This window comes from Burkholderia sp. BC1 (assembly GCF_052683555.1).
In genome coordinates, this window is sequence record NZ_JBQYLP010000029.1 from 1 (window position 1) to 53141 (window position 53141).

The following is a 53141-nucleotide window of genomic DNA, read 5'->3' on the forward strand; positions in this document are numbered from 1 at the left end:
CGGTGATCACCTTCATCCGAAATCGCTGATCACGTTCACCGAAATACGCAGCGGCGGAGAAACCACCGCGTTGGCCTTGGCGGGCGCGCTGGTTTTCTGCGACGAGAAGGGAGGGTTGGCCCCGACGGTAGATGAAACGCAGGCGCTGGCCACGCAGCTTTTCCCAAAGACCGGGGGTCATGCGTTTGCCGCGTGGACCTTTGCCGGCAGCGGGCAAGGGAATGGCCAGCCAGAATCCATCCTTGGAACGGATGGTGGCCCCCTGGTCATGCGCACCGACGATGACGGGCGCCCGGCTGTACACCAGACCGGCGGCCTTGATGCTCAGTTTGCCTTTTGGGTAAACCTCGCCGCGCCAGGTGTTGGCCAAGCGCTGGCCCAGGCCAGCACCGGTGATTTGGCTGCGCAACTCGGTCTTGAGGCCATCGGTGGCTTCACGGATGGAATGCGTGACCGCCTGCTCGGCTATGCGCACTTCGTCGGCGAGCATTTGGTCCAAGTCGCCAGACAGGGCAGCTTGCAATCTCATACCGGCGCTCCTGTGAGCGTCCAGATCAAGCGGTCCCGATCAGCCAGGGGGTCACCCACCACCTGATAGGTCTGGCCGGCAACGGTGAAACGATCGCCCTCGCGGGGAGATGCCACGTCACGAGCCATCACATCGAAGCGGTGGGCGGCCACCACCAGCCGGGTGTCGCCGAAGGACTCGACCACATCGGCCTGTTTGGCGATGAATCGCGTGGCGATCTCGCGACCATCGGCCAGCCGGTAGGTGCCGGGCACCCCCAGCCGGGCGAACAGGCGCAAGACCGCCCGCTCAAATGCAACTTGCATCGGATCAGGCGGTCAGCTTGATCAGCACGCCCGGGCGGTGACACATGGGCAGCGGGTTGCTCTGGGTGTGCAGGTCGGTGCCACGGTCGAACTGGCGAGGAGCCTGCTTGGCGTACAGCGACTGGCCCAGCGTGTTGACCGTCTCGTTGAAGTCGGCCGGGGCAAAGTAGGTGCCAAAGGTGTCGACCGTGCCAAGCGGGAAGGCATGGGCCTCGCCTGCGGCAATGAAGCGACGGGTACCGAGATCCCCATTGGCTTGCAGGTAGGCGGCCTGGCCCCGATATTCCTCAAAGGTGACCCCGGCATAGGTGAAGCCCGAGCGCACGTCGTTGATCAGAACCGTACCTTGCTGCCAGTTGGTGTAGGCGGTCTTGACCTCCTTGTGGGTGGTCAGTGCCCGGAAGAATTCCGGCGAGCACAGCACATGCACGCCGGTCATGAATTCACCCTGCAGGGCGTCTTCGATCTTGGTCAGCAAGTCGTAGCAGTGGCCCTTCACCTCGCTGTTGGCATTGGCCAGATCGAAGTTGACCGATTGCGGGGTGATCTGGAATTCGGTGAAGAGGTTGCTGATCACGCTGCCATCGGCATCCAGGATTTCACCCTTCAATGCACCCATACGCAGATGCTCGAGCGTGATGGCGTGCTTGTTGCGCATGGTCTCCAGGTGACGAGCGAGCACGCCGGAGATGGCCTCCATCTCGGTCTCGGAGCCGAAGGCACGGATGCCCTGGACCTCTTCGGGCAGGACCACATCGTCGTGCGGGATGTGCGGAATGACGAAGGAGCGCAGTTTGCGTTTGCCACGTTCACCGACCGTGCCGGGCGAGCCAGGCGGCTTGGTGGGCAGCAGGTTGAGCTTACCGGCGTACTCCTCGACGATGATCTGGCGGGTGCGCACCGGCTTGGCCGGGAACAGGTTCAAAGCCTCCAGGCGGCCATAGCGGTTGGGGATGAGGTTGATGGCGGCGGTGAGGCTGGCCATCGAGAATCCAGGGTTCAGAAACGGGTTGTTCATTCGAGGCTCCAGAAATGACGAAACCCGCGCAAGCCAGACGGCCAGGCGGGTTCGGGGATGAAAGACGGGCAGGTTTAGGACGTAGGTCAGGCGGATTCACGCACCAGCACACCGCGCTCGGCCAGCTGCTGCTCGTAGGCCATGCGCTGGGCGCCAGTGAGGGAAATCGGCCAGACCAGCGCGGTCTTGGCCACGATGGCGTGGCGGGCGATCAGGATGGCGTCGCTGCGGTCGGCATTGGTGGCATCGATCGCGTTGGCCAGCACCCCGATGGCGTCCTCAGTGCCGTCGGTGGCGGCGGGGTCGATGGCGTAGTGCTTGCCATCGCTGGCATTGCGGCCGAGTACCGTGCCCAAGGGCAGGTTCTGGCCAGCGGCGATGGTGGCGACGTCCCGCGAATAGCGGTTGGGGGCTTCGTACTTCAACAGGTCGCCGAGGTTGTTTTGTTCGGTGATGGGGGTCATGGTTCAGTCCTTTCTGGGTCGGTGCGTCAGGCCTGGGCCGTGAGTTTTTTGACGGCGGCCACTATGGGTGAGGCTTCTGGGCGGTCGATGTTTTGCGTGCCAGCATCCACGGTGATGGTCGAGCGGATGTCATCGGCCTCAGACCGTGCCGCACGGGCGTCAATCAGGACGCGCCGGACGTCAGCTTCGGTCTTGCCGGCGGCGATGAACTCGGCCGCGCGGTCGGGGCAGCCGGCCAGCAGACAAACCTCGGCGATGGCCTGGGCAGCCTGAGTCACCTCTCGGCGGGCTTCAGCCACCAGCACGGCAGCTTCGTCGGTGCTGATGGTGTCGTTAGGCTCGATCACTTTCTCTTCTTCATTCATGGTCATTTCCTTCTTCAAGGGTGCCGCCTCAGCACGGATGACGCCCCGCACCTGAGACGGCGGATGGTTACGGGCGTTGAGATACGAGTGGAATTCGCTGAGGGTGGCCTCCAACGTCTGGAGTCCATCCGCCAGTCCTTGGGCCACAGCATTGCTGCCGAAGAAGAGTCCAGCCTCGGTTGCGCGCACGGCATCAACGTCCAGGCCTCGCATCGCAGCCACGTGCTCGGTGAAGATGGAATACAGCCGATCCACTTCGCCTTGCAGCTCGGTCTTGGCGGTATCCGATAAGGGCTCGTGAGGTGAGTAGTCGTTCTTGTGGGCGCCCGCCGTGATGGCCGTAAACCGATAGCCGTCCTTGGCATCCTTGACCGATTGGTCGACATGCAAGGCGATGACGCCGATCGAGCCGACCCCACCGGTTTCGGTTACGAACAGGCGCTGGGCACTGGCGGCAATCGCATAGGCCGCTGAATACGCGGCATCGTTGGCCACCGCCCAGACGGGTTTCATGGCTGCCACCTCGCGCACACGGCGGGCCAACTCGAAACTGCCCGAGGCTTCGCCGCCCGGGGAGTCGACGTCGAGCAAGATGCCGCTGACATGGGGATCAGCCAAGGCGGCATCCAACATCGCGGCGATCTCGCCGTAGGACGTCAGGCCTGAGGCGGCTTCCATGCCCAGCGAGCGCTTGACCAGCGAGCCGTGGATCGGTATCACTGCGATGCCGTCGGGGGTTGCGGCTGCAGGCGGCCGTTGGTAAAAGGCCATGTCCATGGAAGGCAGCGTGGGGACATCGGCCATGCCGATGCGCTGCCCGACCACGGAGAGAATCACGTCCAGCTTGGGTCGGTGAATCAGGAGGGGCGTCCCGAACAGGCGGGAGGCAAGGTAAGTCATGGTTGGGGGTCCTGGTTGTTGGGTGACGCACCGCCAGACTCAGCAGTCTGTGGATCGCTTGGCTCTGTCGACACTGCAGCCAGCGCTTGGTCATGCCGGGCATCGGAGTCAAAGACCAAGCCCAGTGCATCGGCCCGGGCGTTATCGGCTGCGATCTCACGGTCCACGTCTTCGGCGTCGTAGCCGTTGCCGGAGATGGCCTCGGATCGGCTCATGAGGCCGGCACGAATAGCGAGCTTCATGGCGTTGTATTCCTTTTGCGGATCGACCCAGCTCCAACCCTGTGGAATCCACTTGGCGGCCTGGTACTGCCGCTTCTCTTTTCGGTAACCAGGCAAGTCCAGTGCCCCTTCCAGCACTGCCTGGTCCATCCAGGCCCGCCAGATCGGGCGACACAGTTGGTGCACGATCACACCGTGCTGCAGGGCTTCACAGCGGCGGCGAAACTCCAGCAGGCCAGCACGAATGGAGGAGTAATTCACTTGCGTGAGGTCACCCGTGAGCATCTCGTAGGTGATACCCATGGCAGCGGCCACCGCGCGGAACTGCTGGCGCATGAACTCGGCATACGACGATCCCACATCGGCAGGGGCCGAGAACTTGATGTCCTCGCCTGGCTCCAGGATCTGCAGCGTGCCTGGCTCCATGCCCGCGAGCGCCACCCCGTTGCCATCGGCCGCCGACTCACCCATCAGGTTGTCTTCGGGCGCCATGCGGGTGATGAAGCCAGCGAACATGGCGGCGGTTTTCTTGCGGACCAGCTCGGCGTCGTCGTACTGGTCCAGCTCGTTGAGCTTCACGAGCGCCCTGGTCAACCACGGCTCGCCCCGGATCTGGCCGGGACGCAAGGGGCGAAACAGGTGGATGACTTCACTCGCATCCACCCGCACCGTGTCCATGCCACCGCCGCCGGCACTGCTGGACATCGGTGCCAGCAGTCCATCGTTGGGGTGCGAGCGATACAGGTGATAAGCCACCCGGCGACCCAGCCGGTCGAACTCAATGCCGGAGCGGATGACGTTGCCACCGGGTAGATCGCGGTTCATGGTTGTTGGCAGGTGCTCTGCTTCCAGCACCTGGATCTGGAGCGCCACCGGCAGACCATCTTCTGTGCGGCGGTAACGCAGCCGGACCAGGGCTTCACCGCCTTCGAGCATGGCGCGAGTGGCCAGTGCCTGTAGGCCGTAGAGGTCGGTCAGCCCTGCTGCATCGGCCTGCTCGCACCAGTCCCACCAGAGGCTGTGGATGGCTTCTCGCGTAGCCTGGTCTTGCACCATGCTCTGCGGCTTGATGCCAGTACCGATCGCGTTGGCCACAAAGGCTTCGATGCCGGCGGCAGCCCAAGCGTTGCGCCGCACCAGGTCACGGCTCTTGGCGCGCAGTTCGTCTTGGGCCAGCGACAGGGCTGCTACGGCGCCTGGGTTGCTGGGCATCCAGGCCAGGGCGCGCCGCCCGCCGCCGGTGCCGTCATAGACCGGCGTGCCACCGAACATGCGGCGACGCAGACTTTTGAGCCAGGCCATCAGAGTGCCTTGCTCGTGGTGACACGGATCTGGCGCGATTTTGGTGCGCCGGATTCACGAGCCATGGTGGCTTCGACCTCTGCAATCGCAGCCTTCAGATCGGCCACGCTGCGGTACTCGATGCTTTTGCCTTCGTAGGTCACGCGGTGCTCGCCGCTGGCCAGGGCTTCACGCAGGGCCTGCAGGTGTTCTGGTGTGTAGGTCGTGTTCACGTCATCCTCAATTCATCCATTTGCTGCGTACCACCCGGCGCGGGTTGGGTTTGGCACTGCCAGAAGTAACGAGGCCACCGTCGAACTGCTGTTCTCGGGTGGCCTCGGGGGTTGTGATTTGTTTGGCAACGACTGGTGGGTCGGAGCCGAGTTGTTTTTCGAGTTCTTGCCAGTGCCGGTCTTCGAACCGGTCCAGTCCTGCCGCCGCAGCCGCCGCCCGGGCGTAGACATAGCAGTCGAGTGCCTCATTGCGCTCGCGCATCTTTTGCCACTCGCGGTGGGCAAAGCCGTTGCGGTCGCGCCGGGTGATCAGCTGCTCGGCACAGAGCTGTTGCAAGTATTCGGCATCGACCTTGGGCAGGTGTACGAATCCGGCCGGGTAGATCGGCGTGATGCCGTCTTCGGCCACCTCGGCGCTCTTCCTCAGGTTGTTGTAGAACTCCAGCTTGGCAATGCCGCCAGCCACCGGGAACACCTTGATGCCCCGGCGCAGCTTCTTGCCATTGGCTGTGGCGTCCACCGCCGTAGGGGTACCAATCAGTGCGGCACCCCCGGCAATCCCTTTGATCGGCATGAGCCGGGCATCGCGCACACCGCGCACGAAGGCATAGGCCTCCTGGGTGGCGTAGCCGGTGTCCAGCGCCAGTCGCGCCAGGCTCAACTGGCATCCGCTGCTGTGGGTCCAGGTCTCACCCATAAGCTTGTTCAGAGCCGACCAGACCTCGGTGCGAGCGGTGTCACCCATCAAGATCCGGTGCTCCACCAGCCACGCGGCTTTGCCACGCCCGAAGGCCCAGACAGAGACTTCGATGCGGTCCTTCTGCACGTCGGCACCGGCAGTGAGCATCAGGCCACCCGCGGGTACGGTGCCGATACGGTAGTCCTCGCGACGCTCCAGCAATCGTTGCCAGTCGGGTGCCTCGCCCTCTTCGACCCAGGTCTCACCCAGTTCGGTGTTCTTGAAGGTCTTGATGGCTGAGGCTGATCGGCTGTCAGACATGGCAGCCGACTCCCAGGCCCGCGCGATCTCGATCCAGCTGCGCCAGCCCACCGGGCTGTAGAGACTGGAGAGGTGGAACCCAGCGGTGCGCCCAGCTTGTTCTGGCGCGCAGGCCTGCCACTGACCGTTCTCCAGCATCCATGTTTTGTGGTGCTCGGCAATCGGCTGGCTGCAGGATTCGCAGATGTAGGCCGCCGTTTCCGGGTGGCCTCGCTCCCAGCGCAGCTGCTCAAACCGCAGCCACTGGCGGTGGTCGCAATGCGGGCACGGCACGAAGTAGCGGCGCTGGTCCGACGATTCGAACTCGCGCTCCACCGCACTGGCCCCGGCAATCGTCGGCGTCGAGACGATCAGGATCTTGCGCCGTGCAAAGGTGCGGGTACGCGCTTCGGCCAGCGAGATCGCATCGCCTTCGCCTTCCACATCCAGCGGGTAGCCATCGACCTCATCGAGGAACAGATAGCGCACCGGCATGCTTCGCAATCCCACCGCGCTGTTGGCACCAGTCATCACCAGCACTCCACCGTGGAACTCCTTGGCGAGAATCGTGTTGCCCGAATCACGGCTGCGCGCCGGAGCGATGCGCTCCTGGATGGCGGGACTCTCCTCGATCAACGCGTCGATGCGCTGCTTGGAGGCCCGCTTGGCCATCTCCACCGTGGGCCACACCGCCATCATCGGGCCCGGGGCGTGGTGGATCACGTAGCCCACCCAGTTCAGACCCAATTCGGTGCCGCCCACTTGGGCGCCTTTCATGAACACCACCCGCTCGATCGGAGACATCGGGGACAGGCAATCCATGATCTCGCGCAGGTAGGGCGTGCGGCTGGTGCGCCAGCGTCCTGGTTCGGAGGCGGCCTTACTGGAGAGCACCCGGTGCTTGTCGGCCCATTCGGACACGGTCAGTTGTGGATCGGGTGTGATGCCTTCGCGCCAGGCACGCTCGATGGCGTCCCAGCCTTCGTAGTAAAGCTCTTCCATCATCAATCCACTGATCAGTCCACTTTCGGCTGCAGGTCGCCCAGGTCCTGCAGTTGCTGACGCACGGCGGTGTCCAGCGCCACATGCAAGGCATGCGGATCGACACCGAGTCCGGCGGCCATCTGTGACGAAATGCGTGCCGGCCAGTTGAGCCAGGCATCGCGCTCAGCACGGGCCAGCTTGAACACATGGGCCACGGCCTGTGACCGATCGACCAGTTCGCCCTTCAATCGGGCCAGGCGCACTTTGTTCGTTTGCGCCTTGACCACCTCGTTGACGGTGCGGGCCTGCAGCAGCGAAGTGCCTCCACTCGACAGCACCGGGGTGGGCGGCTCTGGGGTATCCCGCACCACCTTGGTGGAAGTCTGGGGAATCTCACGGGTGGCTGCGGAAACCTGCGGAGCCGGCTTGTCACTGGCGACATCTGCCACCGACCGCCGCGTCGGCGTGGTGTTGGCTGCCCACTGGGCATCGGCCACCACCGGATCGATGGTGCCGTCCGGCAACTGGCTGATGCGCCCGGTGTCGATGGCCTTCTTGACGGCCACGTGCGACACGCCGCGGTGGCGCGCGTAGGCGCGAATGGACAGTCCCATGGTGTTGATCTACTCAGTGCAAGTGGGTGGCCTCCTCGAGGTATGGGTCAGGCAAAGGCGAGTGAATCACCCGGGATAAGAAAGAGCTTGGCTTCTGTGGCGCACAGCGCGTGAATGCGGATGTCGATTGACAAGCAACCCACCAAGGAGCCCCACATGGCCAAGCCCAAGCAACCCACCGCCCTCTCCCCCGACGAGATCGAGCTTTTGCTCGAATCGATTGCCCTGGACCACCTGTTCATCGAAACCCTGCAAACCCGCCACCGCGACACCCTGGACTTCCACGACGTCAGCGTCTGGGGTGTCAAAAGCGCCTTGCAAGCCGCGTTTGACGCCGGGCTGCACGCACCCGGTGGAAGCCCGAAGCAGGCCGTGCAGCGCACGCACAAGGCCACCGCAGCCAATCGAATCAGCGGCAACGGCAGCGCCGCTGCCCTGCAAGCGTGAGGGCGCCATGACCACCGCACTCAACCTCAACCAGCAGGCCATCCTGGAGCACGCCGTACAACACAGCGGCGGCAAGATCGCCTGGTTCCCCGAGCACATCAAGGGCGGCGCTCGCGCCAAAGTGCTCGAAAGCTTATTCAAACGCGCCCTGATCACGCCTGACGGCGATGACTGGGTGGTGGCTGCCGAGGGCTACGACGCCTTGGGCCTGCCCCGACCGGGCGCCTTGCCACCGACCATCACGCTGGACGATCCGGAACTGGAGGCCGATGTCGCCAGTGCAGAGGCCAGTTGGCAGCAGCCCGCCAAGGGCAAGCCGGTTCGCACCCGCGCCGACAGCAAACAGGCCCTGGTCATTGGCCTGCTGCAACGCCCCGAGGGCGCCACCATCGCGCAGATCATGGAGGCCACGGGGTGGCAGCAGCACACCGTGCGCGGCACCCTGGCCGGCACGCTCAAGAAACGCCTGGGGCTGACCATCACATCAGCTAAGGATGCCGACGGTCAGCGGGTGTACCGCATCGAGTCCGCGTCCGCAGGCACCGCTACCGCCACCACCACTGAATCGGAGGCCCCATGAACGCCCGTCCCAACTTGGCGCGGATTGATGAACTGGGGCAGCGCCTGGCCGACCAGGCGTTTCGCACCCTGATCAGCCTCTGCCCCGAAATCCGCAGCGCCAGCCCGGCGCGCCAGGAGGCGGTGTGCGCCGCGATGCGGGCCAAGGTGGCACCAAGCATCGACCGCCTGCTCGAAGACGCGCGGCTCGCGCCCTGTTTGACCGAAGCGGCGTTTCACAACGCCGTGCTGACCCTCGCACTGGCGGGCGTCGAAGCCTTGCAGGCCAAGGCCGTGAGCCCCAAGTACCAATCAACCAACCAAGTCTTCAATCAAACCAGAAAGGCCCGTCATGCCCAGCATGTCCATCACCATTGAACGCACCCCGCTGACTCTCCAGTGGGAGGGCCAGGACATTCAAGTCGAGCAACTCGGGATCCGACTGCCGTTTGCGCGCAAGCCCGAGAACCTCAAGGACATGAGCGCCAGCGGCGACTACCTCGTCTACGTCACCGAGACCCGGACCATGACGCCCGAGGAGTTCGATGGCTTTGCCGCCAACCTGCTGGTCTCGCGCGACTGGCTGGCCGGCAAGGGTGGTTATGTTGGCCAGGGACGTTTGTGCGTGGAAGTTCACGCACCCGGACGCCCGTACCTCTATGTCGACCCGTCTGGCGGCGACTACGCCCGCTACGCGGCCCGGCTGGGTTAGTGGCTCTGCCGCCACGCTGTTCATCTTCTTCCATCAAAGCCTTGGCTTTGCATCGCAACAGCGCGTCAATGGGGTCATCGCCCAACGATTGAAGGAGCCCCACCATGACCCTCGACCTCGACACCCTCATGCGCCAGATGACCGAGCAAAAGGCCAAAGACGCCTTGCTCACCGCCCGGTCCACCCTGGAGCGCAGTTTGCGCGAGTTGGACCACTACATCGAGCGGCTCGACACGGCCGAGACGCCGCACGACAAATCACAGGTGATGAACTGGGCGCTCAACGCCCTGGCCTGCAACATCACGCCCAACCTGCGCCTGGACCTGATCGCCAACGCCCAAGCCGAACTGGCCAGCGTCGCAAAATGATCACGCTCTCAAAAAAATGATCGAGAAAGCCTTGGCTTCCATGCCCTACAGCGCGTCAATGGAGTCATCGCCAACACAGACACGGAGCCGACGATGACCACCACCCAGCAAGCAAAAATTCCTGCAACTCAAAATGAGTCGTGGGGCTTATTTGGGACCCTCGGCGAGCACGCCGAAGCCGCCTGGCCAATAGCGATGACGGCGATCTCGGACGCGACCTACCAACCATTGGACTCGGTGCGCGCCTTCCTGGACAGCCGCCATGGCCGCCACTTTGCCGACGATGTGCTCAACGGTCTGCACGCCGGCGCCAATCTGCAGGAGGCGATCCACGCCGCCACCCAACGCTGGATGGGCTGGAGCATCGGTCGCCTGACCAGCAAGCAGCACGGGATTCCCAAGGGCTTGCCTTACCTGACGGGCTTTGTGATTCACTGCGAGATTGTCGAAGAGGCCCTGGCCGACTGACAGTACATGTTCCATTTTGGTCCCTTATGGGCTATCATAGACCCATTCAAAGGAGGTTCGTATGGCCATCAATGTCAAACTGCCCGAAGCCTTGGTTGAGACCGCCAAGCGCTATGGCACCATCGAGCACCGCTCGGTGCCCAAGCAAATCGAATACTGGTCTCAGATCGGCAAGATCGCCGCAGAAAACCCCGATCTTCCGTTCAGCGTCATCCGCGACATCCTGATCGCTGACCAGGAAGAACCCGTGGGTGAGTACCAGTTCGGCTGATGCGCGTCCTTGTCACACCGACCTTCGAGCGCGCCGTTAAAAAGCTGCACAAGCAGCAAAAAGCCGCGCTTGACGAGGCAGTTCGAACCATTGTCGGCCAGCCGGAAGCCGGTGAAACCAAAGTCGGCGATCTGGCTGGCGTGCAGGTTTACAAGTTCCGCATGGGCAACCTGCTGTGCCTGCTTGCCTACCGCATTCTGGATGAGAACACGCTCAAGTTGCTGATGGTTGGCCCGCACGAGAATTTCTACCGCGACCTCAAACGCACCGAGCATTGACATGGACTCAGGAGGCGAACAATGCCTCCTGTCGTTGTCTCATCAAAACGCTATCCAGGGCGAATTCGAATTTCGCATCCTCAAAGTAGCGGCACTTGACGCCACCATCACCATAGCGGACCCCGGGTACGCGCAGCGCAATGCAATGTATGCGGTCCATCAGCGACGCCCCTCAATTCAGGTGACGGAGCGTGTGACATGTGGTGGGAACGCGGATCAGCGTAGGTTGGCCGGCAGCTTCCAGGGAAGCAGCGCGTCGTAGTCGTCGACCGTCTTTGCCAGAGGCAACCGCTGGAACAGCCAGGTGAGATAGCGATACGGATCGATGCCGTTGGCTTTTGCTGACTCGACCAGCGAATAAAGATTCGCACTCGCATGTGCGCCAGCAACTGTATCGGCAAACAGGAAGCTTTTGCGCGCGACGACAAACGGGCGAATGGAATTTTCGCAGGGATTGTTCGATATGGGCCAGTTGCCGTTCTCGATGTATCGGATCAGCTTGGGCCACTGCCCATGCAGATAGGTCAGGGCCTTACCGAGCAAACTTTGAGGCACGACGCCGGGTAACTGTTCAAGCATCAGCGTTTCGATGGCATCGAGCACGCGTGCACTGTATCGTCGTCGCAATCGCTGTCGTCGTTCAGCCGCCCACGTTTCACTGTGCGCCTCCGCCGCGAACAGCTTGCCGATCAGTTTGATGAAGCGCGTCGCGAGCAGGTTGGACGAGCGTGCGGCCTTCGGCACGTTATCTTCGGCCTTGACCAGATACCGTCTCGCGTGAGCCCAGCATCCGAGATGCACGAGCTGATACTGTTCAGCGATGCCGTTGTAGGGCTCGTATCCGTCAGTCATCAGAACCGCACCCTTGCGAATGCCGGTGAACAGTTTGTCGGCCAGCTTCGCGCCGCGACCAGCCGTATAGGCGAAACAGCGGATGGGAGTTCCCGATCCGGTCATTTGCGCCCAGAGATAGCTTTTCGTTTGCGGCTTGCGCCCTTCTTCCTTCAGGACCTGGAACGTCGTCTCGTCGCAGTAGATCACGTCAGCATCGAGCAACGCGTCGCGCATCAGGTTGATAACGGGCTGCGTTGCGAGACCGACGCGTACCATGCTCGCGGCGAGCGTGTTCGATGAGATGTCGCCACCGAAGCGTCGCAGCAGGACCGCCTGGCGATAGATCGGCATGCCAAACTGATACTTGCCGGAGGCGACCCACGCGAGCGCCGATTCCGTGAGGAGTCCACGCGGGATGATGCGCAGCGGTGCCGGCGTGACCTTGATGCCAAGATCGCAGCACGGGCAGGCATACTTGACGCGCTGGTGCTGGATGACGCGAAGCTGTTCGGGGATCACGTCGAGCTGCTCGCTCGTTTCGACACCGATCTCGACGAGCGCATGGCCGTCGTGGTTGCAGAAGCGTTCGCCTTCGGGAAGTTCGTGCCGAACGACTTCGCGCGGCAAGTTGGGATCGAGCGGTTTGCGATGACCGCGCTTCTTGCGCGTGTGCGCGGCGATTCTGGTTTCGGGAGTATCTTCCTGCGCCGGTGTTGCGTTCGTGCCGAGCACTTCGGCTTCATTGAACAGACCCGGCTGATCCGATGCGCGAGCTTCGCTCTTCGCGCCGAACAGCTCGCGCCGGTAAGCGCGCAGTCGTTCCTCAGCCAGGTCGCGCTCCGCAGTCACGAGACGCAGTGCGCTGCGTAACCCGTCGCGCTCTGACTGAAGGGCGTCATGCTCCTCGCGCATCGCGAGGAGCATCCTGAGTTCGTCAGCGTCGATGGTCACGTTGATCGGCATACCGCTTAGACCAGTATGCCGACGACATGTTCAGCTCACACGCGCATAATGTCGCCTCGGATGACGCTGGAGCGCAGCGATGTCGACACCCCCGAGAAGCCAGTGCAGCAGTTCGACGGTCAGTGCCACGACCTCGCTATTGTCATCAGGCCAGACGAAGCGATCATTGGCCTCGAGTCTCTTGAGCATGAGCCAGAAACCGTTGTCCTGCCAGCCCAGGATCTTGACGCGATCGCATCTCCGGTTGGTAAAAACGTAGAGCGAGGAATCCATGGGATTCAGGCGCATCGCCTGTTCGACGAGAATCGACAGACTGTTCATTCCGTACCGGAAATCGACGGGATCGCGGTACAGGTACACCTTCAGATTTTCGTCGAACCGGAACACGGCATCCTCCCGAACATCTGGACCACGGTGCTCAGTTCGTCGATGCTCGCTGCACTGAGATCAAGCTCCACGCCATTCGACAGTCGCACATGCAGCGAAAGCGTGATCGGCGCAGTTGCAGTCAACACGAGTGGTAACGGCGGCACCGATGACGTTGAAACGACCGGCACAAATGCAGAAGTAGACGGTGCGCACAGCAAGTGCTTACGTGAGCCTGCAACGTCGGTCGAACCGTCATCCACGCAACGACGGAAGTCTTCGTTGGCAATTGCGTCGATGGCAGATGACGGTAGATCGCGCTCGTCGGCGCGCGTTTCCTGCGATGCAAATGGGATGCCTTTCTCGCGCTCCATCAGATACTTCGCGATCCATTTGCGCAGCAGGTTAGCGTTGATCCCATGCTCCTGTGCCAAACGGGCGACCGACGCACCTGGTCGCAACGCGGCCTCGATCAGTACGCGCTTGCCTCCCTCGTCATAGCGACGGCGCCCGTCGCGGCTTTGACGAACTACTTTCAACTCTGAGTCTTTGCCAGTCATAGGTGTCCACCTCCAAATAGGTGGACACCTATGCTCCTCGCTCAGAGCGTCAGTTGGTAGACGTCGATAATGGATCGCTTACAATGCAATCGTTGTGGGTATCGGCCAATGCATAGTAGGCAACCAGCCGGCGATCCAGGGCGACCAATGCCAGCACATCAAAATCATCGCTGCTGTACCGCCGTCGCCCACCTTTTCCAGCTCGACGGGTGTGAAACACATACAGCGGAGAGCCGCGGTTGAGCGAACCGGGTGTCTTGGGCGTCTTGGTGGATTTCACCTGAACCCGGATCACCCGCTGGCCGATGTCAACAGCAATGTCATACGGCACGCCTTGTGATGTCGGGTACGCTACCCAACCATTGAGCAGCAAATCTGCCATCACCAAATACTCACCCGCTCGGCCAATCTCCATTTCGGCGCTGACCCGCAGGTTGTGGTGCCGAACAACAGCACTTTCGTCGATCAAGCCGTGGTCCTTGGGCTCAGCCACATCCAAGAAGCTGAGCTGCCTGATCACGCCGGAGCCTCCTGGATTGTGACCTCGTCGAAGACGCGTTGGCTGTATTCAGAGATAGCCTTGCCGCCACTGAATTCCTGCCAACGGCGAACAATGACATCGCAGTACTTCGGCTCCAACTCCATCATGAAGCAGCGGCGCCCCGATTTCTCAGCGGCGATCAGCGTGCTGCCGGATCCGCCAAAGCAATCGAGGACCACATCGCCTGGTCGGCTCGAATTGCGGATTGAACGTTCCATCAACTCGACAGGTTTCATCGTGGGATGAAGATCGTTGCGGGCAGGTTTCTTGATATTCCAGACGTCACCTTGATCGCGATCGCCACACCAATGCCGACTGCTGCCTTCCGGCCAGCCATACAGGATCGGTTCGTATTGACGCTGGTAATCCGCTCTGCCCAGGGTGAAGGTGTGCTTGGCCCAAATGATGAACGTAGACCACTTTCCACCGGCCGCGCGAAACGCGGCTTGTAGCGTGTCAAGTTCGCTGGAGGACATCGCAATGTAGACCGCGCCATCGCAGTGGGGCAACATCAGCGAGAGCGCATCGAAGACGAAGTCATAAAAACCCTCGCCCAAGTTGTCATTCAGGATAGGTCGGTGCTTACCACGCAATTTGTCTTTCGCGCTATTGGCATAGTTGACGTTGTAGGGCAAGTCGCTCCAGATCATCTGAACGCGTTGCCCGGCGAGCAACTGCTCGTAGCTGAATGGCTGCGTAGCATCACCGCAAACCAGCCGGTGATTGCCAAGAATCCACACGTCACCGGGTCGGCTGATGGCTGTTTCGCTCAGTTCTGGAATGGCATCCTCATCTGTATTGCCATCGACCGTGGTCTCTTCGCCCGCCATGATCTCGGCCAGCGCGTCGGCATCGAAGCCGGTGATGTCGAGATTGAATCCATCTTCCTGCAGCGACTGCAACTCGATGCGCAGCATGGCGTCGTCCCAGCCGGCGTTTTCTGCAATGCGGTTGTCCGCAATGATCAGCGCGCGGCGCTGGGTGGGTGTCAGATGATCGAGGACGACCACCGGCACGGTATCCAGACCGAGCTTTTGCGCGGCGGCGAGACGTCCATGGCCCGCCACGATCACGCCATCGGACCCCGCCAGGATCGGATTGGTGAACCCGAACTCGACGATGGATGCCGCAATCTGCGCCACCTGCTCCTCTGAGTGGGTACGGGCATTGCGGGCGTAGGGCACCAGTTTCTCGGTGGGCCAGCGCTCGATATGGGTGGATAGCCAGGGTTCAGACATGGACCAACCCCGTTTCATAGACGGTCTTGCCCTGGTTCAGCTTGGCCGTGAGCAACTGGGTGCGCTCATTCGAGATCGCCACTGCCAGATGGGTCCACCGTCCGAACTCGTGAATGATCTGCACGCAGGGCAGCTTCAACTGGTGGGCGGCTTGGCACACGAGCAACGGCGTCATACCTGGCACGATGAGGTCAGCCGCACGCCCTTGCATGTGGTGACTGGTCGGACTGCCCCCAATGGCGCGGTTCAGCGCTGGCGAGCGGTAGCCGGAGGTGATCACCACCGGGCGCTTGAGGTGAACGCGCAGCGGCTGCAGTACCGATTGACACAGCCGACGCAGGTTCTCGATGACCTCGGGTGTGGGCTCGTTGGCAATGCCACGGCGAGCCGCCGTTTCTGAGACCAGAAACTCGGCCAGTTCGAAATGTTCAGACAGTTGCATGTTCGCTCTCTTGTCGATGCTCGGCTTTGCGTTGTTGAGCAACAACCTCAAAGGGTTCTGCGGTGGCGGCCAAGGTGACCGGCACGCCAGGGAAGTTCTGTTGGAAACGGAGCAGCGCCACGTCGACGTATTCGGGCGCGATCTCCACCGCGCGGCCAATACGCCCTGTCCGCTGGGCGGCCATCAGCGTGGTGCCGCTGCCGCCAAAGGGCTCAAACACGACCTCACCTTCATCGGTGTAGGCCTCGATGACCTCCACCGGCAGCGTCACCGGAAAGACGGCCGGGTGATCGATGTCCTTGCCGATCTTTCCCTTGTGGCGCATGACCCGGATGACCGAGTCGGGAATTCGGCAGTCCTGCGTCGGCTGGCCGGCAGCGGTCCAGCCGTTGACCTGGCCATCCTTGCCACGCATCGCGGTCGAGGATCCGTCGGCGCGCAGGTGCGTTTCCTGACCGGCAAACTTGCAGGGCACGGTCTTGTTGGGTTTGCGCGTTTGCCGGTTGAAGTGGAAGATGAATTCGAAACTCGGTGCCAGGCGACCTTGCCAGTCACCGGGCATGCCTGGCCCCTGGTCCCAGACGTACCAGGCAAAACGTCGCCAGCCTTGGCTGCGCATCCAGTCGAGCCACTGATCCCAATACGGGATGAACTCGTTGTCACGGTGGATCAGGCCGAGGTTGACCAGCACCTGGCCATCGGCGGCCATGGGCACTTGCGCGAACACGCCGCGTATCAGGCCATCCCAGTCGGCAATGCCGCCGGACGTGTAGTCGCGCTGGTTGCCATAAGGCGGCGAGGTGAAACACAGGCTGGCCTGCTCGCCCTGCATCAGGGTGGCGATCACCGATGGATCGCTGGCATCGCCGCAGATCAGGCGGTGCGGACCCAGTTGCCAGACATCGCCCGGGCGAGAGATGGGCTGCTTGGGTGGTTCGGGAACGTCGTTTTCCTCATCGGCATCCGACTCATCTCCAGACTCGCTGCCTTCACCATCACCCAAGTCGGCCAGCATCTTGGCGAGCTCGTCATCGTCGAATCCGGCGAGCAGCAGGTCGTATCCGGCCTCGGATAACTCGGCCAGTTCAAGCGCCAGCAACTCGTCGTCCCACCCGGCGTCCAGCGCCAGGCGGTTGTCGGCGATCACGTAGGCACGCTTTTGCGCCGGGGTGAGGTGGCCCAGTTCAATGACCGGGACCTTGGGCAACTCCAGCTTGCGGGCCGCTGCCAGGCGACCGTGGCCGGCGATGATGCCGTTGTCGCCATCGACCAGGATGGGTTGCGTCCAGCCAAACTCCACGATGCTGGCCGCAATCTTGGCGATCTGGGCTGGCGCATGCGTGCGCGGATTGCGCGCGTACGGCAGCAGCGCATCGATCGGCCGGTATTCGATCTGCAGGTTGGGCGTCATGGAATTGAAAAACCCGCCGAGCGTTGCCGCCGGGCGGGTGGGAAATATTCAGGGGGTGGTAACTGTCTGGGGTGGTGGTAACCACAGGCCGGTAACCTGGCCGGGTGGTAACCTGTTTTTAAGGGCAGACGCTATCGAAATCTCGCGCTGTTGCCCCCCGCATACCGTTTTGGCCAGGAAGGACCCGTTGATTGTCCGCAGGACTCCGCGATCATCTGATTGGCATCAGCCATCAGGTGTTTGCATCGCTTCGCATCTGTCGGGGTGCAAGGTTCGAGTCGGAAGATCACGCCCGCTGCTCACACCGCTGTCCTGACCATAGCTGAAACTGTAGGCCCAAACCGGGTAAAACGCGACATGGGGTGTTTTGGCATCTGTCATCACCATCCCGCACCACCCCGCCCGCGCCATCGATTTGCCTCGACTTCAGTCAGTGTCCCTTGTTCAGGTGCAGAGCGACCAGATGGATGGCAGCGTCGTACCGCCGCTGTGCAGTTCTTGCCGCGCAGGCAAACCGCCGACCGATCTGCTCCCAGCGATACCGGTTCGAACGCATCCACACCAGATGCCGCTGCTCCACCTCCAGCCACTGCACCCAGCGCATGGTCTCCAGCATCCGCTCCACAGCTTGGGGACTGGGGGGCATGGGTCGGTACAGCCGCTCGGGATCGGGGTAGCGCTCGGGCACCTGCATGGCCAAGGTCATCCACGGGTTGAAGTAGCCGCCCGGTCTGACCCGGGGCAGCTTGTGTGCAATCTCGGCAGCCTCAGCAAACCGGGCGGCCACATCGTCCACAGTCCATTCGGTTCTGGCCTCAGTCATGGCGCTTGCCTCCATCACCGTAGAGGCGTTCACCCAGACGACGGACGAACTGTTTCTCCACCCAGTCGAGCCGTTCGTCGTGCTCGCTGACCACCAGGATGTGATCGGTGCGCCAGCCATCGCGTTTGACCGCGTCCAGATCCGGCGTGGTGGGCTGCAGATTGCCCAAGGGGCAGCGGTAGCGGTATTGGGGCACTTTCATGTCACACCCCCTCCGTGGCCATCTCACGGGCCAGGTACAGCAAGGCAATGGCATCGGCTTCGTTGTCGTCAGCCGGGGCATGGCCACGGGCACGGACGGATGCCACCATCTCGTCCTTGCTCGCGTTACCTTTACCCGTGGCGTGCTTCTTGATCGTGCCGACCGGAATGCCCTGGTACGGGATCTGGTGGTGCTCGCACCAGGCGGTGAGCTGTCCCATGAAGCCGCCGTAGGCGTGGGCTGCGTCAACACCGACGTGGCGGCGGACCTCTTCGAAGACCACCTGGTCAATGCCGTCGTTGCACTGCTTGATGTCGGTGAGCCAGCGCTTGAACCGCAGAAAGCGCATGCCGCCGCCTTCGAAGCGTTGGGGTTTGAAGGATTGGCTGCCACTGGTGATACTGCCGTCGCGGCAAGCCAGTGCCCAGCCGGTTTGTGTGCCCAGATCAAGGGCGAAGATGGTCATTGTGTTCATTGGTCACTCCATGCGTTTTTTGGCATCTGGTGACCAAAGGTGACCCGTTTCTCGTTATCCGCTCGCGCCTGCGCACGTACACGTGTAGAGAGATAACGATATGCCGGTCACTTTCGGTCACCCACTGGGGTCTGTCGATTCGGTCAGTCGTCGCGATAGGGCATGTAGCCGCCCGGCTCGCGGGGTTTTAGCGACAGGCCTGACAAGGCCTTTGCCCCGCCATGCAGGCGTGTGCGCGCAAACCCACGGTTGATGAGTTGCTGGGTCAGCCAGCGGCTGGTGCCCACGTACTCGCCACGCCGCTCAGCGCGCTCACGCCAGCGCTGGTAGATCGCGGAAATCGCTTCCCGCGCCACGGGCGATTGCTGGCAGTCCTCGTCCAGGAACTCACCGATCGCGTCCTCTTCTTCGAAGTACTCATCGGTGGCATCGAGCACCTGCTGGGGTGGGTCGAGCCGGCCCTGACGCTGCCACTCCAGACAGCCTTGAACCGCCCAGGCTAGGATCCCATCCCGTTCAGCCAGCAGCTTTTGCTGCAGGTGCTTGTCACGCCTTTCCGGGGGGACGGTGATCGTGAAAGGGATCAGGTGGAGCCGCCGCTTCATCGCTTCGTCGATGTTGCGGATAGCCGGTTTGTGATTGCCCGCTACGATCAACTTGAACTGCGGCATGAACTCGAAAAAATCCTGGCGCATGAAGCGCGCAGAGATCTTGTCGCCACCGGTCAGGCTCTTGACCTTGGACTCGGCCCAGCGTCGCCCTTGCTCGGTTTCGATGGCGGCGACAAACCGGGCCCCACGCAGGCTGGCCATATCGGTCGGGTGCCTGTCTGTGCGGGTCTCCATGAACGTGTCCATGGGAGCATTGGTGGCGTAGTCGCCCAGGATGGTGGCCAGGGTATTGACGAACACCGATTTGCCGTTGGCACCCGTGCCATACAGAAAGAACAGCGCGTGCTCGCGTGTCGATCCAGTCAGGGCATACCCTGCCATCCGGGCAAGATAGGCCTGCAAAGACTGATCACCGCCCGTGACCTCATGGATGAACTGCCGCCAGGTGGGGCAATCACCCGCGGGGGTGGCCGTCGTGATCTTGGTCAGTCGGTCCAGACGGTCGTGGGAGCGCAGCACGCCATTCTTGAGATTCACCACACCGCCTGGCGTGTTGAGCAGCCAGGGGTCGGCATCCCACTCGTCGGCGGTGGCGGCATGACGCCGATCGGAGCGTGCGAGCCGCTCCAAGCCAGCTACCGCGCCACTGCTGGCGAGTTTGGCGGCCACCCGGTGAGAATCAGCCTTGAGTGCGGCCTCCCGACAGATCTGGCGCATCAGGTGGTGCGCCGCCAGAGTCTCCTCGGTTTGCCAGCGCTTGCCAGTCCAGAACACCCACTTTCCCCACAACGCGACATAGCGCCAGTCCTGGGCGTACCGACCCGAGAAGGTCAGCGCCAGTGCGTCTTCAGTAGCCCACACCGATTGCTCGGTCGGATCTGCTGCCTGCGTGATGTCTGGCGTTGAAGGCTGGAACTGGATGCGCTCACCATGGTCAAGGAAGGCCTCCACATCAAAGCCCTCCGCAATGGCATCAGCCGCGTCCCAGCCATCCGCAGACTCTTGGGGATCTTGCGCCATGGGATTGGGTGGAGGCATCAACACCGCGCAATGCTGGGCACCCGCTGCCATGACCGCCTCGGCGGCATTCATGGCGTACTCCCAGCCTGGTTTGTCGCGGTCTGGCCAAATCAGGACATGCTTACCCTGAAGGGGTAACCAGTCGGTCTTGTCGATCGGTGCGTTGGCACCGTGCATCGCGGTGGTCGCGCAGTGGCCCGCGTCGATCAAGGCCTGGGCGCATTTTTCGCCCTCGACCAGAATCACCCGGTCGGCATGAGCAATGCCAGGTTGGTTGAACAACGGCCTCGGATCGGGCGGCGCCATTTTGCGACGCTTGGCATCCCAAGGGCGGAATTCCTTACGTCCAGGACTGGGCTCATAGCGATACACGCAGGCAATCAGACTGCCGTCAGCGGCAAGATAGTCCCACTTGGCGGTGGCTGGACCCAATTCATCCACCGGCGCGCTTGCCTTGCGTCTGGCGGGTGACACGGCGGGCGCTCGGCCGAGCAGTTCCCGGGCGAAGCTGAGGACGGCCGCGAAATCACGATGCGTGTCCCAATGGCGGTGCGCAGCGATGAGCGCAAAGACATCGCCACCATTACCCGTGGCGCGGTCGATCCACAGGCCCGCCCGTTCACCATCCAGCTCGATCTCCAGACTGCGACCTGGACTGCCCAGCACATCGCCAACGACGAATTTGCCGTGTGTCACCTTGCCCGCCGGAAATAAAGCAAACAGCACGCCCTCGAGCCTTGCCATCAAGGCCGATCGCAGTTCATCCCGCTCGGAATTTCCGCTGGGTGATGGAGCTGCGGGTTCTTGGTCGTTGAAATCAAGCATGGACACCTCCTTCATCGGTGTCTGATGGATTCAAGTAGCCAGCCTTGGTCGCGATCTCTCGCATGAAGTTGGGGGACAGACCGACCTGGTCGCACCACAGCTCCAGGCGCCCGTCTCGAAAGAAACGTCTAGCCTCAGTGCGCAGATGTTTAGAGGGCGAACACAGGTCAATGAACGCCTGTTTGATGACAGCCACGACCAGTCGCGACTCCGGACACACGACAGCGACATGGCGAAGTAGCAGACGCTCCAGCAGGGATGCACCGATCAGGGGTTTCTGGCGACGAGTGGTCACCGTCAATGCCTCGATGACGGGTTGAGGAAGACGCGCATTCATGACTTCACCCCCGATGCGCTCACACCCTGCTCGCGCCAACACCGACGCGCCCAGGCGCAGTACTTGCACTCGTAGAAACTCGGCTCAGAGGCCACGCGCGGCAGCAATTCACCAGCCTCGGTCGCCTGGATGACTTTGACAGCGCGATCAGACATGCGCTGCGCAAGCGCTGCATCAAACGGCACCAGCTCCAACCAAAGCTCCTGGGTGTCCTTATTGATGGCGGTGAACAACGCAGGCTGAGATGCGATGCCAGGAATGCTCGGCTCCATGTACGCCTGATAGATCGCCATTTGCGCGGCGTAGATCGGCTTGGTCACGGTCACGCCCTTTTTGGCGGTGTCGCGCCAGTGTTTGTCGTTCATGGTCTTGCACTCCCAGAGCATGGGAAACGACAAATCCAGGTCGGCAGGAGCACCAGTGATCACGCCGTCGATATGCCCCTGGATACGGCCACCCGCGACGGAGAAGCCGAATTGCTCGCCATCCTGCTTGCGGGTGTAGAGGTCGAAGCCAGCCAGGCGCAGCCAGCGAATGGCCAGGTCCTCCATGACATGGCCGACTTCAAAGATCCGCAGCGTGCGACCCGGCAGCTCGGCACCGTCGTCCACCGGCGCGTCGACGTACTCGTATTGCAGGGCGCGCTCGCAGGGCACACCGAGGCGTGAGGCGCCCAGATAGCGCCGGCGGGCCTGCTGGCTGCGCTCGGCTTGCAAGGCTGCATCCAGCAGCATTGACACCTGCTCGTGAAATTTGGGTTGATGGTTCAGGTCGATCATCAAAATGGAATCCTGTGGTGATCGCCACCCGTGCTGGCAGTGGCCTTGCGGCTGGCGAGTTGTTCAAAGAAAGTGCGATCGCGCTCGACCATGCGTTCGTGCTCGGCCAACATGTGGGCCTGATAGGCGTCGACCACGACCTCCACCAGGCGCAGGACTTCGTCCTTGCCGTAGTCGGCTAAAGGGCGATCCATGCCGATGGAGGCGACGTACTCACCCAAGGGAGCCAGTGCCGATTGCATGGCGGCGATCTCCATGTCGCTGGGATCAATCACGGCATCCTCCTGAAACGGGGTCAGGCGCTCCATCAGTCGGGAGAAGACGTTCTGGCACCGCATGGAGCAGAACACCCACCGGTCGTTGTAGCGGCGGGGGTCGGAACGCCGTAAGCGTGGGTTGAAATACCCCAGGCCTTTGGCTTGACGGGCGCACACAGCACATCTCACGCAGCCTCCCGAAACTCGGCCATCACCGCATCGTTGGCTGCGGTAACCAGGCGCTGAATGGCCGCCTTGTTGAACTGGAAGGTCAACAGCGCTGAGACCTGATAGCGGGTCAGGCTGAAATCCGCGCGCAGCGGCGCAGGCAGGTAACGCAGTTGCCCAGGTGTGGGCGACTCCTGCAACCAGCGACGGGTCTTGTGAGCGGCATCGTCAACTTCCTGGTCGTTGAGCCAGTCATTGGCCTGGGCCAAACACACCGTGCGCTCCCCTGCACCCAGCAAGCGAGGAGACAACTTTTCGGCACCACCCACCGCGTACCAACGCCCACCCAGGAAGAAGACACCCGCCCAGGCTTTGAAACCGGTGGCCAGCAGCGCGCAGTCGTCGCCGAAAAGGTCGCACCAGGCGAAGTTGGAGCGCTTGAGCAGATCGATTTCGGTCATCACGAAATCGCTGATTTGGTGACGCGCTTCCTCGATCGCCTTGGCAAAGCTGTGGCCACAGAGCGGACACTCGCGACTGGCCATCGGCACTTCTGCATCGCACTGCGGGCAGCGCTTGGTCGGCGCCTCACCATCACCGGCAAAACCATCCAGATCGACTTCCTGCTCCAGACTGCCATGGCGCAGAGAGGCGGTGCCGAAGTCCAGCACCACGCAATCGGTCTTGATGACGCCAGGGTGCTCGGCAGGGTCGACCACGCGCAGGCCGCGTCCGACCATCTGGATCAACGTGGACTTGTAGGAGCTGGGGCGCAGCAGCACGATGCAGGAGGTGGGCGTGTAGTCGTACCCTTCTGTGAGCACGGCGACATTGACCAGCACCGTTACATCGCCGGATTCATAGGACCTCAGCGCGGACTGACGTTCTGCAGGGGTCATCTCGCCATGAACCACGGCGGCCTTCACCCCTGATGCAATGAATGCATGGCAAATCGCATAGGCGTGATCGACGGTGGCGGCAAAGGCAATGGTCTTGCGACGGGCGGCATGCGCCTGCCAATGCTGGACCACCGCCGCATTCACAGGCGTGGTGTTCATGATCGACGCCACGGCATTCATGTCGTAGTCGTCGGTCAGTTTGCGCACGCCGTCGAGTGCGTCACGCGTTCCGACATCGACCACGAAGGTACGTGGTGGCACCAAATGCCCAGAGCGGATCAGCTCACCCAACCTTATCTGGTCTGCGACATTGGAGAACACCTCACGCAGGCCCTTGCCATCCCCGCGATTGGGTGTGGCGGTCACGCCATAAATCAGCGCATGCGGGTTCTTGGCCAGGACCGTATCGATGACCAGCCGGTAAGTCGGCGCAGCGCAGTGGTGGGCTTCGTCGATCACCAGCATGTCCAGCGTGGGCATCTGCTCAAGGTTGCGTGCCAAGGTTTGCACCATGGCGAAGGTGGCTTGACCCGACCAGGACTTCTGGCGGGCATCGAACACGGAAGTGCTGACGTGCGGATTAACCCGGCCAAACTTGGCCAGGTTTTGCGCAGTCAGTTCATCCCGGTGGGCCAGGACGCACACCTTGGCATCCGGATGTTGCAGAAACTCCCCGGCCGTGCCGGACAGGCAGATGGTCTTACCTGCACCGGTCGGTGCCACGCCGAGAGTGTTGCCGTGGGCCTTGAGGGCCGTGACGCAGCGGGTGACGAACTCCCGCTGCCGAGGACGCAGCATCATGGGTAGTCCTCCTTATTGCGCCCAGGCAGGACGAGTGGGAACGGCTGGCGCCGATGTCATAGGGGGCGTACCGGCGGGAGCCGAAGGCGCTTGGCTTGGGGTGCGCATCGGCTGCCCCATCAGCACGGCATACTCTTTGTGATCCGGCTGAATGGCGGCCTTGATCACGTTCTTGTCGTCGCCGTTCTGATCCTTCTCGACATCAATGCGGGCGACAAACTCCACACCATCCAGATCGGCAAAGCCCTTGATGCGGCGCGCACTCTGCGCCTGTGGCGAGTTGTCTGCCGGATGGATGCCTCGTGCCGAGTTCAGAATGGCACGCAGGAAGCTGCGTCCGATATGGGTCCACTCCGGGCCCTTCGGACTGGACAGGCCAATCAGCCCGAACACCACGCGTTTGGCAAACGGTCCCTCCAGAATGGTGAACTTGGCGTTGAGATAGATCGCACCGGTCTTGTCGGAACGGGTTGCGTAACCGCCAGTCCAGCCTTGGCTTGGATCGTCATACCCACCCGGGCGAATGGCCATGATGACCTTGGCCAGGGTTTTGGGTGGGATCAGGGCGTACTCGCGCTGGTCTTCGGCATCGTTGAAGTCATTCCAGGCGGCGTTGTTGCTGTAGCTGTTCATGAATACTCTCCTGCTTATTGCGCGCGCGGCGCAGTGATCTTGGAAATGAGGCGGCCCAGATGCGGCTCCTCGACGACTTCCAGTCGTCCGGAACGGTCTTTGGCGGGGTAGCCCCAGGGGTTGATGTGCTGGCAGACGAAGGCGCGATAAGGGGTGCCGTCATCCGACTTGAGCACCACCATCGAGATGACCTGATCGACAATGCCGGGAAGTTCCAGCGCGGCTTTGGAGCCTTCGATCTGAGGGCTGAACACCTTGCGGTTGAAGTCATCGAGCTTTTCGTCGAGGATTCCGACCAGCCAGATGTCCTTGTCACGGACATGCTGCAACTGGGTGAGCCACCCGACCAGTTCGCTGGCATGCAGGCCATAAGCACCACGCGTGTCGGGCTTGCCGGTTTTTTCGGAGAAGGCCTGCGGCTGCCCCTTGGCCCACTGCAGACACAGGCGCCCCGCAACCGTGATCGAGTCCACGAAGATCAGCGAGTACTTGGCCAGCATGGCGGGATCGCCATACAAGGCACACACTTGGTCGTAATGCGCCTGGCTGTAGGACTGGTCGTCACGCAGCGCGGGGTTCGGGCCGCCGATGTAGCAGGCAAGATCGCGGCATTCCTGCCAGGTGCGTGGCCGCACGCTGTCGCCAGGCCAATCCAGCACGGCCAGATCGCCAGCCTCCAGGTCAATGAACAGGGTGCGGGTCGCATCGGAGGTTTTGAGCAGCGTGGTTTTGCCCACACCTGATGGCCCAAGAATGACGCCCTTGGAGCCACGCTTTTCTGCGAGGCGCTGCTCGGCGGTGATGAAGGGAAAGCTCATATCAAACCTCCCCACCAAAGATCTCTGTGACCTTGTCCGTGCCGAGCGCGCCCCGGGCGCGGGCCAGATCGTGCAGGCGGCGCAAGGAATGCAACTGGCAGGAGATCTCAGACGAGCGGGCTTCCAGGCCCTGGATAGCGAAGGCCAGGTCATCGACGGATGCCTGATCGAGGGGAAGGCGGTCGATGTCGGTCTGCCCGGCGTGGCCCGGGACGCGGATGGTTTCCGGCAGGTCCGACAGGGACAAGGTTTTTTTGCGCAGGGATTCGATGAGGTTTTTGAACATGGTGACTACTCCGAAAGCAGGGCGAGACGGAAGCTGGGCTTGCCCACCTTCACGGTTCGTGCGGGAATGAATTGCTCGCGCAGGGCACTGGCCCAGGCGGAGAACTTGGTCTCTGAGACGCGATAGCTGATGTCGATAAATTCGCGGGGGTTGTCGCCGTTGGCAGCAATGCGTGCCTCCAGGTTGGCCAGCAGCGCCTGATCCCATTCGACTTTCTTGGGCAGGTCGGCCGTGATGCGCACCTCGCCATCGTCGAAATGCACCACACCGCTGTCTTTGCCTGCGACCATGCGCAGATGCTTAGCGCGCTCGGCATACTTCAAGTTCAGGGCGTGTTCGATGTGATCGACTTCAGCCTTGGCAGTGGCCAGGCGGTCGGCGACCAGCGTCTTCAGCTGGAACAGGCTGCGGGCATCGAACGCGGCCAGTTCGGTCACCGGGATGGACAGCACATCTTCATGCTGAGAGGGCAGATGGCGCAGGTTCATGCCACACCTCCTGCCATCACACGCGACGACGTGCTGCTGTGCAGACTCCTCGCCTCGTACTCTTCGATGTCCTCGACGCGGTAGAGGACGCGGCCCTGCAATTTCAGGTACACAGGCCCGATACCGGCGGATCGCCAGCGCTCAAGCGTGGCCTCCGCGACATTCCAGCGCTCAGCCAGTTGGCGCTGATTCAGGTGTTTGACACTCACGTTGATCTCCTTTCAGGTGATTGCGAAAACGTGAGTGCAGTTTGGGATTCAGGGGGTGGGCAAACCGGTGGGCAAGGTGGACGCAAAAGGTGGGCAGATCAGGCAATTGCTGCCCGTGCCAGCATCCAGATGAAAAAAACGCCTGCAGTGGGCGCAGGCGGACAGATGAGGGGCCGAAGGTCAAGAGAACCTGTTTCTGCCGTGATCAGGCCATCGGCCGAAACCCCAGCAACCGTCGCTGCTCCTCCCAGTCCACTGGAACGTCCGCCTGCCGGCCCCGGATCGCGTGAAGATTGAGGTGGCGCGGCTGCCGCCCATCCAGGATGGCCTGCACGATGTCGGGTGCCAGGCGCGTTAGCCGCAATACTTCCGCGACCCAGCCGGGCTCCAGCTTCAATTGCCGCGCCAGTTCGGTGGCATTGGCGACCTCACCGCTGTCGAGCAGCTTTTGCCAGTAGAAGGCCTTGCCGATCGTGCGGATCATGGGCAGGTCAAATGACGATCGGACCTTGGCATCTTCCTGACCAGGGGGTGCAATCAGCAGTTTTCGGGTGTGACGACGCTTGATGGTCAAGGGGACGAAGGTCACCGCCGAGCCCTGGCTCTGGTATTCACGCGACGGACCCGACACGGATATCTCGATCTTGCAGCGTTGCGGGGCGGATTGGCTCATGCCATCACCTCTTCATCATGGCCGAGGCGCCCCATGGCGGGCGCATCTTTCTGCTCCACCACAAAGGGGTGCTGTGCCAGTTCACGCCGGAATCGGTGCCATCCGTCTTCACGCCAGACAATGTCGAGGCCATTCGGGTGCAGTTGCACACGCTCGATCAGCAGCCGCATGATGCGGTGCTGCTCCACCGGAAACATCTGCGCCCAGATGTCACCGATACTGCGCATGGCCACCACGATCATGGCTTCATCGAGTCCGGGTTGCTCCTGCATTGCCAGCACTTCGCGCCACACGCCGATGATCATCTCGGGCTCCTGCAACACGCGCAGGACCTGCATCAGCACAGCTGATTCGATTTCAGCGGCCGGCATGGGCCCCATGCTGCGCTGGCCAGGGATGCGTGATGCACCAGCGGTCTGGCGCTTTTCCAGGTAGGGAACGTAGTAGTGGTATCGCTTGCCGTTTTTCTTCTGCGTGTATGTAGGCAGCATGCGCTGGCCGTCGGGGGCATAGAGGAATCCCGCCAGCAGCGCCGGCGTCTCGTTGTAGCGGTCACGGGTCGTGCTGCGCTTGCGTTGCGCAATGATGGCGTCGACCGCCTCCCATTGCGCCGCCGAGATGATGGGCTGGTGTTGGCCTTTGAAAACCTCGCCCTTGTGCGTGATCTCACCCAGGTACAGGCGATTGCGCAGCAGCTTGAACAGGTACTGCTGATCAATGATCCGACCGTGGTGAAACTTTCCGGTCTGGGTCTCCCAGGATTTTGTCGTGTGCCCTTCGACCTGCAACTCGCGCACCAGACGTGCGGCCGATCCATGCTCGGCGTAACGCATGAAAATCTCGCGCACCAGCGCCGCCTCCCTTTCGTTGACGACCAGCTTGCGATCCTTGACGTCATAGCCCATGGGAGGCACGCCGCCCATCCACATCCCCTTGGCCTTGCTGGCGGCAATCTTGTCGCGGATGCGCTCGCCGGTGACCTCACGTTCAAACTGGGCAAAGGACAGCAGAATGTTGAGCGTCAGGCGTCCCATCGACGTCGTGGTGTTGAACTGCTGGGTCACAGACACGAACGAGACTCCGTGCCGATCAAAGACTTCCACCAGTCGCGCGAAGTCTGGCAGGCTGCGCGTGAGGCGGTCGATTTTGTAGACAACGACGATGTCGATCTTTCCGTCCTCGATATCGTCCATCAATCGGCGCAGCGCGGGCCGCTCCATATTGCCACCCGAGAAGCCGCCATCGTCATAACCATCGGCCACAGCGATCCAGCCTTCATGGCGCTGGCTGGCAATGTAGGCAAGCCCCGCATCACGCTGCGCCTCCAGGCTGTTGTATTCCATGTCCAAGCCTTCATCGGTGGACTTTCGGGTGTAGACCGCACAGCGCCGCTTGGGCGTGATCGCTGGCGCTTGCGTATTGGGATAAAGGGCGGGTTTTCTCATGCGGACGCCCCCCGCTTGGACGGCTGGCGCAATCCGAAGAAGGCCGGCCCGGACCAGGCTGTACCAGTAATGGCCTTGGCCACTCCAGACAAGCTTTTGTAGGCACGGGCCTGGTATTCGAAACGCCCATCGTCCAGGACTTTGACCTGATGGGCAATGCCGTTGTATTCGCGGACCAGGGTGGCACCCGGCGCCAGCTGGTTTTCTGCTCTGCGCTTCTGGTTGGGCACCTCGCCGGTTTCACCGATTTTTTCCAGTCGACGCTTGAGCGATGTGGACATGGGGCCAAATGCCTCCTCCTGAATCTTGTAGGCCAGCCGGCTTTCCAGCCAGGTGCGGTGATGGTGGCCAGGGCGACGATCAAAGTGTTGATCCCAGAGCGCCCAGAGGTTTTCCATCGGCAGGTAGGGCAGTTGCGCCAGCCGTGCAGCCACGGTTTCTTGGCTTGCGTGTGTCGTCATACGGAAACTCCTTCTTGTTGAGACGGGTTCGTATGAACGCGCTGGTGGCTAGTGAAGCCAAGCGGAATGTCGCCAGCCGTGGCTTCATGCTGACATGGGCTTGCCAGCGCTGCGCCTGTACGTGCCCGGAGAATGCCGGCGGCCAGCAGCTGCGCGATTTCCTGACAAGGGGATCGGCCAAGCTCACGGGTATCGCGGCTGGTAGATTTGGAGTGATGTTCGATATGTGACATGGCAGGCTTTCGTGATGAAAAACTGCCACCATTTCACCGGCAGGTCGCCAGAATTCCGAGCAGGAAATTACGGCCCGTTGCGGGCAGTTGCGAACAAGGGCGAATGTTTTCCGAAGGTCGCGTGCTGGTGACAAAAGTCAGTCAGCTCGGCTGGCATGTCGTCAGCGCACTGGCGGCTGACCGTTACGCACGAAACGATCGAAGGTGTTTTCAAGGCCATCGTCGTCATCGTCCATCTTGTCTCGCTCCCAGGGCTTGACCTCGGGCGGCAGGATCAGCAGCGTCATCGTTTGACGGTAGAAATCCGACGCGATGCGCATCTCCCTCGCCACCATGCCCTCGGGCTCCTGCGGAAACCAGATGCGCGCATCGATCGGCGTGCCCAGCCGATCGACGTTGGTGTCGGTGTCCAATCGGGTCGCACTCCTGGCAGGCAGTGCCCGTCGCTGACCGTTGGCCAGCCGTTTGTTCAGATGCATGGAGAGCCACTTGCCAGACTCACTGCCGCAAGCCCACTGAACGATCCCGTTCTGCGACATGACCAGCACCGCACGCTGGGGCGTGAGCTCCAGCCACTTGAGGATAGCCGACGTCATGGAAACGCCATACCGATCCGCACACGCGCCGAGCACATCCAGATCGATGGCCGTCCCCTGGATCTGCCGACGATAATCGTCGGCAGGCATCAGCAGGTACGACGCAAAGGTGTTCGCTTCGGACTCAATCTTTCGCTCGTCGCTGTCCCACTGAGTGGTGTCCACCTCGCTGCAGTTGAAAGACGTCTGCAGATGGCGATGCACCAGGTAATGCCCCAGCTCGTGTGCCAGCGTGAAGCGGATTCGCCCCGGTGAGCTGATCGCCTGGTTGTAGATGATGGCCCAGTTGCCCTTGCCCGGCGCATCGGCATTCAGGTTGAACAGCGCCCCCTCGAACTCCGGGTCCATTGCCTCGCCCTGAATGGTGATCGGCTCGCCGGTCTGGAAAGTACCCGGCACTTCCCGAATCAGCGCTTCCACATCGACCGGGAATCGGTCGCCTCCATGGACGGCGTGAAACTGATCCAAGAGCTTGTTCAGCCGGTTGGCCCAAGGCGCCGGCTTGTTGGGCGGGGCACTCATCCTTGGGTTTTCTTGAGGGTCTTCAGGATCTCAAGGAGCTGATGCTTGGTCTCGGGCTTTAGCGTCTTGTAGTTGCGGAAGAACGCCTTGTCGAAGGCGTCCTCCGGCTGGTCTGCCAGCTCGTTGTGCGCCAGGAACTCTGGCGTGACGTTCAGGACAGCGGCGATGCTGGCCAGTTTTTCCATGGTGGGGTTGGCATCGTCGTTGTTCTCCAACTCCCACAGATAGCTCTTGCTCATGCCGGCTGCGGCGGCCAGTGCGTCGAGACTCAACTTCTGCTCACGGCGCAGTCTGCGAATTTTGTCACCCAGTGGGGTTGCCACGGTTTCTCCTGTGTTCTCTCAGCCCCACGCGAACAGGGGACGGGTAGCGTTTTGCACAGACCGAGATATTACGTTATTTCGAACGAATCCGCACCGGCTTGACAACACAATCATCCACCGTTAAATTCCATCAAACACCCGATATAGCGAACAAATACATTTTGCTTTGTTGTGCAATACGGTGTTGAGAACAGTGTAACCAACCCAGGCCTCTCGCGCACACAAGAAGTCATCGGCACGGCGGCCCAGCAAAAAGGAAAAATAAGATGGCCGCCTTCAACTACCGTCAACTGATCCGCCAAGTGCCAGCGCACGCCTGGAAGTTCTACCTGCAGTCTCGCAAGTTGGAACTACCCGCCGATCTTGTCGACGACAAGCTGGTCAATGCCGTTGCTGAGATCATCGATGCCCTGCCTACCATCCAACGAGAGGTGTTGTACGCCGAGATGCGGCGCGTGCACGACTTGGCCAACGGGCGTGGTGTCGATGCCCTGCGCAACACCGCCCCACCGGACTCCGCGATCCATGAGGATTTCACGAAGTTCTCCAGTGATGCCGAGCGGGCCTTGTGGGTCATGGCCAACTGGCCTGACCTGTTCGCCACGGCCGAGGCCATCTACGCGGTGAGCCTGCGCATTGGCAAGCGTGGGTGGAAACGCTTGCAGGTGCCGCCCGTCGATGCGCTGTTCCGTGGCCAGGAAGACATTCGCTCCCTCGAGGTGGCACTGGCCACCGCATTCACGCCGCGCAAGGGGACGCCGCGCGCCTGTCAGATCGACACCCTGGACCGGCATCTGGATGGTGGCGTGCAACTGGGCATCCTCATTGAGGACAACGCCCAGCGTCAGCTGGAATTTGGCGACGACAACCGGGCACACTGGCGTGACGTCCGACCACCCATGGCCATGGATGTCGTCATCTACCCGGCCAGCGGGGTGATTGATGTGCTGGCGCCCGGTGGTGCAAAGACACAGCAGACCTTGCTGGAGCACCTCGGCAAGCATGTATTCAAGCAGGTGCTGCAGCCCCAGGACATCGAGAAGCCGATGTTTTTACTGAACCGTCTGCGGGATGGCTTCGAGCTTTTCGATGACAGCGAATGTGACCTGGCGGCACACCGGGTTGAGCGCATCCGTTTGTCACAGGCGAAAGTGCGGGCCATCCATCCCCCGATCTGCGACTACCAGATCAAGCCGCCGGGGGAGAAAGACGCGCCCGATGTGCTGGCCTGTCTCGCTGCTCAGCAAATCAGTCCCATCCTGATGGGACAAGGCTTCAACATCATCGACGCCGTTGTCTCGCTGTACTTCGAGCCGCTGCAGCCGGGAAAAGCCAGCCGGGTGCTGCACATCGATCTCAAGCAAAGCGGGATTAGCAATCTGCGGGACATGGAAGAGGCTGACGCCCGGCTGGTGGAATCGCTGCTGCGCGCACTGGGTGTCATGCAGTCACCCGCGACGGCCAAGCTGGCGGAGGAAGCCGAAGGAGTCATGCATGAATGAGGCGGTCGCGGTCATGAACGACCAGGGGCTGGCCGAGATCTGCCGCCTGCTCGAGCGTGAAGACATGCTGATCTCCCCCGACGCGGTCTGGCTTTCGAGCCGGCCCAGGTTCTATGGCCATCTGCTGGCCCTGGACGCCATCGCCGTCAGCCGCGAGCGGGCACTGGACATCCTCTGCCCGGAGTGCGGCACCGAGGCCATGCGGCCGCAGCCACACACCGCGCCAGATTCGCAACCCTATCGCGGCTACTGCCCGGAATGCGGTTGGGTCGGACTGGCGAATCAACAGGCGCACTTTTGGCACGTGCAACCGCAGAAGCTGGCCAAGTGGTTGTCAGCAGGATTGGGGTTGGCACCGCGTTATACCGTCGAACCGATCGTCGACAACGTCTTGTGGCGGCTGGGTGAGTTCGAACATCGGCGCCGGCGGCATACGGTTTTCTTTGGACGTCGCCTGAGCGCGATGTCCGATCCAGTGGCCGCCAAGCTGGCGCAATTGGTGGCGCCCGGCGCTGAGGTGATCATCACGGCGGGAGAGCCTGCGTCCTTGCTCGGTACCGCCTTGGGCGATCGCCTGTTGGTGCCGCTGCGGGCCATTGCCCACATCCGCAAATCCGGCCTGGTGATCGAGAACCTTGAAGCATATCTGACCCGCCCAGCACCGGTGCAGGAATCGACGGAGACGTCCCTGCGACTGATGCACACCCAGCGCGTGGCGCTGATCGATGGTAAGCCGATCAATCTCTCACCGCAGGTGTATCTCTTCCTGAAGATACTGGAGGACGCGGATGGCGACGAAGTGCACAAACGGCACATTGCCGTGGGGCTGGGCCTTGAACCTGGTGCCAGCTTCCGGACGGCAGACATTTTCAAACGCCACAAGCAGGTCTACGCCACATTCGTCGACAAGGACGACAAAGGGCACTACTGGCTCAAGCCTGACTTCGTGATTTTGGAAAGGGGGTGACTGAACAGATTTCTCCTCCCACTCGATTTACACCTTCCACCCAACCTTGAAAGGATTTTGAATATGGCCGGCAAAAACCAACATGTAGTGAAACGCGACGACGGCTGGGCTGTGCGCGGCGCAGGCAACCAGCGAGACACCTCGCATCACCGCACCCAGTCCGAGGCCGAACGTGCCGCCCGCGACATCGCCATCAACCAGCGCAGCGAAGTGCTGATTCATGGCGAGAACGGTCGCATCCGGGAGCGCAACAGCTACGGCAATGATCCGTACCCGCCCAAGGGCTGATGATCTCCGCCGTGAGGTAATCGGGTTTGACTATTGGCGGTAGGTGGTCCATGCGTCAAACCCGGTGCAGCACATCAATGGCAAGCGCCTGTCACGAAAGGGTTTCTGCGTGTGCTCGGCTGGCGAAGTTCTCGGATATTTTTTGAGAACCGAGAGCGGAAAAGGGTCAAACTGGGCGGGACAGTAGGCGCCTTGTGGCTGGCCTGCCGGGACCTGTGGCACACGCAGAATCGACGGAAACCGCGCACAGCCTGGGGAAGCCCAGATGTGAAAAAGCCCAACCGAGAAGGGTTGGGCTTTGAATATGGTGGAGCGGAGGAGGATCGAACTCCCGACCTTCGCATTGCGAACGCGACGCTCTCCCAGCTGAGCTACCGCCCCAACAAACCGTCATCATACACACGCATTTCCGCGCTTGGCAATAGGGTTGCCCCCAAGCGCTTGCGCCCGCGCAAAGTCGCGCGCGGCGGCCCGCCGCACCTCACTTTTGCGGCGCGCCGGCCAGCACCCATTCGACGACCGAGCGCAGATCGGCATCGCTCATCCGCGGGTGCGCGGGCATCGGAATCGCGCCCCAGACGCCCGAGCCGCCGTCCTTCACCTTCTTCGACAGCTTCGCGACGGCCTGCGGATCGCCCTTGTAGCGCGCGGCGATGTCCTTGAACGACGGGCCGACGAGCTTGCGGTCGACCGCGTGACAGCCGAGGCACGCGTTGCTGCGCGCGACCCTGAGCCCGTCGCCGACCTGCGCGTACGCGCTTGCGCCCCACGCACCGACGAGCGACGCCGCCACGGCGCCCTGCACGATGCGGCGCGCCACCTGCCTGAACGACTTCTTCGGCGCAGCGCTCATTGCGGCGTCGCCTTCGGGTTGCCGGGATGCACGCCCGACGAATTCGAGATCGGCGCGGGCGGCTGCAGCGGCGTGGACTGCACCGACGCATCGGGCACCGCGCCGACGGTCGCCGCGTCGGCCGGCGCGGCCGCCGCCTGCGCGCCCGACGCGTCGCTCGGCGCCGCGGCCTGCAGCGCCTGCGCATCCTGCAGCTTGATGTACTGGAATACCTTCACGACCTTCTCGACGCCGGGCACCTGGCTCGCCGCCTCGGCGCCGCGATTGCCTTCGTCGACCGTCACGAGGCCCATCAGATAGATGTTGCCGCGCTCGCTGACGACCTTGTAGTTGTTCGCCGAGATGCCCTTCGTCGCGATCAGCTCGGACTTCACGCGCCCTTCGAGATACGAGTCGTTCGCGCGCGACGACAGCGACGCAGCCGGCTCGACCGACAGCTCGTTGACGATCCCGTTCACGTTGTTGATGCCGCGCACGATCTCCTCGGCGCGCTGCTTCGATGCATCGTTCGGCACTTCGCCGGTCAGCAGCACGCGGCGGTTGAACACCGTCACGTTCACGTGCGACTGATCGGGCAGCCCGTTGTTGATCTGCGTGAGCGCCTTGACCTGGATCTCGCGATCCTCGGTCTGCGCGCCGAGCGTGCGGCGGTCGGTCGCGATCAGCGCGCCGCCGCCGGCTGCCGCACCGACCACCCCGAGCACGCAGCCCTGCAGCGACACGGCGAGCCCCGCCGTCAGCGCGGCGAGCAGCGTGGTTCTGACGAGCGTCTGTTTGACGCGGCTTTGATTCATCGACGGCTCTCCTTCGTTCAATCCTCACCCAGCAGCATCGCGTCGATGCCGTCGCACAGGCAGTGGATGGTCAGCAGATGGACTTCGTGAATGCGCGCCGCCCGGACGGCGGGCACGCTGATCGCAATATCGGTGTCGGACAGCGCGGCCGCGACTGCATGGCCGCTGCCGCCCGTCAGCGCGACGACGGTCATCTCGCGCTCGTGCGCTTCGTCGATCGCGGCGAGCACGCGCGGCGACGCGCCGCCCGCATCGAGCACCAGCAGGATGTCGCCGGTCTGCCCGAGCACGCGCACCTGTTGCGCGAACAGTTGATCGGCGGCCGCCGCGCCGGCGAGGCCGGCCTGCGACGCATCGGTGCCGAGCGCGATCGCGGGCAGGCCCGGGCGCTCGCGCTCGAACCCGCCGACCAGCGACACGGCGAGGTAGTGCGCTGCGGCGGCCGACGGGCCGTCGCCGCACGCGACGATCTTGTTGCCGTTCGCCAGCGCGGCGAACATCGCGTCGACCGCGGCTGCGATCGGCAGCGACAGCGCGTCGGCGGCTTCCGCATGAAGCGCGGCGCTGTCGCGGAAATGTTGCTGAATACGTTCGACTGACATCGATTCCTGGTGAACTGGGCGCGCAGCACGCTTCGGCACGTCGCGCGACACATCGTGAGTGCGGCGAGTTTACCGTACTCCGGCACCGTGTCCCGCGGTCCGGCAAGAACTCTTTACATCTCGTCACAGCTCGCGGCTACGCATCGTCGGCACGAAATGCATCGCGCAGCCAGACGAGCCGCCCGGCCTCGAACGCGATCACGTCGAAGCGGCACGCGGCAGCCGGATCGTGATGCGCCCAGAAGCGCAGCGCGGCCGCGACGAGCCGCTGCCGCTTGCGCGCACCGACGCTCGCGGCCGCGCCGCCGTGCCGCGTGCTGCGTCGCGCGCGCACTTCGACGAACACGAGCGTGCGGTCGGCGTCGCGCATCACGAGATCGAGTTCGCCGCCGCGCATCGTCACGTTCGCCGCGACGAACGCGAGCCCGCGGCGCGCGAGGAACTGCCGCGCGCGCAACTCGAACGCGGCGCCGATCGGCTTGGATCGCGCCGCGCCGGAAAAGTTGTCGGCCGCGCACGCGTCGTCCGGCCGCGCGGCGCGCGCGTGGCACAATGCCGTCCTTGTTCCGCTTGCGCGGCGATCGCGCGCATTGCCTGCCATGACTGCCCTCCTCGAACTCGCGCACACGCAGCACTACCCGGAAGCCGCCCTCTACGTCGTCGCGACGCCGATCGGCAACGTCGCCGACATCACGCTGCGCGCGCTGCACGTGCTCGGCCTCGTCGACCGCATCGCCGCCGAAGACACGCGCAACACAGGCCAGCTGCTCGCGCGCTACGGCATCTCGAAGCCGCTCGTCGCCGTGCACGAACACAACGAGCGCGAAGCCGCGCTGCGCGTGATCGAGCTGCTGCGCGCCGGCGAGCGCATCGCGTACGTATCGGACGCCGGCACGCCCGGCATCTCGGACCCCGGCGCGCGGCTCGTCGACGCCGTGCGCGCCGCCGGCTTCGCGGTGATTCCGCTGCCCGGCGCGAGCGCGGCCGTGACGGCGCTCAGCGTGGCGGGCGACTGGGCCGGCGCGTTCACGTTCGCGGGCTTCCTGCCGCCGAAGGCGAAGCAGCGCGCGGCCGCGCTGCAGGCGCTCGCGTCGCATCCGTACGCGCTGGTGTTTTACGAAGCGCCGCACCGGATCGCGGAAACGGTCGACGCGCTCGCCGACGCGTTCGGCCCCGCGCGCCGGCTGCTGATCGCGCGCGAACTGACGAAGCTACACGAGCAGCTGTTCGCCGGCACGCTGGCCGAAGGACAGAGCTGGCTCGCTGGCGATGCGAACCGGCAGCGCGGCGAATTCGTGCTGGTCGTCGAAGGCGCGCCGGCCGCACGCGACGACGCGGACGACACCGCGCACGACGCGCTGCTCAGGCTGCTGCTGGAAGAAGTGCCGGTGAAGAGCGCGGCGAAGCTCGCGGCCGCGCTGACGGGCGCGTCGCGCAACGCGCTGTATGCGCGCGCACTGGCGCTGAAGGAAGGTTGACGGCGGGCGCACACGCACCGCGCATCAATGACGAAGGGCTGCCGGCGGCAGCCCTTCTGCATGCGGAAACGCTCCGCGACGTTACTTCGACGAGATCGACGCGAGCATCTCGTCGCGCGCCTCGCGCGCTTCCTGCGGCGAGAGCCCTTCGATCTTCACGCGGCCGGTGCCGGCATGCACGAGGCCGATCACCTTCGCGGCCGCATACGAGAGGTCGAGCACGCGGCCGCGCTTGAACGGCCCGCGATCGTTGACCTTCACGACGACCCACTTGCCGTTCGACGCGTTCGTCACCTTGATGTACGACGACAGCGGCAGCGTACGGTGTGCGGCCGTGAACGCGTTCATGTTGAAGCGCTCGCCGTTCGCCGTGCGGCGGCCGTGGAAGCCCTTCCCGTACCACGATGCGCGCCCGGTCTGGCGGAAATCGGAGACGTCCTTGCCGTCGATCGGCTCGGCGTCGGCCAGCGACGATTTCTTCGCGTCGTCGCTGCCGGTGGCCGGCATCGATGCCAGCGCGGAATCGAAATTGAGCGGTTGCTGATCGTCCGCTTTTGCGGCCGCGGCCGTCTTGTCGACCGCGTTCTTCTGCGACGCGCTCCCGGTGGTCTGGCTGGGTGGCACCGCACAGCCCGCGAGCGCAAAAAATAAAGCAATGGTCCCGAATCGATTCGGAAGTCGTAAATTCATCGACGTGTCGCCTTCTGGTTCGGGCCGCCTGTTCCTGACGCTGTTTCGCGACGCGGATACGCGGCCCGGACGGCAAATGCGTGCACGTCCCGCTCGAGCGCGAGCGGGCGGCTTGCATGGGCGCGGCTTTCGTCTGTGCCGCAACCGTCCTGATTAGCTTTCACGTCTGGCGCAACCTGTCCCCGGCAGCCTGACCAGACCCCACATGCCGCCATCGAACATGGCTTTCACGTTCGCGCGCGTCGATACGATGACGCACAGGAACGGCGGCACAGGCCCCGTCCGGCGGCGCGGCAGCAAGGCCGCAGGCGGGCGCGCAGCGCCCGGCCGGACAAGACGTGAGCACCGAATGCACGGTGCTGGATACACCGCCGGAAACCCCCGGCGGCTGATGCTTGACGGTGAACCCGACGCCCCTCTCTGACGGGGCCGGAACACCAGCGAATTGCGTGAAATTCACGCGCAATGGGCCGCATTATACATAAATCAAAAACGCATCTCGAAAAGCGCCCCGGGCGGACCATTGATTCTCGCTATGGCGGTAACAATCGGGATGCTGCGGGATTGCCCGAACAACGGTCGTGCACGGCGCCGCGCGGCCGGCAGCACACGCGCCCGACCGGTAGAATCGATCCTTTTAGCCGCCGGTGCTTCCATGAAAGTCACGCTCATTCCGGTCACGCCGTTCCAGCAGAACTGCTCGCTGCTCGTCTGCGAGAAGACGGGCCGCGCCGCCGTCGTCGATCCGGGCGGCGACCTCGAACGGATCGAACAGGAGATCGCGCGGCAGAACGTGCAGGTCGACAAGGTGCTACTCACGCACGGGCACATCGATCACTGCGCGGGCGCAAAGACGCTCGCGACGCACTACGGCGTGCCGATCGAAGGGCCGCAGGAAGACGAGCGCTTCTGGATCGAGAAGCTGCCGACGCAGAGCGAGCGCTTCGGCTTCCCGGCCGCGGAAGCGTTCGAGCCCGATCGCTGGCTGAACGACGGCGACACCGTGCAGTTCGGCGACGAGACGCTCGAGGTCTACCACTGCCCGGGCCATACGCCGGGCCACGTCGTGTTCTTCAGTCGCGCGCATCGCGTCGCGATCGTCGGCGACGTGCTGTTCGCGGGCTCGATCGGCCGCACCGATTTCCCGCGCGGCAATCATGCGGACCTCGTCCGCTCGATCAAGGAGAAGCTGTGGCCGCTCGGCGACGACGTGACGTTCGTGCCGGGCCACGGCCCCGTGTCGACGTTCGGCGACGAGCGCCGCACGAATCCGTTCGTGTCGGACAAGGTGTTCGGATGAACCAGACCGCGATTCCCGAAATCTACGTCAGCACCGACGTCGAAGCGGACGGCCCGATCCCCGGCCCGCACTCGATGCTGAGCTTCGCGTCGGCCGCCTATACGGAAGACAAACAGCTGATCGCCACCTTCTCGGCGAACCTCGAGACGCTGCCCGGCGCGCACGCGCATCCCGTGCAGGAAGCGTGGTGGAAGACCGAGCCCGACGCCTGGGCCGCGTGCCGGCAGAACCTGCAGGCGCCGGAGACGGCGCTGGTCGCGTATGTCGAATGGGTCGAGGCGCTGCCCGGCAAACCTGTGTTCGTCGCGATGCCGGCCGGCTTCGACTTCACGTTCATGTTCTGGTACATGATGCGCTTCGCGGGACGCTGCCCGTTCTCGTGGTCGGCCCTCGACATCAAGACGCTCGCGTTCGCGATGACGGGGCTGCCGTACCGCAAGGCGATCAAGCCGCGCTTTCCGAAGCACTGGTTCGACGATCATCCGCACACGCACGTCGCGCTCGACGACGCGATCGAGCAAGGCGCGCTGTTCTGCAACATGCTGGCCGACCTGCGCCGGCAGCAGGCCGCGCTCGCAGGCCTCGCCGTATCGGACACCGATCGGTCCGACGACGCGGGCGCGGGACGATCTCCCACGGATCCGCGGACAAATTAGGGAATCTCGCTCACCGACGGCACATCAGATTGCCTTTCCTTTCGCGGCCCTCTAACATTCAGCGTGTTGTAGCTGCCGCATGGAGGCGCAGGTGACGCTCGATTCCTTTTCGCAAAAAATCCTTCGCCTGTTGCAGCTCGACGCGCGCCGCTCCGTGCAGGAAATCTCCGACCAGGTCGGCCTGTCGAGCACACCGTGCTGGCGCCGCATCAAGGACATGGAACAGTCGGGCGTGATCCAGCGCTACACCGCGCTCCTCGATCGCGAGAAGCTCGGGCTGCACGTCTGCGCGCTCGCGCACGTGCATCTGACGCGCCACAACGAGGGCGGCGTCGAGCAGTTCGAGCGCGAGATCTCGACCTGCCCGGAAGTCACCGAGTGCTACAGCACGACCGGCGAAGCCGACTACATCCTCAAGATCGTCGCGCCCGACATCAAGGCCTACGACGTGTTCCTGCACGAACGCATCTTCAAGATTCCCGCCGTCTCGCAGGTCCGCACGAGCGTCGTGCTGCGCGAAATCAAGTTCGATACGCAGCTGCCGCTTTGACCGGCGAGCGGGCCGCGCGCAGCGCCGCGCCGCGCGGCCCGTCGTTCATGCGTGCGCCGGCAGCGCGCGCGTGAAGCCGATGCGGCGCGCGCCGAACTGGCGCTTCAGCGCGTCGATGTCGAGCTTGTCGGCGAGCGCCGCGTCGGAGCCTGTCTCCGCAGGCAGCGTCACGTCGATTTCGAGGCCCGTACTCAGGTAATGCAGATTGATCGCGGTGGCGCGCAGCCCGCGCTGCGCGAGCGCCGCGTCGAGCCGCGTCGCGATTTCGTCGCGCGGCGGCAGCGCGAGCGCGGGGCGGCGTGCCGCGTCGTTCTCCGGATCGACGTGAATCAGCGCGTCGAGCACGCGCGGATCGGCGAGCACGCGCGCGCGCGCCGTTTCGGCGATGTAGTGGCCTTCCGACACGGAGATCATCGGATCGACGAGGATATGCGCGTCGACGAGCGCCGCGTCGCCCATCTTGCGCGTGCGCAGGTCGTGCACGTCGCGCACGCCGGGCGTCGCCGCGAGCAGCGCGCGGATCTCGGCGGTCTCCGCCAGGCTCAGCGCGCGATCGGACAGGTCCTGCAGCGCGTCATAGCCGAACGTCCAGCCCATGCGCGCGACCATGAAGCCGACGATCGCGGCCGCGATCGGGTCGAGCAGCCGGAAGCCGAACAGGCTGCCGACGATGCCGACCGCGACGACGAGCGACGACGCGGCATCCGAACGCGCATGCCACGCATTCGCGACGAGCATCGCGGAGCGCACGCGCCGCGCTTCGCGCAGCATGTAGCGGAATAGCGCTTCCTTCGACACGAGCACCGTCAGCGCGACGAGCAGCGCGGAAAAATGCACGGGCGGAATCGTCTCGAGATGCACGAGGCGCTCGCCGCCGCGCCATAACATGCCGATTCCGACCGCGATCAGGATCGCGCCGAGAAACAGCGACGCGACGGTCTCGTAGCGACTGTGTCCGTAATTGTGGTCGGCATCGGGCACGGCCCCGCTGTGCCGATTCGCAACCAGCACGACAAAATCGGAGATCAAATCGGAAATCGAGTGCACGCCGTCGGCAATCAATGCCTGCGAATGTGCAATCACGCCGACCGCGATCTGAAATGTCGCCAGTACGACATTCAGCACGATACTGACGAAGGTGCTCTTGCGCGCGACCGCGTGCTTATCCGCACTTTGCGCGTCGCCGGTAAAGGTAGACATGGAATACGAGATATCGGTGTGGATACGTGATTCTATCAAACGCGACCCGCCCCATATCTCGATAACACGAAATTTCTCATTTAAATCAATTGCTTATGCGAACGCATCGCATTTTCATTCACGCCGCTTTGTGACACTTTTGTTACAAATCGCGACAGCCGCTGCCGCCGCGGGGCGCCTTGAAAACAAAAGAGCCGCGCGCCTCAACGGCACGCGGCTCTTCTGCTTGAATGAGCGATGTAAGCGCGTGTTTAAATCGCAAACTGTTCGCGATTCTTGCCGGCGATCCAGCGCGGCGGCTTGCCGCGGCCCGACCACGTCGCGCCCGATTCCGGATCGCGATATTTTGCCGCCACACCGGCGCGCGGGCGGCCGACCTTGCCGGCCTTCGCGCGGCTCAGGCCGAGTTCCGCGAGCGAAAAGCCGTAGTCGGCGATTTTCTGCTTCACGTCATTGAGTACTTCGGCGTATTCACGCGCCTTCGCTTCTTCGATTTGCTTCTCCAGCTTCTCCCGCTGGGCCAGCAGGTCCTTGTAAGAAGACATAGTTTTCCTTTCGATCTGACCAATGGCGCCGGTCTGCAGCCGGCTCACCACTCATGAAATATATGTGCCTCGGATTTTGAAGGCAGAGATTAGCACAAAAAAGAATTGAGAGAAGAGGGATTCATGAAAATCCCGATGTCGATTGTAATTCAGGCCCGTCATTTTGACCGGCTACGAACTTTCTCAAAATGTTACGAACTGGTGTCGAGATTAGGACATTACCGGTTGTCCATTCGGTCTATCAACATACGCAATTACCCGACATGCGTAAAAATCAAAACTTTCATCCGGCGACAATTTCGGAAAATCGTCGCACCGCGTCGCCGGCCGGCGACGCCGCGACATCACGCCGCATTTCGTGCGCAGTCGAGCAGCCGTTCGCGCAGGGCGCGCACGTCGGTCTGCGGCATGTCGAACGGCGTCCGGATCCGGCGTCCTTCGTATCGCCAGTCGGCGCCGTAACGGTCCACACCGAGCAGGTCCAGCCCGTCGCGACGCTCGGAGCCGGCTTCGTATGCGGCCCACAGTTCCTGCTCGTCGTCGAACGACAGCGGCGGCAGCGTGTCGAGGTCCGTGCCCTCGACCCAGCCCATGCGGCCGAAGCCGCCGATATAGCGCAGCCGCTCGACCTCCAGCGCCCGGAACGTGAAGTCGCCGAGCGCGAGATAGCGCGCGGCGTCGGGCTCGTAGCGGCAGTAGCGCGCGGCGAGGTGCGGATCGTCGTCGAGCGGGACGAAGCGGCCGAGCAGCGTCGCGCGCTCGGCGTTCAGCACGTCGCCGTCGCGCGCATCGACGACCAGGAATCCCGCACGCGGATCGGCGACGAGGTTGCGCGTGTGCTCGGCAAGCGCGCTGACGAGAATCACGGGCCGGTGGCCGGCGTCGGGCGCGAACGGCACGACGGTCGGATACGGAAATCCTTGCGGCTCGCGCGCATGGGTCGCGAGCGTACCGAGCGCGCAGCGGTGCAGCAGATGCAGGGCGAGGGCGGGATCGATGTTCAAGATGGCTCCACGATGAACGCGCGGCGCGTCGGCGCGCCGCCTGCGCTCCGATGTTACTCGCGGCCGCGCGTGCCGCACATCGGCCGTCGGTCCATGCGGCCGTCATGCGCCAAACCGGTGCAGCGTCGTTGCGGGATGGCACCGGCCGGCAAGCGCGCAAGCGGTTCGATAGAATCGGACAAATCAGACGAGCGCCCGTCATCCGGCGCATTCAGATTTCCAACGAGCGTTCCGTGTCCCAATCTTCCTCCGATCTCGCCGCCGCGCCCGACGCGCACCGCATGCTGTCGCTTCCCGTTCGCCAGCGTGCGCGCACCGCGACGATGGCGCTGTTCTTCGTTGCCGGCATGATGTACGCGTCGTGGGGCGTGCACGTGCCGACCGTGCGCGACAAATTCGCGCTGAGCCCCGCGCTGCTGTCGATCGCGCTGTTCGCGGTCGCCGGCGGATCGATCGCCGCGATGCTGACGATCGCGCGCTGGATCGCGCGCGTCGGTTCGCGCGTCGCCTGTCTCGCGGGCGGGCTCGTGATGTCCGCGTGCGCGGCGCTGATCCTCGTCGTGCCCGATTATCCGATGCTGCTCGTCGTGCTCGCGCTGTTCGGCTTCTCGATGGCGACGCTCGACGTCGCGATGAACGCGGAAGCGAGCGCGGTCGAGCTCGCGCTCGGCAAGCCGATCATGTCGTCGCTGCACGGGATGTTCAGCATCGGCGGGATGGCGGGCGCGGCGGCCGGCGGCGCACTGCTGTCGGCCGGGATGTCGCCGGCCGTGCATCTCGCGCTCGCGGCCGCGACCTGCGCGGCCGTCCTCGTCGCGGCGAGCCCGGCCGTGCTGCCGCACGTTCCGCATCACGACGAAGCGCACGGCAGCGGCAACCGCTGGCGCTCGCCCGCGCTCTGGATGCTCGGTGGAATCGCACTCGTCGCGCTCATCGCCGAAGGCGCGATGTACGACTGGGCGACCGTCTACATGCGCGACGTCGTCGCCGCGAGTCCCGCTGCGGCAAGCGCCGCGTACGCGGCGTTCTCCGGCGGGATGGCCGCCGCGCGCTTCGCCGGCGACGCGGTGCGCGCGCGGTTCGGCGCGCCGCAACTCGTGTTCGCGAGTGCGTCGCTCGCCTGCGCGGGGATGATCGGCGCGCTGCTGGTGCCGCACCCGGCGGCCGTGCTGCTCGGCTTCACGCTGATGGGGCTCGGCCTTGCGAACATGATGCCCGTGCTGTTCGCCGCCGCCGCGCGCGTGAAAGGCATCCACGCGGCGGAAGGCCTCGCGCACGTCGCCGGCCTCGCGTATTTCGGACTGCTGTTCGGGCCGGTCGTGATCGGCGCGGTCGCGCAGGCCGCGAACCTGTCCATCGGCCTGTCGGTCGTCGCGCTTTGCGCGGCGCTCGTCGCGATCGTCGCGCCGAAGGTGCTCGCGCACCTGAAGATCTGAGCGGCACGCGCGCACAAAAGAAAACGCGCATGCGTCGCCGCATGCGCGTTTTCACCCCTGCTGTTGACCGCTTGTCGCGTTACATCTTCACTTCGTCGAGCAGCGTCTTCTTGCCGCTCTTGTAGTTGTACAGCGAGATCACGCCGTGCCGCAGGTCGCCCTTCGAATCGAAGGTCGTCGTGCCGATCACGCCCGTGTAGTTCGTCGCCGGCATCGCCGCCACGATCTTCGCCGGATCGGTCGAGTTCGCGCGCTTCATCGCGTCGACGATGATGTACACGGCGTCATACGTGAACGGCGCATAGATCTGGATCGGCTGGCCGAAGCGCTTCTCGTACTTCGCCTTGAACGCGGCGCCGCCCGGCATCTTCTCGAGCGAGGCGCCGGCTTCCGAGCACACGACGTTGTCGGTCGCGTCGCCGGCCAGGTCGGCCAGCTTTTCCGTGCACACGCCGTCGCCCGCGAAGATCTTCGCGCGCAGGCCGAGCTGCTTCGCCTGCTTCGCGAACGGGCCGCCGGTGGCGTCCATGCCGCCGTACATGATCGCGTCGGGGTTTTCACCCTTGATCTTCGTCAGGATCGCGCGGAAGTCGACCGCCTTGTCGTTGGTCGCGTCGTGCGACACCACCTTCAGACCGAGCGCCTTCGCCTTCTTCTCGAACTCGTTCGCGAGGCCCTGACCGTAGGCGGTCGAATCGTCGACCACGGCGACGCTCTTGATGCCCTTCGAATGCGCGTAGTTCGCGAGTGCCGGGCCCTGCTGCGCGTCGGTCGCGACGACGCGATACGTCGTCTTGAAGCCTTGCTGCGTGTAGGCCGGGTTCGTCGCCGACGGCGAGATCTGCACGATGCCCGCATCGCTGTAGATCTTCGAGGCCGGGATCGACGTGCCCGAGTTCAGGTGGCCGACCACCGCGACGACCTTGTCGTCGACGAGCTTCTGCGCAACCTGCGTCGCCTGACGCGGGTCGGCCGCATCATCCTGCGGGTCGAGCTGCAGCGTGATTTTCTGGCCGCCGATCGTCAGTCCCTTCGCGTTGATCTCCTCGACTGCGAGACGTGCACCGTTTTCGTTGTCCTTGCCCAGGTGTGCAATGCCGCCCGTCAACGGCGCGACGTGGCCGATCTTGACGACTTGATCGGCGGACGCGTTGCTTGCGGCTGCAGCGCACAGCATCGCCGCCGCGGTGATCGGCAACAGCTTTTGCATCTTGATATTCATGTAAGTCTCCAGTTTCGGTCCCAATAAACGCCATCGCCCGGTGCCCCGCTGCCATCCCTGTGTTTGCATCACTGGACGATTCGCCGGTTGCATCGTTCATGCACTTGGCCTCAAGCACGTGAAACAGCCGCTTTTAGCAGCTGCCCGCCCGTGCTTGCGCGCAGTGTAGGTGATCAAATTAATTTGTGGGACTTTTTTGAGTTAGTGGTAACACTACCGCCGCGAGCGCACTGGAGGGCTTGCTCGAAAACGGCTGGAAGCCCCGCCGGATAAGGGTTTCCGCTAATTACTCGAGGGCTTTTGAAAGGGACTTTTAAAGCGTTTCCGCGCCTTTTCGAATCGGTATTTTGTGCGCGCGATCATTGAATGAAACGCGCGTGACGGCACGCGCGTTTCGGCGTCCGATACGAACGCATTCAGGCCGCCGCGCGCCACTCGGCCGCGAGTGCGTCGACCAGTTGCGCGGTCGTCAGCGCATCGCCGCGCCGCCGTGCGAGCGCCGCGCCCTGCCCGGCCCAGAGCGACAGGTAGTCGCCGTCGTTCGCGCGCGCGGCCGCCTGGCGCAGCGGCTGCGTGAGCGCGTTCTGCACGGGATACGGCGCGACGTCGTCGAGCCGTTCGCCGAGGCGCGTCATCAGCGCGTTGCGCAGCCCGCGTGCGTGGCGCCCCGTGATCGCGCGCGTGACCTGCGTCGACGTGTCGTCGCACGCGAGCAGCCGCGCCTTCCAGTCCGCCGCGATCGCGCTTTCCGCGCACGGCAGAAACGCGGTGCCGAGCTGCGCGGCCTGCGCGCCGAGCGCGAGCGCCGCAGCAATCCCGCGGCCGTCCATGATGCCGCCTGCCGCGAGCACCGGCAGCCCGGTCGCATCGACGAGTTGCGGCACGAGCGCGAGCGTGCCGATCAGCGCGTGTTCGGCCGGGCCGATGAACGTGCCGCGATGGCCGCCCGCTTCGGCGCCCTGCGCGGACAGCGCGTCGGCGCCGGCCGCCTGCCACGCGAGCCCTTCGGCGACGTGCGTCGCGGTGCCGATCACGTACGTGCCCGCGGCCTTCAGGCGCGCGACGTCGGCCGCGTCGAGCACGCCGAACGTGAAGCTCGCGACCGGCACGCGCAGTGCGACGAGTGCGTCGAGCTGCGCGCGGAAGTCGGGCGCGTACCGTGCGGGCGCCGAGCCCGGCGGCAGGCCGAGCGCCGCGTTCAGCGGATCGATCGCGGCGAGCGCACGCGCGACGGTCGCCGCATCGGCTGCGGTGTCGGGCAGCACGAACAGGTTGATGGCGAACGGACGATCGGTCGCCGCGCGGATCGCGTCGACTTCGGCGGCGATGCGATCCGGGTCGAACGCGCCGGCGCCGAGGCTGCCGAGCGCGCCGGCGTTCGACGCGGCGGCGACCATCGCGGCCGTGGTCGCGCCGACCATCGGCGCCTGCACGAGCGGCAGGCGCAAGCCGAAGCGTTCGGCGAACGGAGTGGAAAACGGACGAGCGGACATGGCGGATCCTTCGAAAACGATGCACGAAAGCGCTTTGTAAAAGCCTGTGCATCGACTGTAGCGAAGCATCGCGCGGCCGAAAAATGAATAATCGAGATTGAATCGATCGCTGCGCGAGAAGCGCGCGGTGCGCACCGGTGCGCGCACTGCAACGGCACGCGATTGGTGGCACACTAAGCCGCCTCTATCGTCCCCGAGGCCGCATGCGCCTCGTTTGCCAGGAGTTCCAACGTGACTGCCCAATGGATCGACATCCCGACCGGTAACGACAGCTTCGGCGGCTATCTCGCGCTGCCGAAGCGCGGCAAGGGCCCTGCCGTCATCATCATTCAGGAAATCTTCGGCGTGAATTCGCACATTCGTGCGGTCGCCGACCAGTACGCGGCCGACGGCTACGTCGCGCTCGCGCCCGACGTGTTCTGGCGCACGCAGCCGCGCGTGGAGCTCACGTACGACGGCGCCGATCGCGACAAGGGCATCGAGCTGATGAAAAAGACCGACATCGGTCTCGCGGTCGCCGATCTCGGCGCGGCCGCCGACGCGCTGCGCGCACGCACCGAAACGACCGGCAAGATCGCCGCGATCGGCTACTGCTTCGGCGGCCAGCTCGCCTACCGCACGGCCGCGGCCGGCAAGGTCGACGCGGCGGTCGCATATTACGGCGGCGGCATCCAGAACGCGCTCGATCTCGCCGGCAAGATCGCGCAGCCGATGCTGTTCCATTACGCCGAAAACGACCACGCGATTCCGCTCGATGCGGTCGAGCAGGTGAAGGCCGCGTTCGCCGGCCGCGACAACGCCGCGTTTCACGTCTATCCGGGCGCCGAGCACGGCTTCAACTGCCCGGAGCGCGCGTCGTACCAGCAGCGCGCATCGGCGCTCGCGCACGGCCGCACGCTGACGTTCCTCGCCGAGCACCTGTAAGCCCGGCGCGCCGCGGGCCGGCACCGCCGCGTGCCGGGCCCGCGTTATGCTTGGTCCATCGCCATACGTCACAACGGGGGTGACTGCGATGCATGACGACTATCTCGCGCACGACGCGATCGGCCTCGCGACGCTCGTGCGCGAACGCCAGGCGAGCCCGCTCGAACTGCTCGACGCCGCCATCGGCCGGGCCGAGGCCGTCAACGGCGCGATCAACGCGATCGTGCTGCAGGATTACGACGCCGCGCGCACGCGTGCGGCGGCCGCGTCCGCGGCAGCCGCCGACGCACCGTTCGCGGGTGTCCCGTATCTCGTGAAGGATCTCGGCGCGGCCGTTGCCGGGCTGCCGCTGTCGATGGGCAGCCGCCACTACCGCTACTTCGTGCCCGGCGACGATTCGCCGTTCATCGCCAAAAGCCGTGCGGCCGGGCTCAACGTGTTCGGCAAGACGAACACGTCGGAGATCGGCCAGATGCCCTACACCGAGCCCGACCTGTTCGGCGCGTGCCGCAATCCGTGGAGTCTCGACCATACGAGCGGCGGCTCGAGCGGCGGCGCGGCGGCCGCCGTCGCGGCCGGCGTCGTGCCGCTCGCGCATGCATCGGACGGCGGCGGCTCGATCCGCATTCCCGCCTCGTGCTGCGGGCTGTTCGGGCTGAAGCCGAGCCGCCATCCGGCGCTCGTCGATCTGCCGACCCACGGCGATCTCGTCGTCAATCATGCGGTGTCGCGCAGCGTGCGCGACAGTGCGCTGCTGCTCGACGTGACGACCGGCGCGACGCTGCCGCCCGGTGCGCCGGGCACCTTCCTCGCGGCGCTCGATACGCCGCCGCGCCCGCTGCGGATCGGCCTCGTCACCGATCCGATGCTCGCGCCGGCGCTCGCCGACGACACGCGCGCGGCGCTCGACGACGCGGCCGCGCTCGTCGAATCGCTCGGCCATCACGTCGAACCGGCGACGCTGCATGTCGACTACGCGCGCGCGGCCGAAACCTTCCTGACGCTGTGGGCGACGATCGCCGAGGAGATCGTGCTCGGCGCGCGCGCACTGACCGGCCGCACGCCGCGGCGCGGCGAGTTCGAGGCGGCGACCTGGGCGATGGCCGTGGTCGGCCGGCGGCTCGCGCGTGCGCGGCTGCAGGACGTGCTCGAATGGCAACGGCAGCTGACGGTGCAGGTGTCGGGTCTCGTGTCGCGCTACGACGCGATGCTGTGCGCGTCGCTGGCCGGCCCGCCGGTGAAGATCGGCGAACTGCAGCCGACGCCGCTCGAAGCCGCGCAGATGAAGCTCGTGGCCGCGCTGCCCGCGAAGCCGCTGCTGCGCGAGCTGCTTGCGAAGGCATCGCAGAAGGCGTTCGCGTGGGCCGGCTGCACCGAGCTGTTCAATCTGACGGGCCAGCCGGCGATGTCGGTGCCACTCTACTGGAACGCGCGCGGGTTGCCGATCGGCGTGCAGTTCGTCGCACGTCACGGCGACGACGCGCTGCTGCTGCAGCTCGCGCGGCAGCTCGAGCAGGCGCGGCCGTGGTTCGATCGCCGTCCGCCGCTGCTGCAGGCGCAGCGCTGACGGACGAAAAAAAACCCCGCCGGCCGAAGCCGACGGGGCATGCAGCGGCAGGCCGCGCGCGCCACGCCTACACGTCGAGGCGTTCGCAGATCGCCTTCGTCGCGGCAGCCGCGTTCAGCGTGTAGAAGTGCAGCCCCGGCACGCCCGCGTCGATCAGACGCTGGCACAGGCCGGTAACGACGTCGGCGCCGAACGCGCGGATCGATTCGCGATCGTCGCCGAAGCTCTCGAGCCGGCGCGCGACCCAGCGCGGCACTTCGGCACCGCACATTTCGGAGAAGCGCATCAACTGCGAGAAGTTCGTGATCGGCATGATGCCCGGCACGATCGGCACGTCGACGCCGAGCTTGCGCACGTCGTCGACGAAGCGGAAATACGCGTCCGCGTTGAAGAAGTACTGCGTGATCGCGGAATTCGCGCCGGCCTTCACCTTGCGCGCGAAGTTCTCGAGATCGGCCTTCGGCGAGCGCGCCTGCGGATGGTATTCCGGATAGCCGGCGACTTCGATGTGGAACCAGTCGCCGTGCTCCGCGCGGATGAAGCTGACGAGTTCCGACGCGTAGCGCAGCTCGCCCACCGAGCCCATCCCGGACGGCAGGTCGCCGCGCAGCGCGACGATGTGACGAATGCCGCACGAGCGGTACTGGTCGAGGATCGCGCGCAGGCTGTCGCGCGACGAGCCGATGCACGACAGGTGCGGCGCGGCGTCGAGGCCGTCCTTCTGCATGTCGAGCACGGTATCGAGCGTGCCTTGCTGCGTCGAGCCGCCGGCGCCGAACGTCACGGAGACGAATTTCGGCTTCAGCGGCAGCAGCTGCGCACGCGTCGCGCGCAGCTTCTCGACGCCGTCCGCCGTTTTCGGCGGAAAGAATTCAAACGAGAGTTCGATCGGTTTCATGATTCGGAGGGTTCAGCCCTCAGCCGAGGTTGCGCTGACCGAAGATGAGTGCGGACAGCAGCCACGACACGATGCTGTACAGGATCGAACCGAAGAACGCGGACCAGAACCCGGACACCTCGAAGCCCTTCAGCAGCGACGACGCGAACCAGAAGCACAGCGCGTTCACGACGAGGATGAACAGCCCGAGCGTGACGACCGTCACGGGCAGCGTCAGCAGGATCAGCACCGGACGGATCACCGTGTTGATCAGGCCGAGCACGACCGCGACGATCAGCGCGGTGCCGAAGCTCTTGATGTGGATCGACGGCACGAGGTACGTGATGATCAGCAGCGCGAGGGCATTGATGACCCAGGTCAGGATGAGACTCATGGTGTGCTCCGGTTCTTCGGTTGTCGATCGGTGGCCGCCGGTGCGAGCGGGCCGCGCGCAAACGCATGCAACGGGCCGCCCGGCCGGATGACGCCGCGCTGCTGCGCCGTGCGCGCGCGAGGCGCATGCGGCGCGGCAGCGGCGGCACGCATCAGTAGCGGTAGTGGTTCGGCTTGAACGGACCTTCCTTCTGCACGCCGATGTACGCGGCCTGCTCGTCCGACAGCGTCGACAGCTGCGCGCCGATGCGTGCGAGGTGCAGACGCGCGACCTTCTCGTCGAGATGCTTCGGCAGCACGTAGACCTTGTTCTCGTACTGGTCGCCGCGCGTGAACAGTTCGATCTGCGCAAGCGTCTGGTTCGCGAACGAGTTCGACATCACGAACGACGGGTGGCCGGTCGCGCAGCCGAGGTTCACGAGGCGGCCTTCGGCCAGCAGGATGATGCGCTTGCCGTCCGGGAAGATGATGTGGTCGACCTGCGGCTTGATGTTTTCCCACTGGTACTGGCGCGTCGACGCGACGTCGATTTCCGAATCGAAGTGGCCGATGTTGCAGACGATCGCGTTGTGGCGCATCGCCTTCATGTGATCGTGCGTGATCACGTGATAGTTGCCGGTCGCGGTCACGAAGATGTCGGCCTTGTCGGCCGCGTATTCCATCGTCACGACGCGGTAGCCTTCCATCGCCGCCTGCAGCGCGCAGATCGGATCGATCTCGGTGACCCACACGGTCGCGCCGAGGCCGCGCAGCGACTGCGCGCAGCCCTTGCCCACGTCGCCGTAGCCCGCGACCACCGCGACCTTGCCCGCGATCATCACGTCGGTCGCACGCTTGATGCCGTCGACGAGCGACTCGCGGCAGCCGTACAGGTTGTCGAACTTCGACTTCGTGACGGAGTCGTTCACGTTGAACGCCGGGAACGGCAGGCGGCCGTCCTTTTCCATCTGGTACAGGCGGTGCACGCCGGTCGTCGTTTCTTCGGTCACGCCCTTGATGTGCGCGAGGCGCTTCGAGTACCAGTTCGCGTCGATGTCGAGGTGGCGCGCGATCGACTTGTACAGCGCGACTTCTTCCTCGTTGGTCGGCTTCGCGATCACCGAGCGATCCTTCTCGGCCTTCGCGCCGAGGATCAGCAGCAGCGTCGCATCGCCGCCGTCGTCGAGGATCATGTTCGCGAATTCGCCGTTCGGCCATTCGAAGATGCGGTGCGAGAACTCCCAGTATTCGTCGAGCGATTCGCCCTTGAACGCGAACACCGGCGTGCCGGCTTCGACGATCGCGGCAGCCGCGTGGTCCTGCGTCGAGAAGATGTTGCACGAAGCCCAGCGCACGTCGGCGCCGAGCGCCTTCAGCGTCTCGATCAGCACGCCGGTCTGGATCGTCATGTGCAGCGAACCGGCGATGCGCGCGCCCTTCAGCGGCTGCTGCGCCTTGTATTCGTCGCGGATCTGCACGAGGCCCGGCATTTCGGTCTCGGCAATGTTCAGCTCCTTGCGGCCCCAGCCGGCAAGTGCCATGTCGGCGACGACGTAATCCTGGGAAGCTTTCGAATCGATAACGGCG

The 53141-nt window shown here is 63.9% G+C and carries 66 protein-coding genes and 1 tRNA gene (1 of these 67 running past the window's edge); 19 read left to right on the forward strand and 48 right to left on the reverse strand.

The features are described from left to right. The 9 genes from ACSHSS_RS16000 to ACSHSS_RS16040 form a co-directional block, all read right to left on the reverse strand. Positions 1–529 (reverse strand): DUF6441 family protein (locus ACSHSS_RS16000; protein WP_445545215.1); only part of this gene is annotated, 529 nt, incomplete at its 3' end. Beyond that, complete coding sequence (locus ACSHSS_RS16005; protein WP_180684512.1) at positions 526–834, reverse strand: head-tail joining protein; 309 nt, start codon at positions 832–834, stop codon at positions 526–528. The genes ACSHSS_RS16005 and ACSHSS_RS16000, both read right to left, overlap by 4 nt. A 4-nt stretch (positions 835–838) precedes the next feature. Then, on the reverse strand, positions 839–1852 hold the full coding sequence (locus ACSHSS_RS16010) for a major capsid protein (RefSeq protein ID WP_445545216.1): 1014 nt from the start codon (positions 1850–1852) through the stop codon (positions 839–841). 86 nt (positions 1853–1938) lie between these two features. Beyond that, the gene (locus ACSHSS_RS16015) at positions 1939–2316 is read right to left on the reverse strand and encodes a head decoration protein (RefSeq protein ID WP_180684513.1); all 378 of its coding nucleotides are present in this window, start codon (positions 2314–2316) and stop codon (positions 1939–1941) included. Positions 2317–2342: 26 nt separating this feature from the next. After that, positions 2343–3581 carry a S49 family peptidase gene (locus tag ACSHSS_RS16020; protein WP_445545217.1) on the reverse strand — a complete coding sequence of 413 codons (1239 nt, stop codon included), beginning with the start codon at positions 3579–3581 and terminating at the stop codon, positions 2343–2345. Next, on the reverse strand, positions 3578–5104 hold the full coding sequence (locus tag ACSHSS_RS16025) for a phage portal protein (RefSeq protein ID WP_445545218.1): 1527 nt from the start codon (positions 5102–5104) through the stop codon (positions 3578–3580). The genes ACSHSS_RS16020 and ACSHSS_RS16025 overlap by 4 nt, the downstream gene beginning before the upstream one ends. Continuing rightward, positions 5104–5316, reverse strand: coding sequence for a phage head-tail joining protein (locus tag ACSHSS_RS16030; RefSeq protein WP_150981303.1), 213 nt, complete (start codon positions 5314–5316; stop codon positions 5104–5106). The genes ACSHSS_RS16025 and ACSHSS_RS16030 overlap by 1 nt, the downstream gene beginning before the upstream one ends. Before the next feature lie 7 nt (positions 5317–5323). Further along, positions 5324–7300 carry a phage terminase large subunit family protein gene (locus ACSHSS_RS16035; protein WP_445545219.1) on the reverse strand — a complete coding sequence of 659 codons (1977 nt, stop codon included), beginning with the start codon at positions 7298–7300 and terminating at the stop codon, positions 5324–5326. 11 nt (positions 7301–7311) lie between these two features. Further along, positions 7312–7893 carry an elements of external origin gene (locus tag ACSHSS_RS16040; RefSeq protein WP_445545220.1) on the reverse strand — a complete coding sequence of 194 codons (582 nt, stop codon included), beginning with the start codon at positions 7891–7893 and terminating at the stop codon, positions 7312–7314. Between the two features lie 156 nt (positions 7894–8049). Between ACSHSS_RS16040 and ACSHSS_RS16045 the strand changes: the two genes are divergently transcribed. The 8 genes from ACSHSS_RS16045 (at position 8050) to ACSHSS_RS16080 (ending at position 10995) form a co-directional block, all read left to right on the forward strand. Further along, positions 8050–8340 carry a DUF6900 domain-containing protein gene (locus tag ACSHSS_RS16045; protein ID WP_445545221.1) on the forward strand — a complete coding sequence of 97 codons (291 nt, stop codon included), beginning with the start codon at positions 8050–8052 and terminating at the stop codon, positions 8338–8340. Positions 8341–8347: 7 nt separating this feature from the next. Continuing rightward, the gene (locus ACSHSS_RS16050) at positions 8348–8920 is read left to right on the forward strand and encodes a DUF3489 domain-containing protein (RefSeq protein ID WP_445545222.1); all 573 of its coding nucleotides are present in this window, start codon (positions 8348–8350) and stop codon (positions 8918–8920) included. Continuing rightward, positions 8917–9276, forward strand: coding sequence for a hypothetical protein (locus tag ACSHSS_RS16055; protein ID WP_011886393.1), 360 nt, complete (start codon positions 8917–8919; stop codon positions 9274–9276). The genes ACSHSS_RS16050 and ACSHSS_RS16055 overlap by 4 nt, the downstream gene beginning before the upstream one ends. Continuing rightward, a complete protein-coding gene (locus ACSHSS_RS16060; protein WP_043291588.1) occupies positions 9251–9610 on the forward strand; it encodes a hypothetical protein in 360 nt (119 codons plus the stop codon). The genes ACSHSS_RS16055 and ACSHSS_RS16060 overlap by 26 nt, the downstream gene beginning before the upstream one ends. A gap of 104 nt (positions 9611–9714) precedes the next feature. Beyond that, positions 9715–9978 (forward strand): hypothetical protein, encoded by a 264-nt coding sequence (locus ACSHSS_RS16065; RefSeq protein ID WP_011886395.1) that lies wholly within the window; start codon positions 9715–9717, stop codon positions 9976–9978. A 93-nt stretch (positions 9979–10071) separates the two neighbouring features. Next, positions 10072–10446, forward strand: a complete 375-nt coding sequence (locus ACSHSS_RS16070; RefSeq protein WP_011886396.1) for a hypothetical protein — start codon at positions 10072–10074, stop codon at positions 10444–10446. A gap of 61 nt (positions 10447–10507) precedes the next feature. Beyond that, the gene (locus ACSHSS_RS16075) at positions 10508–10717 is read left to right on the forward strand and encodes a TA system antitoxin ParD family protein (RefSeq protein WP_011886397.1); all 210 of its coding nucleotides are present in this window, start codon (positions 10508–10510) and stop codon (positions 10715–10717) included. Continuing rightward, positions 10717–10995 carry a type II toxin-antitoxin system RelE/ParE family toxin gene (locus tag ACSHSS_RS16080; protein ID WP_011886398.1) on the forward strand — a complete coding sequence of 93 codons (279 nt, stop codon included), beginning with the start codon at positions 10717–10719 and terminating at the stop codon, positions 10993–10995. Before ACSHSS_RS16075 ends, ACSHSS_RS16080 begins: the two co-directional genes overlap by 1 nt. A gap of 216 nt (positions 10996–11211) precedes the next feature. Here the strand turns inward: ACSHSS_RS16080 and tnpC are convergent, their stop codons facing one another. The 23 genes from tnpC to ACSHSS_RS16195 form a co-directional block, all read right to left on the reverse strand. Continuing rightward, the gene (gene tnpC, locus ACSHSS_RS16085) at positions 11212–12792 is read right to left on the reverse strand and encodes an IS66 family transposase (RefSeq protein ID WP_060734302.1); all 1581 of its coding nucleotides are present in this window, start codon (positions 12790–12792) and stop codon (positions 11212–11214) included. 30 nt (positions 12793–12822) lie between these two features. Then, on the reverse strand, positions 12823–13179 hold the full coding sequence (tnpB, locus tag ACSHSS_RS16090; RefSeq protein ID WP_007178952.1) for an IS66 family insertion sequence element accessory protein TnpB: 357 nt from the start codon (positions 13177–13179) through the stop codon (positions 12823–12825). Next, positions 13155–13718 (reverse strand): transposase, encoded by a 564-nt coding sequence (locus ACSHSS_RS16095; protein ID WP_007178953.1) that lies wholly within the window; start codon positions 13716–13718, stop codon positions 13155–13157. The genes tnpB and ACSHSS_RS16095 overlap by 25 nt, the downstream gene beginning before the upstream one ends. Positions 13719–13767: 49 nt before the next feature. Beyond that, positions 13768–14238 carry a group I intron-associated PD-(D/E)XK endonuclease gene (locus tag ACSHSS_RS16100; protein ID WP_445545223.1) on the reverse strand — a complete coding sequence of 157 codons (471 nt, stop codon included), beginning with the start codon at positions 14236–14238 and terminating at the stop codon, positions 13768–13770. Beyond that, positions 14235–15497, reverse strand: a complete 1263-nt coding sequence (locus ACSHSS_RS16105) for a site-specific DNA-methyltransferase (RefSeq protein WP_011886400.1) — start codon at positions 15495–15497, stop codon at positions 14235–14237. The genes ACSHSS_RS16100 and ACSHSS_RS16105 overlap by 4 nt, the downstream gene beginning before the upstream one ends. After that, complete coding sequence (locus ACSHSS_RS16110) at positions 15490–15939, reverse strand: D-Ala-D-Ala carboxypeptidase family metallohydrolase (protein ID WP_011886401.1); 450 nt, start codon at positions 15937–15939, stop codon at positions 15490–15492. The genes ACSHSS_RS16105 and ACSHSS_RS16110 overlap by 8 nt, the downstream gene beginning before the upstream one ends. Next, complete coding sequence (locus ACSHSS_RS16115) at positions 15926–17350, reverse strand: site-specific DNA-methyltransferase (RefSeq protein ID WP_445545224.1); 1425 nt, start codon at positions 17348–17350, stop codon at positions 15926–15928. The genes ACSHSS_RS16110 and ACSHSS_RS16115 overlap by 14 nt, the downstream gene beginning before the upstream one ends. 430 nt (positions 17351–17780) lie before the next feature. Further along, positions 17781–18173 carry a DUF6362 family protein gene (locus ACSHSS_RS16120; RefSeq protein ID WP_284078158.1) on the reverse strand — a complete coding sequence of 131 codons (393 nt, stop codon included), beginning with the start codon at positions 18171–18173 and terminating at the stop codon, positions 17781–17783. Continuing rightward, a complete protein-coding gene (locus ACSHSS_RS16125) occupies positions 18166–18375 on the reverse strand; it encodes a hypothetical protein (protein WP_150981314.1) in 210 nt (69 codons plus the stop codon). The genes ACSHSS_RS16120 and ACSHSS_RS16125 overlap by 8 nt, the downstream gene beginning before the upstream one ends. Before the next feature lies 1 nt (position 18376). Continuing rightward, the gene (locus ACSHSS_RS16130) at positions 18377–18850 is read right to left on the reverse strand and encodes a crossover junction endodeoxyribonuclease RuvC (protein WP_445545225.1); all 474 of its coding nucleotides are present in this window, start codon (positions 18848–18850) and stop codon (positions 18377–18379) included. 143 nt (positions 18851–18993) lie between these two features. Continuing rightward, positions 18994–21306, reverse strand: coding sequence for a phage/plasmid primase, P4 family (locus ACSHSS_RS16135; protein ID WP_445545226.1), 2313 nt, complete (start codon positions 21304–21306; stop codon positions 18994–18996). Further along, entirely contained in the window at positions 21299–21643 is a 345-nt protein-coding gene (locus ACSHSS_RS16140) for a hypothetical protein (protein ID WP_011886409.1), read from the reverse strand. Before ACSHSS_RS16140 ends, ACSHSS_RS16135 begins: the two co-directional genes overlap by 8 nt. After that, complete coding sequence (locus tag ACSHSS_RS16145) at positions 21640–22422, reverse strand: hypothetical protein (protein ID WP_445545227.1); 783 nt, start codon at positions 22420–22422, stop codon at positions 21640–21642. The genes ACSHSS_RS16140 and ACSHSS_RS16145 overlap by 4 nt, the downstream gene beginning before the upstream one ends. Beyond that, positions 22422–22697 carry a DUF6511 domain-containing protein gene (locus ACSHSS_RS16150; protein WP_445545228.1) on the reverse strand — a complete coding sequence of 92 codons (276 nt, stop codon included), beginning with the start codon at positions 22695–22697 and terminating at the stop codon, positions 22422–22424. Before ACSHSS_RS16150 ends, ACSHSS_RS16145 begins: the two co-directional genes overlap by 1 nt. Positions 22698–22864: 167 nt before the next feature. Further along, positions 22865–24547 (reverse strand): DEAD/DEAH box helicase, encoded by a 1683-nt coding sequence (locus tag ACSHSS_RS16155; RefSeq protein ID WP_445545229.1) that lies wholly within the window; start codon positions 24545–24547, stop codon positions 22865–22867. A gap of 12 nt (positions 24548–24559) precedes the next feature. Then, on the reverse strand, positions 24560–25180 hold the full coding sequence (locus tag ACSHSS_RS16160) for a hypothetical protein (RefSeq protein WP_088861473.1): 621 nt from the start codon (positions 25178–25180) through the stop codon (positions 24560–24562). A gap of 14 nt (positions 25181–25194) precedes the next feature. Further along, the gene (locus ACSHSS_RS16165; RefSeq protein WP_445545230.1) at positions 25195–25998 is read right to left on the reverse strand and encodes an ATP-binding protein; all 804 of its coding nucleotides are present in this window, start codon (positions 25996–25998) and stop codon (positions 25195–25197) included. Position 25999: 1 nt separating this feature from the next. After that, complete coding sequence (locus ACSHSS_RS16170) at positions 26000–26284, reverse strand: hypothetical protein (RefSeq protein WP_011886415.1); 285 nt, start codon at positions 26282–26284, stop codon at positions 26000–26002. 5 nt (positions 26285–26289) lie between these two features. Next, complete coding sequence (locus ACSHSS_RS16175) at positions 26290–26772, reverse strand: hypothetical protein (RefSeq protein ID WP_102776403.1); 483 nt, start codon at positions 26770–26772, stop codon at positions 26290–26292. Next, positions 26769–26981, reverse strand: a complete 213-nt coding sequence (locus tag ACSHSS_RS16180) for a helix-turn-helix domain-containing protein (RefSeq protein ID WP_011886417.1) — start codon at positions 26979–26981, stop codon at positions 26769–26771. The genes ACSHSS_RS16175 and ACSHSS_RS16180 overlap by 4 nt, the downstream gene beginning before the upstream one ends. Before the next feature lie 205 nt (positions 26982–27186). Continuing rightward, positions 27187–27654 carry a hypothetical protein gene (locus ACSHSS_RS16185; RefSeq protein WP_445545231.1) on the reverse strand — a complete coding sequence of 156 codons (468 nt, stop codon included), beginning with the start codon at positions 27652–27654 and terminating at the stop codon, positions 27187–27189. Next, on the reverse strand, positions 27651–29099 hold the full coding sequence (locus tag ACSHSS_RS16190; RefSeq protein ID WP_445545232.1) for a recombinase family protein: 1449 nt from the start codon (positions 29097–29099) through the stop codon (positions 27651–27653). Before ACSHSS_RS16190 ends, ACSHSS_RS16185 begins: the two co-directional genes overlap by 4 nt. After that, positions 29096–29560 carry a DUF2924 domain-containing protein gene (locus tag ACSHSS_RS16195; protein ID WP_102776423.1) on the reverse strand — a complete coding sequence of 155 codons (465 nt, stop codon included), beginning with the start codon at positions 29558–29560 and terminating at the stop codon, positions 29096–29098. Before ACSHSS_RS16195 ends, ACSHSS_RS16190 begins: the two co-directional genes overlap by 4 nt. 32 nt (positions 29561–29592) lie before the next feature. Between ACSHSS_RS16195 and ACSHSS_RS16200 the strand changes: the two genes are divergently transcribed. Continuing rightward, positions 29593–29790 carry a hypothetical protein gene (locus ACSHSS_RS16200; protein WP_445545233.1) on the forward strand — a complete coding sequence of 66 codons (198 nt, stop codon included), beginning with the start codon at positions 29593–29595 and terminating at the stop codon, positions 29788–29790. A 164-nt stretch (positions 29791–29954) separates the two neighbouring features. Here the strand turns inward: ACSHSS_RS16200 and ACSHSS_RS16205 are convergent, their stop codons facing one another. Next, on the reverse strand, positions 29955–30911 hold the full coding sequence (locus ACSHSS_RS16205) for an ImmA/IrrE family metallo-endopeptidase (RefSeq protein WP_445545234.1): 957 nt from the start codon (positions 30909–30911) through the stop codon (positions 29955–29957). Then, the gene (locus ACSHSS_RS16210) at positions 30908–31234 is read right to left on the reverse strand and encodes a helix-turn-helix domain-containing protein (protein WP_056929737.1); all 327 of its coding nucleotides are present in this window, start codon (positions 31232–31234) and stop codon (positions 30908–30910) included. Before ACSHSS_RS16210 ends, ACSHSS_RS16205 begins: the two co-directional genes overlap by 4 nt. 266 nt (positions 31235–31500) lie before the next feature. On the opposite strand from ACSHSS_RS16210, the gene ACSHSS_RS16215 reads away from it, so the two are divergent. From ACSHSS_RS16215 to ACSHSS_RS16225, 3 genes are all read left to right on the forward strand, one after another. Then, a complete protein-coding gene (locus tag ACSHSS_RS16215; protein WP_445545235.1) occupies positions 31501–32736 on the forward strand; it encodes a hypothetical protein in 1236 nt (411 codons plus the stop codon). After that, the gene (locus ACSHSS_RS16220; protein ID WP_445545236.1) at positions 32729–33703 is read left to right on the forward strand and encodes a hypothetical protein; all 975 of its coding nucleotides are present in this window, start codon (positions 32729–32731) and stop codon (positions 33701–33703) included. Before ACSHSS_RS16215 ends, ACSHSS_RS16220 begins: the two co-directional genes overlap by 8 nt. Positions 33704–33766: 63 nt before the next feature. Further along, positions 33767–33991, forward strand: coding sequence for a DUF2188 domain-containing protein (locus tag ACSHSS_RS16225; RefSeq protein WP_445545237.1), 225 nt, complete (start codon positions 33767–33769; stop codon positions 33989–33991). Between the two features lie 305 nt (positions 33992–34296). On the opposite strand, the gene ACSHSS_RS16230 is transcribed toward ACSHSS_RS16225, so the two are convergent. From ACSHSS_RS16230 to ACSHSS_RS16250, 5 genes are all read right to left on the reverse strand, one after another. Then, positions 34297–34372, reverse strand: a tRNA-Ala gene (locus ACSHSS_RS16230). Positions 34373–34472: 100 nt separating this feature from the next. Next, entirely contained in the window at positions 34473–34844 is a 372-nt protein-coding gene (locus ACSHSS_RS16235; protein WP_253577637.1) for a c-type cytochrome, read from the reverse strand. Then, the gene (locus ACSHSS_RS16240; protein WP_253577635.1) at positions 34841–35638 is read right to left on the reverse strand and encodes a BON domain-containing protein; all 798 of its coding nucleotides are present in this window, start codon (positions 35636–35638) and stop codon (positions 34841–34843) included. The genes ACSHSS_RS16235 and ACSHSS_RS16240 overlap by 4 nt, the downstream gene beginning before the upstream one ends. A gap of 17 nt (positions 35639–35655) precedes the next feature. Continuing rightward, positions 35656–36240, reverse strand: coding sequence for an SIS domain-containing protein (locus ACSHSS_RS16245; protein WP_105809385.1), 585 nt, complete (start codon positions 36238–36240; stop codon positions 35656–35658). 136 nt (positions 36241–36376) lie between these two features. Beyond that, entirely contained in the window at positions 36377–36793 is a 417-nt protein-coding gene (locus tag ACSHSS_RS16250; protein WP_170935255.1) for a YraN family protein, read from the reverse strand. A 46-nt stretch (positions 36794–36839) separates the two neighbouring features. On the opposite strand from ACSHSS_RS16250, the gene rsmI reads away from it, so the two are divergent. Continuing rightward, on the forward strand, positions 36840–37718 hold the full coding sequence (gene rsmI, locus ACSHSS_RS16255; protein WP_217061429.1) for a 16S rRNA (cytidine(1402)-2'-O)-methyltransferase: 879 nt from the start codon (positions 36840–36842) through the stop codon (positions 37716–37718). An 81-nt stretch (positions 37719–37799) separates the two neighbouring features. Here the strand turns inward: rsmI and ACSHSS_RS16260 are convergent, their stop codons facing one another. Then, the gene (locus ACSHSS_RS16260; RefSeq protein ID WP_006401362.1) at positions 37800–38408 is read right to left on the reverse strand and encodes a septal ring lytic transglycosylase RlpA family protein; all 609 of its coding nucleotides are present in this window, start codon (positions 38406–38408) and stop codon (positions 37800–37802) included. A 655-nt stretch (positions 38409–39063) separates the two neighbouring features. Between ACSHSS_RS16260 and ACSHSS_RS16265 the strand changes: the two genes are divergently transcribed. The 3 genes from ACSHSS_RS16265 to ACSHSS_RS16275 all read left to right on the forward strand — a co-directional run bounded on the left by ACSHSS_RS16265 (position 39064) and on the right by ACSHSS_RS16275 (position 40914). Beyond that, entirely contained in the window at positions 39064–39708 is a 645-nt protein-coding gene (locus ACSHSS_RS16265) for an MBL fold metallo-hydrolase (RefSeq protein ID WP_006401365.1), read from the forward strand. Further along, positions 39705–40364, forward strand: coding sequence for a hypothetical protein (locus ACSHSS_RS16270; RefSeq protein ID WP_006401366.1), 660 nt, complete (start codon positions 39705–39707; stop codon positions 40362–40364). The genes ACSHSS_RS16265 and ACSHSS_RS16270 overlap by 4 nt, the downstream gene beginning before the upstream one ends. Positions 40365–40443: 79 nt before the next feature. Then, entirely contained in the window at positions 40444–40914 is a 471-nt protein-coding gene (locus tag ACSHSS_RS16275; RefSeq protein ID WP_011882933.1) for an Lrp/AsnC family transcriptional regulator, read from the forward strand. Between the two features lie 45 nt (positions 40915–40959). Here the strand turns inward: ACSHSS_RS16275 and ACSHSS_RS16280 are convergent, their stop codons facing one another. From ACSHSS_RS16280 to ACSHSS_RS16290, 3 genes are all read right to left on the reverse strand, one after another. Beyond that, the gene (locus ACSHSS_RS16280; RefSeq protein WP_217061427.1) at positions 40960–42114 is read right to left on the reverse strand and encodes a cation diffusion facilitator family transporter; all 1155 of its coding nucleotides are present in this window, start codon (positions 42112–42114) and stop codon (positions 40960–40962) included. 251 nt (positions 42115–42365) lie between these two features. Beyond that, positions 42366–42659 carry an H-NS histone family protein gene (locus ACSHSS_RS16285; protein WP_006412866.1) on the reverse strand — a complete coding sequence of 98 codons (294 nt, stop codon included), beginning with the start codon at positions 42657–42659 and terminating at the stop codon, positions 42366–42368. 344 nt (positions 42660–43003) lie between these two features. Then, entirely contained in the window at positions 43004–43663 is a 660-nt protein-coding gene (locus tag ACSHSS_RS16290; protein WP_060039093.1) for a HugZ family pyridoxamine 5'-phosphate oxidase, read from the reverse strand. A 281-nt stretch (positions 43664–43944) separates the two neighbouring features. On the opposite strand from ACSHSS_RS16290, the gene ACSHSS_RS16295 reads away from it, so the two are divergent. Next, a complete protein-coding gene (locus ACSHSS_RS16295) occupies positions 43945–45099 on the forward strand; it encodes an MFS transporter (RefSeq protein WP_261513496.1) in 1155 nt (384 codons plus the stop codon). 79 nt (positions 45100–45178) lie between these two features. On the opposite strand, the gene ACSHSS_RS16300 is transcribed toward ACSHSS_RS16295, so the two are convergent. Together ACSHSS_RS16300 and ACSHSS_RS16305 are read right to left on the reverse strand one after the other, a co-directional pair. After that, positions 45179–46321, reverse strand: a complete 1143-nt coding sequence (locus ACSHSS_RS16300) for a branched-chain amino acid ABC transporter substrate-binding protein (RefSeq protein WP_006401372.1) — start codon at positions 46319–46321, stop codon at positions 45179–45181. 416 nt (positions 46322–46737) lie between these two features. Then, positions 46738–47814 (reverse strand): NAD(P)H-dependent flavin oxidoreductase, encoded by a 1077-nt coding sequence (locus ACSHSS_RS16305; protein WP_039226281.1) that lies wholly within the window; start codon positions 47812–47814, stop codon positions 46738–46740. 231 nt (positions 47815–48045) lie between these two features. On the opposite strand from ACSHSS_RS16305, the gene ACSHSS_RS16310 reads away from it, so the two are divergent. Together ACSHSS_RS16310 and ACSHSS_RS16315 are read left to right on the forward strand one after the other, a co-directional pair. Continuing rightward, positions 48046–48738 (forward strand): dienelactone hydrolase family protein, encoded by a 693-nt coding sequence (locus ACSHSS_RS16310; RefSeq protein WP_212160910.1) that lies wholly within the window; start codon positions 48046–48048, stop codon positions 48736–48738. A gap of 88 nt (positions 48739–48826) precedes the next feature. Next, complete coding sequence (locus tag ACSHSS_RS16315) at positions 48827–50305, forward strand: amidase (protein WP_261513463.1); 1479 nt, start codon at positions 48827–48829, stop codon at positions 50303–50305. A 67-nt stretch (positions 50306–50372) separates the two neighbouring features. On the opposite strand, the gene metF is transcribed toward ACSHSS_RS16315, so the two are convergent. From metF to ahcY, 3 genes are all read right to left on the reverse strand, one after another. After that, on the reverse strand, positions 50373–51203 hold the full coding sequence (metF, locus tag ACSHSS_RS16320; protein WP_006401377.1) for a methylenetetrahydrofolate reductase [NAD(P)H]: 831 nt from the start codon (positions 51201–51203) through the stop codon (positions 50373–50375). A gap of 19 nt (positions 51204–51222) precedes the next feature. Continuing rightward, positions 51223–51576: a phage holin family protein gene (locus ACSHSS_RS16325; protein ID WP_006401378.1), complete on the reverse strand. Its 354-nt coding sequence runs from the start codon at positions 51574–51576 to the stop codon at positions 51223–51225. 151 nt (positions 51577–51727) lie between these two features. Beyond that, positions 51728–53141, reverse strand: the 3' portion of a protein-coding gene (gene ahcY / locus ACSHSS_RS16330) for an adenosylhomocysteinase (RefSeq protein WP_080512292.1). 8 nt of this gene lie beyond the right edge of the window; 1414 of the gene's 1422 nt are visible here — the last part of the coding sequence; its start codon lies off the right edge, out of view — the gene reads right to left on this strand; the stop codon is at positions 51728–51730.

Bases quoted from the DNA above. Each gene is read 5' to 3' on its own strand.
- ACSHSS_RS16005 (WP_180684512.1), bottom strand. From the start codon at position 834: ATGCAAGTTGCATTTGAGCGGGCGGTCTTGCGCCTGTTCGCCCGGCTG.
- ACSHSS_RS16010 (WP_445545216.1), bottom strand. From the start codon at position 1,852: ATGAACAACCCGTTTCTGAACCCTGGATTCTCGATGGCCAGCCTCACC.
- ACSHSS_RS16015 (WP_180684513.1), bottom strand. From the start codon at position 2,316: ATGACCCCCATCACCGAACAAAACAACCTCGGCGACCTGTTGAAGTAC.
- ACSHSS_RS16020 (WP_445545217.1), bottom strand. From the start codon at position 3,581: ATGACTTACCTTGCCTCCCGCCTGTTCGGGACGCCCCTCCTGATTCAC.
- ACSHSS_RS16025 (WP_445545218.1), bottom strand. From the start codon at position 5,104: ATGGCCTGGCTCAAAAGTCTGCGTCGCCGCATGTTCGGTGGCACGCCG.
- ACSHSS_RS16035 (WP_445545219.1), bottom strand. From the start codon at position 7,300: ATGATGGAAGAGCTTTACTACGAAGGCTGGGACGCCATCGAGCGTGCC.
- ACSHSS_RS16040 (WP_445545220.1), bottom strand. From the start codon at position 7,893: ATGGGACTGTCCATTCGCGCCTACGCGCGCCACCGCGGCGTGTCGCAC.
- ACSHSS_RS16045 (WP_445545221.1), top strand. From the start codon at position 8,050: ATGGCCAAGCCCAAGCAACCCACCGCCCTCTCCCCCGACGAGATCGAG.
- ACSHSS_RS16050 (WP_445545222.1), top strand. From the start codon at position 8,348: ATGACCACCGCACTCAACCTCAACCAGCAGGCCATCCTGGAGCACGCC.
- ACSHSS_RS16055 (WP_011886393.1), top strand. From the start codon at position 8,917: ATGAACGCCCGTCCCAACTTGGCGCGGATTGATGAACTGGGGCAGCGC.
- ACSHSS_RS16060 (WP_043291588.1), top strand. From the start codon at position 9,251: ATGCCCAGCATGTCCATCACCATTGAACGCACCCCGCTGACTCTCCAG.
- ACSHSS_RS16065 (WP_011886395.1), top strand. From the start codon at position 9,715: ATGACCCTCGACCTCGACACCCTCATGCGCCAGATGACCGAGCAAAAG.
- ACSHSS_RS16070 (WP_011886396.1), top strand. From the start codon at position 10,072: ATGACCACCACCCAGCAAGCAAAAATTCCTGCAACTCAAAATGAGTCG.
- ACSHSS_RS16075 (WP_011886397.1), top strand. From the start codon at position 10,508: ATGGCCATCAATGTCAAACTGCCCGAAGCCTTGGTTGAGACCGCCAAG.
- ACSHSS_RS16080 (WP_011886398.1), top strand. From the start codon at position 10,717: ATGCGCGTCCTTGTCACACCGACCTTCGAGCGCGCCGTTAAAAAGCTG.
- tnpC (WP_060734302.1), bottom strand. From the start codon at position 12,792: ATGCCGATCAACGTGACCATCGACGCTGACGAACTCAGGATGCTCCTC.
- ACSHSS_RS16095 (WP_007178953.1), bottom strand. From the start codon at position 13,718: ATGACTGGCAAAGACTCAGAGTTGAAAGTAGTTCGTCAAAGCCGCGAC.
- ACSHSS_RS16105 (WP_011886400.1), bottom strand. From the start codon at position 15,497: ATGTCTGAACCCTGGCTATCCACCCATATCGAGCGCTGGCCCACCGAG.
- ACSHSS_RS16110 (WP_011886401.1), bottom strand. From the start codon at position 15,939: ATGCAACTGTCTGAACATTTCGAACTGGCCGAGTTTCTGGTCTCAGAA.
- ACSHSS_RS16115 (WP_445545224.1), bottom strand. From the start codon at position 17,350: ATGACGCCCAACCTGCAGATCGAATACCGGCCGATCGATGCGCTGCTG.
- ACSHSS_RS16120 (WP_284078158.1), bottom strand. From the start codon at position 18,173: ATGACTGAGGCCAGAACCGAATGGACTGTGGACGATGTGGCCGCCCGG.
- ACSHSS_RS16125 (WP_150981314.1), bottom strand. From the start codon at position 18,375: ATGAAAGTGCCCCAATACCGCTACCGCTGCCCCTTGGGCAATCTGCAG.
- ACSHSS_RS16130 (WP_445545225.1), bottom strand. From the start codon at position 18,850: ATGAACACAATGACCATCTTCGCCCTTGATCTGGGCACACAAACCGGC.
- ACSHSS_RS16135 (WP_445545226.1), bottom strand. From the start codon at position 21,306: ATGCTTGATTTCAACGACCAAGAACCCGCAGCTCCATCACCCAGCGGA.
- ACSHSS_RS16140 (WP_011886409.1), bottom strand. From the start codon at position 21,643: ATGAATGCGCGTCTTCCTCAACCCGTCATCGAGGCATTGACGGTGACC.
- ACSHSS_RS16145 (WP_445545227.1), bottom strand. From the start codon at position 22,422: ATGATCGACCTGAACCATCAACCCAAATTTCACGAGCAGGTGTCAATG.
- ACSHSS_RS16155 (WP_445545229.1), bottom strand. From the start codon at position 24,547: ATGATGCTGCGTCCTCGGCAGCGGGAGTTCGTCACCCGCTGCGTCACG.
- ACSHSS_RS16160 (WP_088861473.1), bottom strand. From the start codon at position 25,180: ATGAACAGCTACAGCAACAACGCCGCCTGGAATGACTTCAACGATGCC.
- ACSHSS_RS16165 (WP_445545230.1), bottom strand. From the start codon at position 25,998: ATGAGCTTTCCCTTCATCACCGCCGAGCAGCGCCTCGCAGAAAAGCGT.
- ACSHSS_RS16170 (WP_011886415.1), bottom strand. From the start codon at position 26,284: ATGTTCAAAAACCTCATCGAATCCCTGCGCAAAAAAACCTTGTCCCTG.
- ACSHSS_RS16175 (WP_102776403.1), bottom strand. From the start codon at position 26,772: ATGAACCTGCGCCATCTGCCCTCTCAGCATGAAGATGTGCTGTCCATC.
- ACSHSS_RS16185 (WP_445545231.1), bottom strand. From the start codon at position 27,654: ATGAGCCAATCCGCCCCGCAACGCTGCAAGATCGAGATATCCGTGTCG.
- ACSHSS_RS16190 (WP_445545232.1), bottom strand. From the start codon at position 29,099: ATGAGAAAACCCGCCCTTTATCCCAATACGCAAGCGCCAGCGATCACG.
- ACSHSS_RS16195 (WP_102776423.1), bottom strand. From the start codon at position 29,560: ATGACGACACACGCAAGCCAAGAAACCGTGGCTGCACGGCTGGCGCAA.
- ACSHSS_RS16200 (WP_445545233.1), top strand. From the start codon at position 29,593: ATGAACGCGCTGGTGGCTAGTGAAGCCAAGCGGAATGTCGCCAGCCGT.
- ACSHSS_RS16205 (WP_445545234.1), bottom strand. From the start codon at position 30,911: ATGAGTGCCCCGCCCAACAAGCCGGCGCCTTGGGCCAACCGGCTGAAC.
- ACSHSS_RS16215 (WP_445545235.1), top strand. From the start codon at position 31,501: ATGGCCGCCTTCAACTACCGTCAACTGATCCGCCAAGTGCCAGCGCAC.
- ACSHSS_RS16220 (WP_445545236.1), top strand. From the start codon at position 32,729: ATGAATGAGGCGGTCGCGGTCATGAACGACCAGGGGCTGGCCGAGATC.
- ACSHSS_RS16225 (WP_445545237.1), top strand. From the start codon at position 33,767: ATGGCCGGCAAAAACCAACATGTAGTGAAACGCGACGACGGCTGGGCT.
- ACSHSS_RS16235 (WP_253577637.1), bottom strand. From the start codon at position 34,844: ATGAGCGCTGCGCCGAAGAAGTCGTTCAGGCAGGTGGCGCGCCGCATC.
- ACSHSS_RS16240 (WP_253577635.1), bottom strand. From the start codon at position 35,638: ATGAATCAAAGCCGCGTCAAACAGACGCTCGTCAGAACCACGCTGCTC.
- ACSHSS_RS16245 (WP_105809385.1), bottom strand. From the start codon at position 36,240: ATGTCAGTCGAACGTATTCAGCAACATTTCCGCGACAGCGCCGCGCTT.
- rsmI (WP_217061429.1), top strand. From the start codon at position 36,840: ATGACTGCCCTCCTCGAACTCGCGCACACGCAGCACTACCCGGAAGCC.
- ACSHSS_RS16260 (WP_006401362.1), bottom strand. From the start codon at position 38,408: ATGAATTTACGACTTCCGAATCGATTCGGGACCATTGCTTTATTTTTT.
- ACSHSS_RS16265 (WP_006401365.1), top strand. From the start codon at position 39,064: ATGAAAGTCACGCTCATTCCGGTCACGCCGTTCCAGCAGAACTGCTCG.
- ACSHSS_RS16270 (WP_006401366.1), top strand. From the start codon at position 39,705: ATGAACCAGACCGCGATTCCCGAAATCTACGTCAGCACCGACGTCGAA.
- ACSHSS_RS16275 (WP_011882933.1), top strand. From the start codon at position 40,444: ATGGAGGCGCAGGTGACGCTCGATTCCTTTTCGCAAAAAATCCTTCGC.
- ACSHSS_RS16280 (WP_217061427.1), bottom strand. From the start codon at position 42,114: ATGTCTACCTTTACCGGCGACGCGCAAAGTGCGGATAAGCACGCGGTC.
- ACSHSS_RS16285 (WP_006412866.1), bottom strand. From the start codon at position 42,659: ATGTCTTCTTACAAGGACCTGCTGGCCCAGCGGGAGAAGCTGGAGAAG.
- ACSHSS_RS16295 (WP_261513496.1), top strand. From the start codon at position 43,945: ATGCTGTCGCTTCCCGTTCGCCAGCGTGCGCGCACCGCGACGATGGCG.
- ACSHSS_RS16300 (WP_006401372.1), bottom strand. From the start codon at position 46,321: ATGAATATCAAGATGCAAAAGCTGTTGCCGATCACCGCGGCGGCGATG.
- ACSHSS_RS16305 (WP_039226281.1), bottom strand. From the start codon at position 47,814: ATGTCCGCTCGTCCGTTTTCCACTCCGTTCGCCGAACGCTTCGGCTTG.
- ACSHSS_RS16315 (WP_261513463.1), top strand. From the start codon at position 48,827: ATGCATGACGACTATCTCGCGCACGACGCGATCGGCCTCGCGACGCTC.
- metF (WP_006401377.1), bottom strand. From the start codon at position 51,203: ATGAAACCGATCGAACTCTCGTTTGAATTCTTTCCGCCGAAAACGGCG.
- ACSHSS_RS16325 (WP_006401378.1), bottom strand. From the start codon at position 51,576: ATGAGTCTCATCCTGACCTGGGTCATCAATGCCCTCGCGCTGCTGATC.